Raw genomic sequence first — 57,671 nt, 5'->3', positions numbered from 1 at the left:
GATCGATTTATCGCGCCCGCCGAAACCGGATTCCTTATAACCCCCAAACGGGGTGCTCGCATCGCCCTCACCAAAGCAATTGACCGTCACGGTGCCCGCCCGGATTTCTCGCGACAGCCTGATCGCATTGCGCAGACTTCCCGTATAGACGGACGCCGCCAGACCGTAATTGGTGTCGTTGGCCAGCGCGATAGCTTCGGCAAGGGAGTTGAATGTCGTAACCGAAAGGACCGGCCCGAAAATCTCTTCCCGAAACAGGCGGCTTGCAGGCGTAACGCCGTCGACCACGGTCGGCTCGATATAGATGCCCTTATGCGTGCCGCCGCCATCAATGACCTTGAGTTTTTCGGTCTTCGCATCCTCAAGGAAGGATTTGACCTTCTCGAAATGACTCTTACTTACGAGCGCCCCGATACGGTTTTCCGGATCGAGTGGATCACCGGTCTTCCATTCGCGCATATAAGCGCCAATCCGCTGGAGCAGTTCGTCCTTGACCTTGGCGTGCACAATAAGTCGGGACGTGGCCGAGCAGTTCTCACCCATATTCCAGAACGCGCCATTGACCACCTGTTCGGCCACGAGGTCGAGATCCTCCGCGTCGTCGAGGACAACAGCCGGGTTCTTGCCGCCGCATTCAAGGACAACGCGCTTGAGGTTGGAGTCGGCTGCATAGCGCAGGAAACGACGCCCTGTCGGCGTCGAACCGGTAAACGCCACCATATCGACATCCATATGCAGGCCGATCGGCTCGCCTACCCCCTTGCCACCGCCCGTGACGACATTGAAAACGCCAGCCGGAATCCCGGCCTCATGCGCCAGTTCAGCGACGCGTAGCGTAGTCAGCGTGGTTTCCTCGGCAGGCTTGACGATCACCGAGCAGCCTGAGGCAAGCGCCGGGCCTATTTTCCAGGCGAGCATCAGCAGCGGAAAATTCCACGGCAACACACAGCCCACGACGCCGACCGGCTCGCGCACGACCATCGTCAGGGCGTCGGTACCAACCGGCGCAGTATGGTCGTAAAGCTTGTCGATGAGTTCGGCGTGCCAGCGGATGGTGTGGATCGTGTCCGGTATATCGACGGTTTGGCATTCGCGGATCGGCTTGCCGCTGTCGAGGCTTTCCATGACGGCAAGCTCATGCCGGTTGCGTTCCAGAAGTTTTGCGAATTTAAGTAGAATGGCCTTGCGCTCGCCGGGCGAAAGCTGCCGCCAGCGGCCATCTTCAAAAGCTTCGCGGGCCTTGGCCACCGCGAAATCAACATCGCTGGAATCGCAGGCGGCAACTTCGGCAAGCGTTTCGCCGGTTGCGGGATTAATCGTTTTGAAGGTGCGCCCCAACTTTGCCGGACGAAACGCTCCATCGATAAATGCGTTCACAGGAAACTGGATGTCAGCGGCTATGGCTTTGTATTCGGCAGCCGTTAAAGGTTCATGCATGGTTTGCTCCCGATGTGATCTGGGCGACGGTGCGCTTCAAAGTGGTGACAACAGTCTGGAGGGTCCGCTTTTCCTGCGTATTGAGGGGACGCAGCGGCGCGCGCAGCGTACCGGTCTTCAGGCTGATCAACTCACATCCATGCTTGATGGACTGGACGAATTTTCCGCATTCAAGGAAATCCATCAGCGGCAGCATCGCCGTCATTATGGCGCGGCCTTTGTCGAAATTCTTCTCGATCACGCAGGCTTCATAGAGCGCCACATGCTCGCGCGGCAGGAAGTTAGACCCCGCGCAGACCCAGCTTCTTGCCCCCCAGGCAAAGAACTCCAGAGCTTGATCATCCCAACCGCAGGACAGGGCAATATGCGGGAATTTGCGCGCCAGCAAATGCAGATTGCCCATATCGCCGGTGCTTTCCTTGATGGCGACGATATTGCGGGACTTGCCCACCCGCGAGAAATATTCCTCACCCATCGTCACACCCATACGCGCCGGATAGTTATAAAGCATGATCGGAAGATTGGCGGCGCGGTCGATGGTCAGTGTATGAACGGCATTCTCACGCTCAGTTGGCAAGGCATAGGGCGGCGACGAGACAAGAATCGCATCCGCACCGATCTTCTTTGCCGCTTTCGCATATTCGACCGAGTCTTCGGTGCGGATAGCGCCAGTTCCCACGATGAGCGGAAGCCGCGTGCCGATCACTTCTTTCGCGTAAGCCGCAAGATCGAAACGTTCCTGTACGCTCTGGGCGTAATACTCCCCAGTGGACCCGCCCACGACGATGCCATGTACCCGCGCTTCGATCAGCGATTCAAGAACCGCCGCGAAGGCGTCACGGTCTATCTGGCCGTCAGGGCCGAACGGCGTAATCGCCGGGGTGTAAATGCCTTCGAATTTCAAGATATCTTCTCCGTTGACACAGTGAGCATTTCGACGCGCGCGTCTGCTTTTATTCCTTCTGGCGCGATGAACATCTCCATGTTTTCGCGCGAGAGTTCCCAGTGCTCGAATACGAGATCGACGACGGTATTCTCGTCATAGGAAGCAAGTGCCGTGATGAAACTGTCATGATGGCCTACGGCGAGTTGCAGCCGCTGACGCATGTCGCTATTGCGGGGACGGAAAAAGGTGTGTCCAATGCGGGCATGATCGATCAAAAGCCGGCCAAGGCTTGGCTGTAAATAAGCATTACCGGCCATTTCGCCGAAGATTTCATGAAAGCGGTTGTTCTCAAGAACCATGGAAAGCGCGTCGCCGGTGATGCTCGCCGTGCGAAATCGCTCTTGCGTCTCCTTGAGGTCAACCAGATGTTTTGGTTTGTAATTCTGAACGGCAAGGCGGCCAATGGCAGCGTAGATCATTGGCGCAACCAGAAAGAACTGTCTGAGCGTCTGATGGTTCATAGGGCTGACGCGCGCGCCGCGATTGGCGCGGATTTCGACATAGCCTTCACCTTCCAAACGCCTGAAAATCTCGCGAACCGGCGTACGGGAAAGGCCGTAGCCCTCGCCCAGACTGACTTCATCAAGATCCTGATCCGGGTCGAGTTCCATGGTCAGAATCAGGCGCTTCAGATCTTCATAAAGGCTATTCTTTCCGTTCTTCATCGAGATCCTCCCTGCGTGAAATTTCATGACAACAGCCACCCCAACGCATCATCGACAATATGAACTGTGCAACGGTCCGAGCCATGAGTCAATACAATTGTATAATCTGGGTATAAAGTAACAATATAAAGATTGTACATTTAATCTGACGTGAAATTTCGGTTTTGTGCAGAACATAGCGCCGGCATCCGCGCTGCATGTGCAGGCACAAACAGTGGCCGCGTACGAAGAGTGCGGTCTCGAACGGTACAATTTCGTGATTCGGCATTTTGCTGGACATAATGTATTTATGTTGATGTCAACTTTATCATTAAGCCAGCCACAGTGGAGGAGGCCATGCTCAAGGACAGGAATTCCTCGGCCATCGTTGCCGTTTCCGACATTGCGCGTGCGCGTCGCTTTTATTCGGAGGTGCTCGGTCTTGAACTGGTCGAAGAGGATATGGACGGGGTGCTGGTGTTTGGCACCAACGCCACACGTCTCATCGTCTACCGCTCGGACACAGCCGGAACGAACCGCGCGAACGCCGTGGTCTGGGACGCCGGGGGAGAGATTGATGTGATCGTTGCCGATCTCGCCGCGAAAGGCGTCATCTTCGAGCATTATCCTGAAATCGGCGAGTTCCGAGACAGCATCCATCATGCCGACGGCATGAAGCTCGTCTGGTTCAAGGATCCGGACGGCAACATTCTGCACGTCAACCAGATGCCGAACTGAGACGGAGATACTACTGCGCTAGCTGGTCTTTTCGGCGTAGACGATATCGATCGCAGCATCCGTGAAGCCGGGGAAGTGGACGTGAGTTTTGCAGCCGCCCCGATTTGCCATCCTCGGGCGACTATCTCATAATGCAGCGGCAACGCGTTACGCTTGGGTGTTACAAGGTGATGCGCCCGAAGCGCTGGAGAAAAGAGCCATGAATCGTTGCTTTCTATTGTTTATACAGCTCTTGCTGCTGTCGCTGCCAACTTTGGCTGATGAGATCACTTTACCGGAGCTGTTTACGGTAGCGCGGGTTGCCAATCATGACACCTTGAATATTCGCAGTGCGCCAAAGAACACGGCGGCGATTTTGGGACAACTTGCACCAGATGCAACAGGCATCGAGGTGGTCGCCTTAAGCACGGACGGCGAATGGGCGCAGGTGAATACAGGCGAAACCGCCGGATGGGTGGCACGGCGGTTTCTTCGGTTCGACACGACAGGCTGGAAAGCCAATCAACTTCCCCCACACCTCGCCTGCTACGGCACCGAGCCGTTCTGGTCCTTGCGCCAGCACTCTGCGGGCCACCTCGTTTTATCAGAACCCGGCATAAATGATCGGAAGCTCTCGCTGCATACCGTGGTGGGCCGGGGCTTCGAACAGGATCGCCTGCGGGGCCTCACCGCAGCAGATACTTCTGGACCGATCGCCGCCGTGATTCAGCCTGCCCTTTGCTCGGACGGCATGTCGGATCGCACTTTTGCTCTGAACGCCACAATCATTGTTGAGGACCACGGGACCGGGGCACGCCTTCTTACCGGGTGCTGCTCGATTGCCCCGCAATAAACCTCGGCAAAGCCGGTGCCATTTTTATCTGCTGCGGGCTCCGGTAAACACGGATCAACCGTACCGTTATGCCCAGATTATCATATCATCACGCTGACAACGACTGGGGCCGGTGCTTCCAGGCATAATAACCGCTGATAAGAAAGCAATGCAGCCGGACCTATCTTCAAGGTATCGGCTTTTGCATCAGATAATCTGCAACCGCTTGATAGGCAGGCAAAGATGTTGGGTCATTATACGCGTTGCTGGCCTGTGGATGCGAGGCGAAACGCGCTATCACCATTTCGGCTTTAGGATCAATATAAAGCGCCTGTCCGTGCACCCCTCGTGCCATGAAAGCCCCATCGGCATTATGTGAAACCCACCACATGCCGCGATAGCTCCAACCGGGCAGGAGCTTGTAGCCCGCTTTGGCAAATGCCTTCTTGTCGCCGCCCTCTTTGATACTGGCAATGGCTGCGGCAGGCACAAGACGCTCGCCGTTGATCACACCATCATTGAGCAAGAGCTGTCCCAGACGCGCCATATCGCGCAGCCCGGCGTTGAACCCGCCGCCAGCAAAAGGCGTACCGATTGAATCGACCGTATAATATGCATCCTGCTCCGTGGCCAATTTGCTCCAGATGCGTTCTGACAATAGTGTTGCTACAGATTTCCCGGTAACACGCGCGATAATCCAACCGAGCGCGTCAGAATTAATTGTCCGATAGCCAAAAGCCTCTCCGTGCTCCCCCTCCTTACGGACTGTTTTCAAATAGTCAAAATAAGAGCGCGGCCCGCTATAATTATCAGGCTTCGGCAAAGGGTTGCCCGCAGCAGAATATATCCAGACATCTGCTTTCGGATCACTGTAATCTTCGCTGTAGTGCAAACCGGTCGTCATATCCAGGACCTGCCGGATAGTTGCATCTCCAAATGCGCTTTTCGCAAGCTCTGGCACAAGGCTGCTGACTTGCGCTGTTTCATCGAGCGTACCATCCGCAACCAGCATTTCACCCAGCAAACCCGTAATCGATTTGGTTACGGACATTGCCCCATGCTGGCCTGAAACATCCAGACAGCCGGAATAACGCTCATAGACAACAACACCCCGATGCAAAACAACGACCCCGTCGGTGTAGTTCGCATCAAATGACTGCGCCCAAGTCATTGTTTCATCACTGCCCAACGGGCTGAAAACCACAGCATCGATCGCCGGATCTGGTTGCTGCACCAATGGAGCAGGAGAGCCGATGCCGCGGCTCACATTCATTGTCGGCATTAACTGACGAAAGTGGCAAACGGTCCAGCGCAACTTTGGAAAACTGAAATAATCGGGATCAGAAAAACGAATAATTTTATCCTCAGCCGGAGGAGCTCCTTCCATCCAGCCAAGTATGCGTGGATCAGATGTTCTAGCTGACATTGCACCGGCCTCCTGCGACCAAGCAGCCAGGGAAAAACTACCGAGTATCCCAACAGCCAATAGTAGAATTTGTGATGCGCATGTGACCGTAGATGGGCCAATAAAACTGCACCGAGAACTAATAGTTAACGACGACATTGGCAAACCCTCCCATCCAAATTGGTGCATCAGCATTGATCATTGAATCAATGCCTGCGCCTGGAAATGACGCGCTGACCCCAACTGTAAGATAAGTGTTGGCATTAATGGTGCGGTTGTATTCCAAAAACACATCATCCGACAGATGATAGCTACTCACTCCAGCAATGGGGTTCGGCACGCCATCGTTGGTTTCAACGCGTGTACCTTGTCCAAACTGGATCGGACTATACAGTTGGTTGGCACGTATATGAGAATAACGCAAAGTAAAAGCATCCCGTTCGGTCGGTGTCACCCGCAAGCTGACCAGAAAAGCGTTCACATTGGAATTGATGAAAACCATGGATGATTTTGATCCGGTCGACTATGAACTGGGATTACCCTCATAGAACAATGGATCGAACCGCTCTAGTTTCTCGGTATCGGGATTATCGCCAGAAAAAGTTTGATAAGCGAATGCCACAGCAGGCGACCATGGCAGATCAATGAAATTATAACCAACATAAACGCGACCCGCCCAAGCGGACAGATTAATCCGGTCGTTCCACTCATATGCAAACTCGCCCCCGGCAATCAGGTTATCAAATGTGTTGGGCAGCGGCTTACCAAGCGCATAAGCATTGATAAAGGTTAGTCCATCACGCCCGTCTGGTATAATTTCCGGCACCCCAATTCCATTGGGAGCAGCTTTTGGATATGGGGAATTTGAATGCACGACATGTCCGTAACTGATGCCAGCAAAACTGCCCTGCTCCCAATTATAGCGTAGTTCCGAGCCGACGAGCTGTGTATTACTGTTACTGCTCGGCAATTCATTCGGCTGCAGATAAAATGCAGTTACATCGACATCATCGTAGCTGAATTTTCCTATAACGGCTGACTTCCACGCTTTGCGCGGGCCGAATTTAAGCGCGCCGCGCTCAAATCCGCTATTGCCACCATTGGCGATCAACATGCCGGTGCCGATTTTATATTCGCGCGGACCGAATGATACATCAAACGAACTCTGGCTGCTAATTTTCTGACGCCATCCAAGATGCGCTTCTTCCAATGTAATTTCGCCGGTGTTGCCGGTATCATAGGCATCAATACCAAGGGTTCCAGATGCAACAAAAGAAGCTTTGCCGTAAAGGCGACGATCTTCATCAAAGTCTTTGCTGAAACTAATCCCGGGTTTGATATATCCCTCAAGCCATTGCTTTTGAGCATTAAAATCGGCTGATGGTGCGAATCTATCGGCAAAATTCCAAAATAAGTTGCGCTCAACGACTGCGTTTAATCCTGCTTGCAAATGCGCGCGAACCTTCAAGCCCTCCGCATCATATAGTATCATGCGATCATCGGCTTTTGCGGGAGCAAGCACGCTATTGATAAGGAGAAGTGCACTTCCACAGAAAAGCGCGGATACCTTGAAGAGAGCGGCGGTGTTTATCCCAACTGCGCTTTCTACAATCAAAACAGCAAAAGGGGTGCGGCCTTTCCACTCCAGAACAATACTGCCATCTGACTGTCTAAACCAATTCATAAGCAAGCCAACGTCATGTGATGCAGAATATTTTCAAAATTAATACAAAGGCACGCTAACATAGCTAATTTTGTTTTGAACTCAAAATTACCAACGACCCTAATTGTTGCCGGATAAGAATTCAGGGGGCTGTCAGCCATGTTCACGGTCGGAAAATCGCTCATACAGCAACCCTCACTTCTGCGATATCGGCGTCGATCTCGTCTGCTGTCACATCCTGCAGGGCGGCAGACGGATATGTGAACGCCCGCATGATTCAGACTGATCTGGTCAACCCTTATGGCCGCTTCGGTACCGACCTCAAGACAGCCGCATCGATTTCAGTAGAGCCGCCGCGCAGCCGAGAGAGAGCACAAGGCTTGTTGTAATAATCTATTGCAACAAGCCTAACTTTAGTTGGGAATTCTGCAACAATATCAGCCCTATTCTCTGAAAAACCGTTTGAAAGCATGAAACGGATGGTCGCGCTATCTGTCATCCCGCTAGGCTGCCATGACGCAATATTCAGGAGAGACACGTCATGGAACTGGAAAGCAAGACTATCATCGTCACAGGCGCGAGCAGTGGGATCGGCGCAGCAGCGGCGCGGCTGTTCGCATCCGAAGGGGCCAATGTGGTTCTCGGCGCGCGTCGATCCGGAGAGCTTGAGGCCCTTGCGGAAGCGATCACTCAAGCCAATGGTAGAGCCGTGTTTTTGGCTGGCGACGCAAAGGATGAGAGCTACGCCGAGGCTCTTGTCGATCTCGCTACAAAGGAATTCGGCGGACTGGACGGCGCATTCAATAATGTCGGCATTGTGGGCGAGATGCAGCCTGTGCCGGATATGAGCATCGGCAATTGGACCGATGTGATTTCGGTCAATCTGACGGGTGCCTTCCTGGCCGCCAGGGCACAGATACCGGCCATGAAGGCGCGCAGGCAAGGCTCGATCGTTTTCACCTCATCATTTGTGGGTTTCAGCAATGGCGGCATGCCGGGCATGGGAGCCTATGCGGCATCCAAGGCGGGATTGAACGGCTTGGCCCAGTCGCTGGCATCAGACCATGCCGTCGAAGGCATACGTGTCAACGCGCTATTGCCGGGCGGCACAATCACGCCAAGCGGGGGTGAAGGGAACCCGGCAGCTTTGGAGTTCATAGCCGGCTTGCATCCCATGAAGCGGATGGCGACTCCCAAGGAGATTGCGCAGGCAGCCTTGTTCCTTCTTTCTGATCGATCCAGCTTCATGACAGGAAGTCCAATGATCGTAGACGGCGGAATGTCCATCCGATTGACATAACGACCAAAAGAAGTCCTCCGAATGGCAATAACCGCTATTCGGGGGCGGCGTGCACGGAATATCGTTGCCTCAACGAACCATCGTGAAAATTCTGACTTTTGCGACAGCTTAGCGCCTATGTCACTTTTGGGGCGGAGCCAGCCAGGCTTCCCCTCCGCGCTCTAATTCAATGTGACGGCCCCGGCAGTGGGCAAGATCGACGCCCGTTAGGATGCTGCTTCATTCACAGCCGGTTGGCCGCCACGGCTTTATGGTCAGATCATCGAGCGGTTTTCAGCCCGTGCAAGGCGCCACTCTGAAAAGAATGCGCGCATCAGATAAAACAATACGCCAGCAACAATAGCAGGCCATACCAAAACATATGCAGTCAGTAATAGTGGGGTCATAAAAATCTCCTTTTTATACACTGACAGGGGAATCGAAGTTTCCGGTCTTTTTCGCGATGGTCGAAAAATCGAACTCTTCGGTGTTACGCCAGGACATCCCGACGCAAATCAACGTGCTGATGGCATAGGCAAGAAGCGAAGCCGTTAGCACAGGGTAGGCGTGCAATGCGCCAATGCTGATGGGTGCCACGATGATGATGGCCAGAATGCCCACAACACGCGCCACTTTGAAGCCAAAGAACCCGAACGCCATCAGGCCGGCGACAACGCCCACGCCAATAACGGCCAGAATATCTGACACAATCGCAATGCCTCCACTCAGCTCGATAAAGCCGAATCGCACCGGGAAGAACACGGCCAGCGCGACAACGACCGATGTGGTAAAGGCTTTGTTCGTGACTCTGGACCAGTAGAAACTGGCGATCACCGGGAACACCAAGGCACCCCAGATGGCGCCGACCAGAACCAGAAGATCAAGGATGTTGAACTTGTTGCTGGCGAAAAACAGCGCTGCACCGGTGGCGGTGATCATGGTCAGACGCCCGATGAACAACATTGTCTTCGGGTTAACCCGAGCTGCACCCGAAAGATTGCGGCCATAGACGTCTGCCATCATGATCGAGGACAGAGCCGCTAGATCGGAGTCCGCCGTGGACGCCAGCGAGCCGATAACCATGATGAAGAAAACGCAGAGCAGTCCCTTGCCCAGATAGGTTGCAGCGAGCTGCGGAATAAGGTTGTTCGTGTCGCCGCCCATCGGCACCACGCCGATATAGAGCGCAATCACACCGAGAATGCCGACGCCGATCACGGTTGCACCATAGCCCACAGTCGCGGTTATGAAGGTGCGCTTGATCATATCCGGACGGACAGCGAACAGCCGTTGCGCAATGGTCTGGTTGCCGATGGCATAGGCCAGAACAGCGGCAATATAGGGCGCGCCCTGATTCAGAAACGCGTCGGACGAAAAGAATGATTTCTGCTCAGGCGTCAGGTTTATAGCCCCGGTGACAAATATTTCCGTGCCGCCCGCAGAGAAAAACACAGCCGGTACGATGATAACTACCGCACCCAGCATAGCACAAACCTGAATGAAGTCTGTCAGGATCGACGCCCGCAGCCCGGACCACAGGGTGTAGAGTAATACGCCTGTTGCGATAATCAGGATGCCAGTGCTGAAAGACAACGGCGATAGCATGGCGATCAAGGCTCCGCCAGCAATGAAGTTTGACGTCAAGCTCAGCAAGCTTCCGAGGATGTTGGAACCTGCCAAAATGAGCTGGCTCGATTGGCCATGGCGGGCACGCAAAATTTCGGCAAGGCTGTGGGCATGAGGCGCCAGCTTTCTGATACGCATGCCAAAGGGATAGATGAACAGGATCATCAACGCCCCCCAGAGACCGTAATGGATCGGGCCAGAAACACCATAAGTGTAACCCGATGTAGCCGAAGCGTAGAGGGAAGATGCCCAGATCCAGGTTGCCGTCATCGAGGCAGCTGACATGCCCAAGCCTACATTGTTTCCGGCAGTCATGTAGTTATCGGCATTTTCTTTCTTTTTGCCGATGGAAAGCGTAATGTAAAATGTCCCACCAAAGAAAATAAGCAGAAGCAATAGTGTAAGAGACGTTCCTAATTGTTGATATTGCATTGTGACCTTTACGTCGCGATTTTTTACGCCCCACAGAGGGGCAGTGTTTTGTTTTTATAGCTGGGACGAAAGTCGCCGAACTGTGAACGGCATGAAAAGCCGGAAGACGCGCAGAAGCGCTAAGAAGAGCGCGCGCGTAGGGGAAGCTGCATTGCAGCATGGCCCTTATAGCTCATAATATTAGAAAGTCCAACCTATGATCGGCATGAGTTGTATTTATCTCTATTTTGATGGCTATCCATATTGATGTCTTTTCCATAAAGTAAATTATATAGAGGTTTATTGAGTGATTTTATAAATTTATTTAATTATTCTATATATATAAAATATTACCTTTTATATAATGGTAATATCTATATACTATCTTTTTTCTAATGTATTTTTTTTAGGACTTATTGTATTCTTTAAGGTTCACATGAGCCGATCTTATCGCTGGGCGCAATTAGTTCCGCTGGCCTGGTCCATGGTTAGGCCCCAATGGCAGGACAGTTTGATCGGTTGCTTGTGGCTTCACCTGATTATGCTTTCAGGCATGGGTTTCCTGCGACACTGAAGGAAATATCCCAGCCTGTGCTTCGGTTCAGGAACCCGAAGCTGCCCGCCATACCTTGCGCCTGCGCGGCATGCCGAAAGATCGCACTCCCCGAACGTCGACTGGCTAATTTTACGGCACCAGGACGAACATAAGTCGTTATCATTCGCAGAAAGTAGGTTATCCCTCACGCAATGGCATGCTACACTCGTATTGTTGCAGTGCGTAATAATGCGTGAGATGAAAGGGGAAACTAATGGAATCTGATCAAACCATGTCTCAACGTTGGGAGAATTTCCGACCATCCAAAACGCTTTGGTTTTGGTCTGTGGCTGGTGCTGCAGTGCTGACCACCATTGTGGGCTTTACCATCGGCGGCTGGACAACCGGCGGAACGGCAACGACGATGGCAACAGACGCGGCACGTAATGCTCGTGCCGAACTTGTTGCCAATATATGTGTCGAAAGGTTTATCACGGGACCGAATGCGAGCCAGAAACTTACCGAACTAAAGGAAACATCGTCCTACAAGCGTGACACTTTCATCGAGGATGGCGGCTGGGTCAAACTTGCCGGTATGGAACGAGAGGCATCCGGAGCAGCAGATTTATGCGCTGATCAACTGGCAGCCATGGATACATTACCTGCTCAGCCAATCGACGTTACGCCTGAGACAACAGATAGCTGAACCGAAAATACTTTCGCCCGGCGGGATTTATATTCGCCGGGTGCAATCAGCGCCCACCGCAGGAGGAAGCAGTATTCCATTCTATTTTATGGACTGGTCCAGTCGGTTCAAAGCTGCGACTATCTTCGATATCGGGTACTCAGTGCACGGTAGTTGAACATTCTGGGGACCTTCACTTCACATATAGGGCGCGTGAGCGCTCAAGGTGTCGCAGCATTGCCGCCTCTGCGCCATCGGCGTCTTTCGCGGCCAGACAGTCGACAATCTCCTCATGCTCGACCAGCGTATATTTTTCCTTGCCGGTCCAGATGAGCATCTCCGTGTGATACTCCTTCAGCCAGGCAAGCATCGCCTCGCTGACGGCAACAAAGATAGGGTTTCCGGAAATCTGCGCGATCCGCGAATGAAACTGCGTGTCGGCGAGAATGAAGGCATCCGCATCGCCAAGCGACTGGCGCTGGCGTTCGATGATGCTTCTCAGCTCGCTTATATCGCCATCGCCTGCCTTGAGCGCCGCCTCGCGGGCAATCCCGCGCTCAAAGAAAATGCGCGCGCTTTTCAGATGCTCCAGCGTATCGATGGATTGCGCCAGCATGATCTTGGCGGTGGGGTCCACTTGCCTGAAAATCGACTGGGCGGTCAGTTCCAGCACTTTTGCCCGCTCGCCATGGGAAATGCTGACCAGCCCCATCTTGGCAAGCGATTGCATCGCCTCGCGAATGGCGGGGCGACCAACGCCAAAGCGTTCCATCAAGACACGTTCGGACGGCATTTCATCGCCCGGCTTCAGCTCGCTGGACGTGATCATGTTTTCAAGCCGGTCAAAAACCTCGTCGGATAATTTGCGGCGAACGATAGGCTCGATTGGCTGGGTCATTGCATCTCACTTGTCATGAGCTTTTCTCCCTTATGCATCTTCCACGACCGGGAGAAAAGACGTTTACACGCGACAGCTGGAAGGCCGCACAATTTTCCACTTGCAGATATTGGAATACTCATTATACCAGATGATGAGTATATACCAGCATCATATTGCTGGCAGAACGCAAGTTGCAAACCCCGGCACCCGTTATGAACATATGTTTGACCTATCGCATTGAAACGACTGGCAGCATCGACAAGATGGCCGCAAAGATCGCGAGCGATCAGTCGACCGGCACTTTTGTTGCGGTTCCGGGTGAAACGGAAGAGCTCAAGGCACGAGTGGCGGCACGGGTGCTCGACATTCGGCACCTTGATGTCACGCAGGTTCCCGCATGGCCGGAACTTGAGCCGGGCCATGGCCCGATCCGGCGAGCGGATGTGGACATCATCTTTCCGCTGGACGCCGTCGGCACCGACCTTGCAGCGCTGATGACAATTGCCATTGGCGGCGTCTATTCGATCAAGGGCATGACGGGCATCCGCGTCATCGACATGAAACTGCCGGAAGCCTTTCGCGATGCACATCCCGGACCCCAGTTCGGCATTGCGGGAACCCGCCGCCTGACCGGCGTGGAAAAGCGACCGGTCATCGGCACCATCGTCAAGCCTGCGCTGGGCCTGCGCCCGCATGAAACGGCGGCTCTTGTTGGCGAATTGATCCAGTCCGGCGTTGACTTCATCAAAGACGATGAAAAGCTTATGAGCCCGGCCTATTCGCCGCTCAAAGAACGCATTGAAGCGATCATGCCGCGCATTCTCAATCATGAGCAGAAGACCGGCAAAAAGGTCATGTATGCCTTTGGCATCTCCCATGCCGATCCCGATGTCATGATGCGCAACCATGACATGGTATTGAAAGCTGGCGGCAATTGCGCCGTGGTCAACATCAACTCGGTTGGCTTTGGTGGCATGAGCTTCCTGCGCAAGCGCTCGGGCCTCGTGCTTCACGCGCACCGCAATGGCTGGGACGTCCTGACCCGCAATCCGGGCGCTGGCATGGATTTCCGCGTTTATCAGCAGTTCTGGCGCCTGCTGGGCGTCGACCAGTTTCAGATCAATGGCATTCGCGTCAAATATTGGGAGCCGGACGAGAGCTTCGTGAACTCTTTCAAAGCCGTCAGCACCCCGCTTTTCGACCCATCCGACTGCCCGCTTCCCGTTGCCGGCTCCGGCCAGTGGGGCGGACAGGCGCCGGAAACCTATGAACGCACAGGCCGCACTACGGACCTGCTCTATCTTTGCGGCGGCGGTATTGTCAGCCATCCGGGTGGACCAGCGGCAGGCGTGCGCGCCGTACAACAGGCATGGGAAGCCGCAGTTGGGGGCATCCCGCTTGATACCTACGCAAAGGATCATCCCGAACTTGCCGCATCTCTCGCAAAATTCGAGAAAGGTGGCGAGTAATGTCACAGGTTTCCAACGAATTGCTGCTGTCCTATTACGGTGACGACCTTACCGGCTCGACTGATGTCATGGAGGCGCTTGCTTCCAACGGCGTCGACACTGTTCTGTTTATGAATGTGCCAGATGAGGCGCTGATCGCACGCTTTTCACACTGCAAAGCCATCGGCCTTGCCGGCACCAGCCGCAGCGAAACGCCGGAATGGATGCAGGAGCACCTCACGCCCGCATTCAACTGGCTGAAAAGCCTCAATGCGGCGATTGCCCATTACAAGGTCTGCTCGACATTCGATTCCGCACCGCATGTCGGCAATATCGGCAAGGCCGTGGAAATCGGCAAAGCAATCTTCGATCAGGCCTATGTGCCACTGGTTGTCGGTGCGCCGCAGCTCAAGCGTTACACGTCTTTCGGCAATCTGTTTGCCGCCTATCAGGGTGAAACCTATCGCATCGACCGCCATCCGGTCATGAGCCGCCATCCGGTCACGCCCATGCATGAGGCAGACCTGCGCGTGCATCTGGCTGAGCAGACTGCGCTTAAAACCGTGCTTGCAGACCTCGCAACCCTTGGCTCGCATGATGCCGATGATCGCGTTAGCGCCATTGCCAGAAATGCTGACGGCATGTTGCTGCTCGACGTCGATAGCCATGAGAGCCAGTTGCAGGCCGGCCGACAGCTCTGGCGTTTGCGTGCCCGTGAAGGCTGGTTTGTCGCTGGCTCGTCGGGCGTTGAATATGCGCTTCTGGCCGCATGGACAAAGGCCGGACTGATCGGTGCGAAAAAAGAGTTTCCGCTTCCGGGCAAGGCTGACCGCATTGCGGTCGTTTCGGGAAGCGTCTCGCCAACGACAGAACGCCAGATTCGTCATGCGACGGCATCAGGCTTTACCGGCATCGATCTCGATCCGCTCACACTGCTTGGCGAGAACGCAGAGCAGGCAATCGGTAAGGCCATCGAAGAAGCACAGCGGGTTTTGCAGGGCGGCAAGAGCGTCATTCTCAACACCGCATTGGGACCAGCGGCCGATCGCGGTGATGAAATCGACCGCATTGCAGGAAGTCGTCACCGGCTGGGACAGATTCTCGGCTCGATCCTGCGCAGTCTTGTCGAACGCGAAACGCTGTCGCGCGCCGTGATTGCAGGCGGTGACACCTCCAGCCACGCATTGCGGGAACTGCACGTCGAAGCATTGACCACGCTTCTACCACTGCCGCAGACGCCCGGCTCTCCCCTTTGCACTGCGCATGGCGGATTTGCGCCAACCAATGGTCTGCAAATCGCACTCAAGGGCGGACAGGTCGGAGCCGACAATTATTTCAGCCAGATTCGTGATGGCCTCACCATTTAATCTGGAATACTCATTGACTGGTTATACCAGTTAAGCTACCAAAAGCACGGGAAGGAAATACAATCATGACAGCTATCGCTTTGTTCGGCGCTGGCGGCAAGATGGGGTACCGTCTGGCCAAGAACCTCCAGGGCTCGCGTTTCGACGTACGCCATATCGAAGTCAGCGAAGCAGGCAAAGCACGCCTGAAGAACGATCTCGGTATCGACACGGTGGAGGCTGACGCCGGTCTTGACGGCGCCGAAGTCGTCATTCTGGCCGTACCGGATACTCTGATCGGCAAAGTAGCTGCCGGGATCATCGACAAGCTGAAGCCGGGCACCATGGTGATCGCGCTCGACGCCGCCGCACCCTTTGCCGGTCATCTGCCGGAGCGCGCGGACCTTACTTATTTCGTCACGCACCCGTGCCACCCGCCGATCTTCAACGATGAAACGGAATTGCAGGCCCGCCGCGACCATTTCGGTGGTCTGTTCGCCAAGCAGCACATCGTTTCCGCGCTCATGCAGGGCCCGGAAGAAGCCTATGGACTGGGTGAGGAAATCGCCAAGGTCATCTGGGCACCAGTCATGCGCTCGCATCGCGTGACCGTGGAACAGATGGCCATGCTGGAGCCGGGCCTCTCGGAAACGGTCTGCGCCTCGCTTCTGGTCGTCATGCGTCAGGCCATGGACGAATGCGTTGTCCGCGGTGTGCCGAAGGAAGCCGCGCGCGACTTCCTGCTTGGTCATATGAATGTACTCGGTGCCGTCATTTTCGATGAGGTCGAAGGCGTATTCTCCGATGCCTGCAACAAGGCCATCGAGTTCGGCATACCCGCGCTGATGCGCGATGACTGGAAAAATGTCTTCGAACCGCAGGAGATCGCCGAAAGCATTCGTCGCATCACCTGAGACCAATCGGGAGAGCATCCGCTCTCCCCTCACCGCTCTGCCGGGAACAGGGCTCGATCACACTGGGAGGAAACAATGAAGATCACACGCAGAAAACTTACGCGCGGCGTTGCGCTTGCCATCGTTGCCGGCGCGCTGTCGGCAGGCACCGTCATGCCAGCCTGGGCGGCTGACCTCATCGCCATCATCACGCCATCGCACGACAATCCTTTCTACAAGGCAGAAGCGGTCGGTGCGGAAGCCAAGGCCAAGGAACTTGGCTACGAAACGCTGATTCTTCAGCACGATGACGATCCGACCAAACAATCGCAGCTTGTCGACACGGCGATTGGTCGCGGCGCCAAAGCCATTATTCTCGACAATGCCGGATCTGAAGCATCGATCGCCGCCGTGCAGAAAGCCAAGGACGCCAAGATTCCATCGTTCCTCATCGACCGCGAAATCAACGCCTCCGGCGTTGCTGTTTCACAGATCGTTTCGAACAACTATCAGGGGGCGCAGCTCGGTGCGGAAGAATTCGTCAAGCTGATGGGCGAAGAAGGCAATTATGTCGAGTTGCTCGGTCGCGAATCCGACCTGAATGCCGGCACCCGCTCCAAGGGCTATCACGACGTTATCGATGAATATCCTGACATGAAAATGGTTGCCCAGCAGTCGGCAAACTGGAGCCAGACGGAAGCCTTCACGAAGATGCAGAGCATCTTGCAGGCAAATCCGGATATCAAGGGCGTTATCTCCGGCAACGACACCATGGCCATGGGTGCATGGGCAGCACTTGAAGCTGCGGGCCGCAAAGATGTGATTGTTGTCGGCTTCGACGGCTCCAACGACGTGCGTGACTCCATCAAGGCTGGCGGCATCAAGGCGACTGTTCTTCAGCCGGCCTATGCGCAGGCACAGATGGCGGTCGTTCAGGCTGATGATTACATCAAGAACGGCAAGGCGCCTGCCGACGAAAAGCAGCTGATGGATTGTGTACTCATCAACCCTGACAATGCAGACAAGCTCGAAACCTTCGCTCTGAAGGACTGAGACCAAACTGTTAAGCCGGGGACGCCTGCGTTCCCGGCAGTATTCCCAATACCAAGGATATTCTCATGTCAGTGCTGAAGTCAGGCTCCATTTTCCTGCTGGCCTGCGGTATCGCGCTTTCGGGCTGCAAGATCGTCAAGACGCCAACAGCCGAGGACGTCGCGGAGACACGCGGCAATGGCTTCGACCCGGATCGCTCGGTGGCGGAAATCTGGGAATCCAAGGTCGTTCCGTATTTTTCCGGCAAGACGGCCACACTCGACGAAGTCCTGACCGCCGCCCATGCGAATGCCGACGCGGCAGGCGCCCAATATGGCCACCGGGAAGAACAAGGCAATGCGCCATGGACTTTCATCGCAGTCGTTGACGGAACGGTTGTGGGCGCTGAGACCAAATCGCGCGCTGCCTATATCGATGTCGACGCGAACGGCGACGGCAAGGCCGATGCCCGCATCCAGATCGGTCCGACAATCCGCGGAACGGCAATCCGCGACAGTCTGGATTTCGTAAGCTTCAACGAATTCCGCAACCAGATCGAATGGGCGCAATTCGGCAAATCCTTCAACACGCGTGTCAATGACGAGGTTCTGTCAAAACTGCCTCGCGACAGCCTGACAGGCAAAAAAGTGAAAGCCAGAGGTGCCTTCCAGATGCCGTCGAAGGGCAAGCTTCCGCTTGTCGCGCCCATCGCGCTTTCATTGGAGAACTAGCCATGGAAGCGGATCGCAACGATTGCATTTTGAAGCTGGAAGACGTCTCCAAGGTCTATTCGGGCATCGTCGCCGTCAAGCGCGCCAATCTCGAACTGCGCCGCGGTGCGGTCAATGTGCTTGTCGGTGAAAACGGCGCGGGCAAATCGACACTGATGAAAATCATCGCCGGTGTCGAGCGCCCGACCATGGGCAGGATCATTCTCGACGGTGAGGACGTGTCGTTCGACAGCCCCGCCGACGCGCAGAAGCGCGGCATCGCCATGATCTTTCAGGAACTGAACCTTTTCTCCAACATGTCGGTGGCGGAAAATATCTTCGCCACCCGTGAAATCACACGCGGTCTGCGCGGCATCGACCATAAGACTCAGATTGAAAAGGCAAACGTTTTTCTGAAGCGCCTCGATGCCGGTATCGATGCGACGACGCTTGTCGAGGACCTGCCCATCGGCCAGCAGCAGCTTGTCGAAATTGCCAAGGCAATCTCGCTTGATGCCCGCATCGTCATCATGGACGAGCCGACTTCGGCGCTATCGGCAGCCGAAGTCGATATCCTGTTCAAGGTCATCGCCGAACTGAAAAGCCAAGGTGTGGCCATTGTCTACATCTCGCACCGGCTGGAAGAGCTGATGCGCATAGGCGATTACATCACCGTACTGCGTGATGGCAGGATCACCGGGCAGGAAGAGATCAAGAACATCGATACGCAGTGGATCGTGCGCTCGATGATCGGATCAGACGCCAAGGATTTCGCCAAGGCGGTGACACACAAGATCGGAGCCGAGAGGTTTCGCGCGGAAAATATCAGCCTGTCACGTTCGATCGGCGGGCTTGCAGTGGACGATGTGTCGCTTTCCGTGCGTGCGGGTGAAGTCTTGGGCATTTACGGCCTCATGGGCGCCGGACGATCCGAGTTCTTCGAATGCGTCATGGGCCAGCACGGCCACTCCACCGGCCATATCTATATTGATGGCGAGCAAGTGAAGGAGCGCGATACGACCCGTCGTATCCGGCGCGGCCTTGCACTCATTCCAGAAGATCGCCAACGCGAAGGCCTGGTTCAGATATTATCCATCGCCAGCAACCTGACGCTGGCAAGTCTCGACCGTCTGGCCCGCTTCTTCCACATCACGCCCAAGCGTGAAAAACAGGCGATCCAGCAGGCAATCAAGGATCTCTCCATCAAGGCACCCAATCCTGATTTCGAAGTCACATCGATGTCGGGCGGCAATCAGCAAAAAGTTGTTATCGGCAAGGCGCTGATGACCAATCCCAAGGTTCTTCTGATGGACGAGCCATCGCGCGGCATCGATGTCGGCGCCAAGGCCGACGTTTTCCGCACCATGCGGCGACTGGCCGGGGAAGGTCTTTCCATATTGTTTTCAACTTCCGATCTGGAAGAAGTCATGGCGCTGTCTGATCGCATCGCGGTGCTCAGCAATGGAAAGCTGGTTGCCATATTCGACCGCGATAAAGCGACGGAAGCTGACATTATTGCAGCTTCAGCCAAGGGCCACGGCCACAACCATGACAACGACCATAACAGACAGGCAAAGGAACTCGCGTCATGACAGCCAACACCTCTACGGTGGCCACTGACCCAACCTTTAACGGCGGCTCGGCATTGCTGACCTTGATGAAACTGAGAACCTTCATCGCGCTTTTTGCGGTGTTCATCTTTTTCTCGTTCGCAGCGCCAAATTTCCTTTCTGCCGCCAATCTCATTTTGATGTCGAAGCACGTCGCACTTAACGCATTCCTTGCGATGGGTATGACTTTCGTCATCATCACCGGCGGCATCGACCTGTCGGTCGGTTCCATTGTCGGGCTTTGCGGCATGGTGGCAGGGGGACTGCTGATCTACGGCATAGATCTCGGCATGGGCTATACGATCTATTTCAATGTCGTCGAGATCGCGCTCATCACGCTGGCGGCGGGTGTCGCAGTCGGCTTTATAAACGGGTTACTGATTACAAAACTCAATGTCGCGCCATTCATTGCAACGCTCGGCACTTTGTATGTCGCGCGCGGTCTGGCTCTCCTGTCCTCCGGGGGCCAGACCTTTCCCAACCTTGTGGGTCGCGAAGATCTTGGAACGACCGGATTTGGCTTCCTTGGTGCGGGCCGTATTCTGGGTCTTCCGGTCTCGATCTGGATTCTGATCGCCGTAGCGCTCATTGCTGCTTATGTTGCCCGTTATACACCGCTTGGTCGCCAGATTTTCGCCGTTGGCGGTAATGAACGTGCAGCGCGCATGTCGGGCATCCGCGTTGATCGCGTAAAGATGTTCGTTTACATGTTTTCGGGCTTCTGTGCAGCGATTGCCGGCCTTATCATTTCTTCCGAACTGATGTCTTCGCATCCGGCAACGGGCAACTCCTTCGAACTGAACGCCATTGCGGCAGCGGTTCTCGGCGGTACGTCCATGTCGGGCGGACGAGGCACCATCGGCGGCACGATCATCGGTGCATTCGTCATCGGCATTCTTTCAGACGGACTGGTCATGATGGGCGTTTCATCCTTCTGGCAGATGGTCATCAAAGGCCTCGTCATCATCATCGCCGTGGTGGTGGATCAGGCGCAGCGCCGTCTCCAGCAGCGCGTAACCCTCATGCAAATGGCAAAGGCAGGTTAAGGAATGGCGGAATTGAATGGCGCGCTCATCGGCTGCGGTTTCTTCGCAATCAACCAGATGCATGCATGGAATGACGTTTCGGGTGCCAAAATCGTGGCAATCTGCGACCGCGATCCTGAGCGGTTGAAGATTGTCGGCGACCAATTCGGGATTGAACGCCGCTATACCGATGCGCAGGCGCTGTTCGCCGATGGCGGTATCGATTTCGTCGATATCGCCACCACGGTTTCGAGCCATCGTGCCCTGGTTGAACTTGCCGCTGCAAACAAGGTGCCCGCCATCTGCCAGAAGCCGTTCGCCAAAACGCTGGATGATGCCAAAGCCATGGTGCAAGTCTGCCATGACGCAGGAATTCCGCTCATGGTGCATGAAAACTTCCGTTGGCAGACGCCTATTCAGGCGGTTCGTAAAGCGCTTGATAGCGGTGCCATCGGAACACCGTTCTGGGGTCGCTTTTCATTCCGCTCGGGCTTCGACGTTTTCTCAGGCCAGCCTTATCTTGCTGAGGGCGAGCGTTTTATCATCGAAGATCTCGGCATTCATACACTTGATATTGCACGCTTCATTCTGGGCGATGTTAACAGCCTTGTCGCACGCACAAAACGCGTTAATCCCAACATCAAGGGCGAGGATGTGGCAACCATTCTCATGGACCATGAAAATGGTGCGACCTCGATTGTCGACGTGAGCTATGCCACCAAGCTCGAAACCGATCCTTTCCCGGAAACGCTGATCGAACTGGATGGCTCCGAAGGCTCGATCCGACTGTATCATGGCTATCGTTTTGAGGTCATAACGCCGACCGGAACAACAGTTTCCGACGTTTCGCCAAAACTGCTCTCATGGGCCTCGCGTCCGTGGCACAATATTCAGGAAAGCGTCTTCGCCATTCAGCAGCATTGGGTCGACCAGCTTGCTTCCGGCAATGAGATCTCGACTTCAGGTGCGGATAATCTGAAAACCTTTGCGCTCGTGGAGGCCGCTTATGACAGTGCCGCCAACGGCAGTCGTATCGACATCAAGGCAATGCTGGGATGAGCGCCGATCCATTTCTGCTTTACGGGACCCGCGAAGCTGAAACAGCCCCCTTGCATCTTCAGGCCGGGCTCCTCGCGGTCGATATGAGCGCCGGCAATCTTCGCACCATCACCTACGACGGTGTCGAGGTTTTGCGTGCTGTTTCCTATCTTGTACGCGACCGCGACTGGGGAACCAGCACCCCCTCGATTCACGATCTGACCGTAGAGAAGCATGACAAGGGATTTTCGGTTGCCTATCAGGCCAGCTGCGATGGACCCGACCAGACCGGTCTGACTATCGATGTGCACATCATGGCAGATGACAGCGGCACTCTCACTTTCGAGGCCGCAGCACACACGACGACTGGTTTTGAAACGAACCGGTGCGGTTTCTGTGTTCTGCACCCGATTGTCGGGCTGGCCGGCACTCCTGTCACAGTCGAGCATGTGGACGGCACGCGGAATGAAACCCGCCTGCCCGATCTGATCGAGCCATGGCAACCGTTCAAGGACATGCGTGCGATCACGCACGAAGTTATGCCCGGTGTCTCGGCAGCCTGCCGCATGGAGGGCGATACGTTCGAAATGGAAGACCAGCGCAACTGGTCCGACGCATCCTATAAAACCTATGTCCGCCCGCTGGCCCTGCCCTGGCCTTATCGGATTGACGCCGGCGACAAGGTTCACCAGCGCGTCGTTCTGACAATTGCCGACCGGCGGCACTCAAAGCCTGCTGTAATCAGCCGGTACGATGAAACAATCCGGATAACGGTCGGTGAAGCCCATGGCGTCATGCCGGATATGGGCCTGGTCATTACCCCGGAAGAAGCCGAGGCAAGTCTTGCGGCAAGCGCCTTGCTACACGACATTGCGCCACAAAATCTTCTGTTTCACCATGATCCGCTTGCGGGGCACGACGGGTCGGCGTTCAAGACCTTTGCCGCCATTGCAGCCCGGCACAAAGGGCACACTTCACTGGAGATTGCGCTGCCTTGCAGAGCCGCAGTTCTCGAAGAAACCAACACTATCGCCGCGCAGATAAAAGCGGCCGGCTTTGCGCCGGATGCAATCATGGTGTCACCCGCCATCGACCGGCAATCGACGCCTCCAGGCAGCATATGGCCGCCCTGTCCTCCACTTGAGGATGTCTATGCTGCCGCGCGGACTGCTTTCCCGAATGTACAGCTGGGTGGCGGGATGCTCAGCTATTTCACCGAACTCAACCGCAAGCGCGTACCGGGGCACCTCATCGATTTCGTCACGCATTGCACCAATCCGATCGTGCATGCCGCTGACGATCTGAGCGTCATGCAAACCCTGGAGGCGTTGCCCTTCATCACCCGCTCGGTACGCGCCATTTATGGCGACAAGCCTTATCGCATCGGCCCGTCAACCATTCCCATGCGTCAGAACCCCTACGGCAGCCGGACGATGGAAAACCCCGATGGTAGTCGCATCGCCATGGCCCACCGCGATCCGCGCCATAATGGAAAATTTGCGGAAGCCTTCGCCGTTGGCTATGCCGCACAGGTTCTTGATGGAAACCTCGATTGCCTCACTCTATCCGCCCTCACCGGCCCGTTCGGGTTGATTGCGGGCGAAGACGAACCAGCGCCTGCGGGAGGCAAGCGTCCTCTGTATAATGCCATAAGGATGCTGTCTAAACTTGCGGGATCGGCTTGGCAGGATTGCGGATCATCAAGGCCGGATAAGGTATTGGCCTTTCTGGCACCGGAAAACTGCCTTTGGCTTGTCAATTTAACGCCCGGCGTCCAGCAGGTTCAGGGGCCGGATAACAACGGCATCACCCTTTCACCCTATGCAGTGGCCAGTCTCCGACTGAGCCAATCAATGGCGAGCTATGTCACTTCCTGATCGATCAGAAAGCGACCTATACACCGTGCCAAGACAATGATCACCTTCTTTTGGAACTGAACAGCAACCTCAACAAGGATGAGTTCGCAACCTGGTCACGAAATGACCAAAAACTGAGCAGAACTAACTTACAAACGCCCAGTTTTACAGATCGGAGCAGTGCTCTCAAAAATAAAAGAACAACTCTTTTAAAAAAGAGAATTCAGCCATTTGGCTTCAGACACGTCCACGTCCATACCGCCATACTTCGAACACCACTTGTAGAAGATCGCGACGCTGAAACGGGATCGCTTCATTCTCTATCTCCTTCTCGAGGACATTGCGGGGAGCTATCCGGATGTTTCCTGGAGACAATATGCATTGCATGTGTATTTCAGCACTGAAAGCACCTTCAAATTGCCCGCAATCAGGAGAAATTGCTTCATTTCCGGCCGCTACGAAGATTTATTCCGCATCTGCTGACAAGCATAACTTGCCTATGACAATTCGAATTTGATTTCTCCTTTCCTCGTTCCATCGCATCTTTTGATCGGTGTGTTGGAGAAATCTTTGATGAAAGCATTAATCACCGGAGCGACGCGAGGCCCTGGTAAAGCGATAGCAATAAAGTTTGCTCGCGCTGGCTTTGAAACTTACGCAATGGGTCGTGACCGTGTGGCTCTTGAGGATATCCGCAGTGAAGCTGGGGTTCAGCCGATGGCGCTTGATCTGACTGATCGGGATGCCGTGAGGCTTGTTGTTGAAGGTATGCAGCCGGACGTCATTGTGCACTCAGCATTGCGCTGGCCTGATATCACCGATTTCTCTAAACTGGCTGAAGCCGAAATCGACATGGCCCTCGAAGTCAATCTGTCCGCATCCTGGCACTTAACGCGAGTTGCTCTCCCCTCGATGTTGGCCAAGGAATCCGGCGCTATCATCGTGATCACCCCCGAAATCACCGGAAACGACTTGCTGAAGCAGGCAATTTCGGCTGCCGGAAAGTCTTTCGCCGACGGTTTCCATTCAGAATATGCCTCGAAAGGCATTTCCGCATCCCATTTCTTTTCAGGCCGCGCTCAACATGAACTGGTGGCAGAGCAGGCTCTCAACATGGTGCACGCCAAGTTTGGCGGCACTTTCCTTAACGCACACTGATGATCAAGGGCAAAACAATGACACGTAATGGGGGACGGCTGCTCGTAGAGAGCCTTATGGCGCTAGGTGCAACCAAAGGCTTCGGTGTTCCGGGAGAGAGCTATCTCGCAGTTCTCGATGCGCTTCACGATACCACGGGTAAGCTTGATTATGTCAATTGTCGCAACGAAGGTGGTGCTGCATTCATGGCAGCCGCTTATGGCAAGCTCACGGGAGAGCCGGGCTTGTGTTTTGTTACGCGTGGTCCCGGCGCAACCAATGCTTCCATCGGTGTGCATACGGCCATGCAGGACAGCGCGCCGATGCTGCTGTTCGTTGGTCAGGTTGGAACCGATATGAAGGGTCGTGAGGCTTTTCAGGAGCTCGATTACAAAGCCGTTTACGGCACGATGGCAAAATGGGCTGTTGAGATCGATCAGGTTGATCGCATTCCGGAGATTATTGCGCGTGCGTGGAGCACAGCGGTTTCCGGACGTCCAGGACCGGTCGTCATCGCACTGCCTGAAGACATGCTGACATCTGTAACAGACAAAGAGCCGATCGCCAGTTTTACAAAGACAGAAGAGGCGACTCCTTCTGCGCAGACCATCGAAAAAGCAACAGCACTGCTGGCTGGCTCAAAGCGCCCTTTGGTTTTGCTCGGCGGGACCAACTGGAGCGTGGAAGGTGCAGCAGCACTCCAGGCTTTTGCAGAAGCTTCCGACATTCCTGTCGTTGCAGCATTCCGTTATCAGGATCAGTTTGACAATTTCTCGCCTGTCTTTTGTGGTGAGGCAGGCGTTGGCATGCCAGCACATGTTCGTCGCTTGGTTACGGAAGCCGATACGATCCTCGCTATCAATGTTCGCTTCGGCGAAATGACAACGGATGGCTATACGCTGCTTTCCGTTCCGGTGCCGGCTCAGCAGTTGATCCATGTTCACGCATCTGATCTTGAAATCGGCAAGATTTATCAGCCGACCATCGGCATTCAGGCGGGTTCGAACGCCTTCTCCAAGGCGCTAAAGCCTGTGCAAGGTGACTGGTCCGAGTGGCGGAAAACCGGGCGTGATGCCTATGAGGCATTTTTTGATGCGCCCGAGCAGCCATCGCCTGTCGATATGGTCAAGGTCATGCATTGGCTGGCCGACAAGGTTCCTGATGATGTTATTCTGACGAACGGCGCAGGGAACTTCACTGTTTGGCCAAACAAGTTCTTCAAGTTTGGCAAGAAGGCCCGTCTTCTCGCCCCGCAGTCGGGTGCGATGGGTTATGGTGTGCCCGCCGCAGTTGCCGCGAAAGTCGCGCAGCCTGATGCAACGGTGATCTGCTTTGCAGGCGACGGTGATTTCCAGATGAACTGTCAGGAACTGGCAACCGCCCTTCAGGCTGGAGCGCAGCCGATTGTTCTGCTTCTAAACAATGGAATTTACGGGACCATTCGCGCTCATCAGGAACGGCATTATCCAACACGTATTTCAGGGACGAATATGATCAATCCAGATTTTGTCGCCTTGGCAAAATCTTATGGTTTTCATTCCGAACGCGTTTCGAAAACGGAAGACTTTGCTGCTGCGTTCGCTCGTGCATTGGTCTCGAAATCGGGTGCCGTGCTTGACCTTGATATTTCTCCAGAAGCACTTACTCCGCGCCAGACCTTGACCCAGATGCGTGATGCAGCTCTCGCAGAAAAGGATAAGAAATGACTATTGGCAATGACATCCGGCTTGGTGCGGACATTGGCGGAACCTTTACGGACATCGCACTTGATGTAAGCGGTAAGCTGTACTCCACGAAGGTATTGACAAACTATACAGCCCCTGAACAGGCTATCCTTGATGGTATTGAAATCGTCACGGTTGATGCTGGGATCAACCTCGGTGACATTAATCTGATCATTCATGGCACCACACTTGCTACTAACGCTCTGATCGAGCGCCGTGGAGCACGTACAGCGCTCGTTACGACGGAAGGTTTCCGCGATGTTATCGAGATGCGAACTGAAAACCGCTTCGAACAATATGATCTCAATATTGTTCTTCCCACGCCGCTCATCCCGCGTGAAGACCGTTTTCCCGTCAAGGGGCGTATCAGCGCTGAAGGTAAGGAATTGCAGGCGCTGGATGAAGCAGCCCTCGAAGCGATTGCAGATAAAATCGCCTCCCAAGATTTTGGTGCTGTCGCTATCGGGTTCATTCACTCCTATATGAACCCGGTTCACGAACGGCGTGCTCGGGAAATCCTGGCAAAGAAGCTGAGTATTCCGATCTCCATCTCATCGGAAGTCTCGCCTCAGATGCGAGAGTTTGAACGCTTCAATACTGTTTGTGCCAATGCGTACGTCCAACCTCAAATGTCGGATTATCTGTCGCGCCTGCAGGTTCGTCTGAAAGAATTGGGCGCACTTTGCCCAGTTTTCATGATCCATTCTGGTGGCGGTCTTATGTCAGTTGAGGCAGCATCTGAGTTTCCGGTTCGACTGGTTGAATCTGGCCCGGCAGGTGGCGCTATTTTTGCCGCTGATGTTGCTCGTCGCTTTGGCCTTGATCGTGTCGTTTCATACGATATGGGTGGCACCACCGCCAAGATCTGCCTGATCGAAGAATTCGAGCCACAAACTGCACGCACCTTCGAAGTTGCTCGTACCTACCGCTTCTGCAAAGGGTCCGGTATGCCGATCTCCATTCCAGTCATTGAGATGATCGAAATTGGTGCTGGCGGTGGTTCTATCGCGTGGGTTGATGCCATGGGACGTATTCAGGCAGGGCCAGAATCCGCCGCTTCGGAACCTGGTCCCGCATGTTATCAGCGCGGTGGCGAGCGCCCGGCGATCACCGACGCAGATCTTGTGCTTGGGAAGCTGGATCCGGATAATTTTGCAGGCGGTAAAATCAAGCTTTCGGTCGATAGCGCAAAATCTGCAATAGACAAGAATGTTGGCGATAAGCTGCGTCTGTCATCACAGGCTGCAGCCTTCGGTATCGTTGAAGTTGTCGATGAAAACATGGCCAATGCTGCGCGTGTTCATGCTGTTGAAAACGGGAAAAATATTTCTGACAACACCATGATTGCGTTCGGCGGTGCTGCTCCATTACACGCTGCGCGTCTTTGCGAAAAGCTTGGCGTTGATCGTTGCCTCATACCTCAGGGAGCGGGAGTTGGATCCGCGATTGGGTTTCTGAAGGCTCCCTTTGGTTACGAGTCCGTTGCAACGCAGGTCATCAGTCTCTCGACGTTCGATACTGTTGCTCTCAACGCCATGCTAGATGAGCTGAAGGAAACAGCTGAACGTTTTGTACGTGCCGGAACAGACGGCGAAATCAAGCGTGAAGTTACAGCTTTCATGCGCTATGCAGGTCAAGGCTGGGAAATTCCAGTTGCATTGCCTGATCGTCCTTTCACTGCTGCTGACGCCGATCTTATACGGGATGCGTTCATTGAGCGCTATTCGCAGTTCTTCGGCCGTCCTGTTGACGGACCAGAAATTCAGTTGGTCACATTCTCTGTTAAAGCTCAGGACATCCGTCCTCTTGGCGAAACTCATTCACTTGTTGAAGTGGGTGAAGTCTCTGACACATTCCCTAACCGTGCAGTATTTGATCCAGCGCGTGGCGAAGAAATCGAGACCGCAACTGTTCCACGCGATGCAATTAGCTCAGGTCAGAAAATTTCGGGACCTGCCGTGATAGTCGAGCGCGAAACATCGACCATTGTAACCTCTCCGTTTGACGCCATCATTCAGGCTGACGGAACGATCCTGCTGGTACGTAAAGGGGCCTAATCATGAACCAGATTGATGAAATCCGTATGCAGGTGATGTGGAACCGACTTATTTCGGTAGTGGAAGAGCAAGCCCTGACCTTGTTAAGAACTGCGTTCTCGACTTCGGTCCGTGAAGCGGGTGATCTGTCTGCGGGTGTTTTTGATCAGAAGGGACGGATGCTTGCGCAAGCTGTCACAGGTACACCAGGTCATGTAAACACCATGGCTGAAGCAGTCCTGCATTTTATCGCCGAGATTCCGCGCGATGAGATGTTTCCGGGCGACACCTATGTGACTAACGATCCATGGAAGGGCACTGGTCATCTTCATGATATCACAATGGTTTCGCCTTCATTCAAGGGGAACGAACTGATCGGCTTCTTCGCTTGTACAGCGCATGTCGTTGACGTCGGCGGCCGCGGCTTTGGTGCGGATGGCAAGTCTGTTTACGAAGAAGGCATTCAGATCCCAATCATGAAGTTCGCCGAACGCGGCAACGTCAACAAGGATCTGATCCGCATTCTGCGTTCCAATATTCGAGAGCCCAATCAGGTAATCGGCGACTTCTTCTCGCTCGCGGCATGTAATGATGTCGGTCACAAGCGCCTGATCGAGATGCTCAATGAGATCAAGATGAACAATCTGGATCAGCTTGGTGAGTTCATTTTCTCCCGTACGCACAGCGCGATGCTTGAACGCATCGCATCTCTGCCGAAAGGTGAATGGTCAAACGAAATGTTGACGGACGGCTATGATGAGCCGATCAATCTGGCAGCATTGGTGCAGATCACCAAAGATGGCGTGAACATCGATTTCAGCGGCAGCAACGATATGAGCCGCTGGGGTATTAATGTGCCTTTGATCTACACCAAGGCTTACGCTTCCTACGCGATTAAATGTGTTGTCGCTCCGGATATACCAAATAACTCGGCATCTCTTGCGTTTTTCAACGTCTCATCACCTGTCAATATTCTGAATGCGGAACGTCCAGCCCCAGTATCCCTTCGTCACGTCATCGGCCATATGGTCCCCGATCTGGTGTTGGGTGCGCTCGCAAAAGCTCTCCCCGGGCAGATTTTGGCAGAAGGCGCAGCAGCATTGTGGAACATCCATATCTCTGTGCGCCCGATTGCTGGGGCCGATGGACGCCGCGCTGAGGTGTTGATGTTTAATTCAGGTGGAATGGGCGCACGCCCTGGACTTGATGGATTGTCTTCGACGGCGTTTCCTTCAGGCGTGCATACAATGCCCATTGAAGCGACGGAGCAAACAGGACCTATCGTGATATGGCGTAAGGAATTGCGTCCAGGCTCAGGGGGTGCAGGCAAATACCGTGGCGGGCTCGGACAGATCATCGAGATCGCACCCGCCGCCGACCACGAGTTCGATTTTTCTGCAATGTTTGACCGCATCTCAACTCCAGCCCGAGGTCGTGATGGCGGCGGAGATGGTGCTCCGGGTTCTGTTGCACTTGATGACGGTACAAAGCTCCGGCCAAAAGGCTGGCAACAAGTTCCAGCAGGGCGCAGGCTGGTTCTTCAACTTCCAGGTGGAGGCGGCTTTGGTGATCCGGTTAAGCGGAGTCCTGAGGCTAAAGCTCAAGATGTCCTCAAAGGCTACATTTCGGAGAGCAATTAATGACACATATTGCAACCCGCCTCGCTGCTGTGAAGCCATCAGCTTCCATGGCTGTATCGCAGGCTGCCAAGGATTTGGCCGCCACAGGCGTCGACGTCATCGATCTAGGACTGGGTGAGCCCGATTTTGCAGCGCCTGAACATGTAACCGAAGCTGCATTTGAAGCCGCTCGCTCACAACGAATGCTTTATACCGCTTCTCTCGGCACACCTGATTTGCGCAAAGCGATTATTGGCAAGTTCAAGCGGGAAAATGGACTTGATTATGCGATTGATGAGATCGCTGTCGCCAATGGTGCCAAACAGATTATCTTCAATGCTCTCATGGCCACCATAGAAGAAGGTGATGAGGCAATACTCCCAGCGCCGTACTTTGTATCCTACCCGGAAATGGTGAAGCTGTTCGGCGGCGTTCCTGTTGCGCCGGAATGTTCGGCAGAAAATAGCTTTCGTTTGGTGCCGGAAGTTCTCGAAAAGGCGATTACTGAGAAGACCCGCTGGCTCTTTCTGAATATGCCAGGCAACCCATCCGGTGCAGTTTACAGCGAAGATGAACTGAAAGCACTCGGTGCTGTGCTGGCAAAGCATCCGCAGGTTCTCATCCTTTCAGACGAAATTTATGAACACATCATCTTTGATGATCGTAAGTTCGTATCTTTCGGCAGGGCGTGTCCTGAACTCCGCGAGCGGTCCCTGATCGTAAACGGCGTGTCAAAAGCATATGCAATGACTGGATGGCGCGTTGGCTATGCGGCGGGACCAAAAGACTTGATAAAGGCTATGGGAACCATTCAAAGCCAGTCATGCACCTCGGTTTCTGCGCCTGCTCAGTTTGCCACGCAAGCAGCCCTCGACGGGCCCCAGGAAACTGTCAGCACTTTCCGAGCCGCGTTCGAACGCCGCCGTAATCTGGTCGTTGACGGCATCCGTTCCATTGACGCTCTTACACTTGATCCGCCTAAGGGTGCATTTTACGCCTATATCGGTTGCGCAAAGTTAGTCGGTGCGAAAACGAACAACGGCGTCGTTCTTGGTGATGATGTTGCTATTGCCAAGTATCTGCTCGAAGCAGCGCATGTCGCTGCCGTCCCGGGGACAGCTTATGGTCTTTCACCATTTTTCCGTATCTCTACGGCAACATCGGAGGAAGTACTTTCAGAAGCCATACGACGCATTGCCGACGCTGTTGGCAAGCTCAAGTTCTAAGCGGAGATACTATGTCCAGACCTTTCCAGAAAATCCTCATCACCGGTGCAGCGGGTCGACTGGGAACCGAGTTGCGTCGTGGTCTTGCAGGCCTCGCAGACACGCTCGTTCTCGCAGACAGAATCGAGACAAAAAATCTGAAAGCCAATGAACAGGCACTGGTTTTTGAGCTTTCTGATGCTGAAGCAGTCATGAACGCTACCAAGGGTGTAGATGCCATTGTCCATTTCGGTGGCGCACCGCTCGAAGTTGAATGGGAAACCATTCTGGGGTCCAACATTCAGGGCAGCTACAACATTTATGAAGGCGCGCGCAAGAACAACGTCAAGCGGATTGTGTACGCATCTTCCGTTCATGCGATCGGCTATCACACACTTGAAGACCATATCGATACCACGGCTCCGGTTCGCCCGGACAGCCTTTACGGCGTATCGAAGTGTTTTGTCGAAGCGTTGAGCCGTCTGTATTGGGACAAATTCGGCATCGAAACTGCGTGCCTGCGCATTTTCTCGTCCTTTCCAGAACCTACTGATCGCCGCATGCTCTGGTCATGGCTCTCTTTCGAAGACTGCATAAGGCTGGTTGCTGCGAGTCTCATGGCTCCCAAAGTGGGGCACACCATTGCATTTGGCATTTCTGATAATGCTATAAAGCCAGTCGATAACTCTAAGGCAGGCCATCTCGGATATGTTTCTCAGGACAATACCGAAGCGTACCGCGCCGCTGTGGAAGCAAAACATCCTGTTGCAGACCCCAATGCGCCTTCTGTGAATTTCCTCGGCGGTTGGTTCGTGGATATTGGCCACCCGAATGATGAGGCTAAGAAATGAAAGACCGTTATGACGTTGTAATCGTTGGTGGTGCTGTAATTGGATCTGCGGTCGCCTACTACCTCGCGGCGAATCCGGATTTTAACGGGTCAGTTCTGGTTGTCGAACGTGATCCCACATACTTGAAAGCTGCGACCTCGCTGTCGTCTTCATCCATTCGGACACAGTTCTCCAATCCGATTAACGTCAAAATCAGCCAATATGGTTCGGAAGTTATTCGTAATTTTGCGGATATGATGCAAGTTGGTGATGATCGGCCCGACCTGGGTTTCCACTCGGGTGGTTATCTATTCTTGGCTAGAGGGGAAGAACAAGTTCAGACCCTCAGAGAAAATCATGATGTTCAGATCGCATGTGGTGCAGACGTTGTACTTTGGGACCGTGACCAATTGGCTGATGCGTTCCCCCATCTTAACGTCGCCGACATTGATCTTGCTTCTTACGGTCGTTCGGGTGAGGGATGGTTTAACAATACCGGACTGATGTACGGTTTCAAAAATAAGGCGCGTGAACTGGGTGCGGAATATATCACCGATGAAGTTGTCGGTATTCGCCGTGAAGGTGATCGCGTGACCTCGGTTACACTCCAGACAGGTGCAGTGATCAAGGCTGGCACAATAGTGAACGCATCAGGCCCTCGAGCTGCGCTGACTGCACGTATGGCTGGTCTGAATATTCCTGTCGAACCACGCAAACGCACTCTGTTCGTATTCGATTGTGCTCAGACGCCGGAAGGGACTGCTCAAGTAAACCAGGGCCGTTTGCCTTTGATGCTTGATCCAACGGGGGTGTTTTGCCGCCCAGAAGGTAGATTTTTCCTGTCCGGTTGCCCTCCACTGGAAGATCCAGCGGCGGATTGGGATGATTTTGAACCGCGCTATGATGAGTTTGAAGAGATTATCTGGCCAGCTCTGGCTGAACGGTCTCCTTCCTTTGAAGCAATCAAGGTTATCAACCAGTGGGCAGGTCATTACGATTTCAACACGCTTGACCATAATCTCGTCGTTGGCCGCCATCCTGAAGTGATCAACTTCGTCTTCGCCAATGGCTTCTCGGGGCATGGCCTTCAGCAGGGTCCTGCGGCAGGTAGGGGAGTTTCTGAACTCATTACCTATGGAGAGTACCGCACTCTCGATCTTTCTGAGGTCGGGTTTGAGCGTATTTTCGAAAACCGACCTTTCCTCGAGAAGGCTGTAATTTAGGAATGACGAGGGCCAGCACCTACGTTATTCTGCCCCTCGATTATGAGAGCGTATTCCAAACACTGCTCGCAGTTGTTGAATCAGATGCGCGATAAAACAAACAGTTAGGGCGCGAATTTGTTAATGTCAGATTGCAACGCGCTCTAATGTGGCGTTTGTTCGGAGAATAGATTGGCAGGACAGCACACTCGCCTTCCACCTTTAAATGCCTTACGCACATTCTGGGCAGTGATGCGACAAGGTACTTTTCGCGGTGCAGCGGACGAACTCCTTGTAACGCCACAAGCTGTCAGCCAGCAGATCAAACTTCTTGAGGATATCCTTCATGTCCCGCTTTTTGAACGAAAGGCGCGTGTTGTCGAGCCTACAGAGCAGGCTATCGTTCTCTCTCATTTTATTGAAGCAGGGTTCGACGAATTCACCGAAGGTGTAAGGCGCATTACTAACTCGACCTATCGTAACCGGATCAACATCAATGTCAGTCCTTACTTCGCGACCCGCTTTCTAATGGAGCGCCTTGAACGATTTCGTGAGTTGATGCCGGGTGCTGACATACGCCTGACCACGATGGTTTCAATTCGTGACTTCGCTGCCGAAGAGGTCGACGTGTCTATTCAGTGGGGCTTCGGCGCGTGGAAAGACTATGATAGCCGTTTGCTCGTTCATGACCCTAAGATTATTTGCTGCGCGCCAGATCTAGCCAAGGAAATTAAGACATCTGAGGACCTGACGAAGTTCACATTGCTGCACCCGGTGATGGCGCGCAATCTGTGGCATAAAGTTCTCCATCACCTTGGCCTTAAGGCTCCCGAAATTGCTGGGGAGATTGAGTTTCAGGATGCGGCCACCATGCGTCGTGGGACGACATCCGGTCTCGGCGTTGGCCTTGTGTCCCGCCATGACGCACTTGCTGACATTAAGGAAGGAAAGCTCGTAGCGCCACTGGGGACGGAGATTCTTCAGGATATGGATCCTGCAGACGTACCGGGGTTCTATCTGGTGGTGCCACGCGCGCATAAGCGTGTGAAAATAATATCCACTTTCTGCGATTGGATTTCGTCTGAAACATTTGTCGATCAAGACTAATCAGGTCTTATTGAACAAAAGAAAGCCCTGCCTGTTTATATCAGGCAGGGCTCTTCCTTCTGGAACCCTAAGGCGAAGCCACCGAGCGACATTTGATGCCGAAGAATGGATAAACAAAATTAGTCAGAACGGCCAATGTTACCGCTCTGACTACCAAGGCTACTTCACCATACGTGCTTCGCCGACGTCAGCAGCAGATTCTGAAAGTCCGAACTGCTTGAGGATTTCAACGAGTTTGCCTGAAGAGCGGATGCCAGCCAGTCCGGCATTTACAGCCGTCATAAGCTCTGTATTTTCTTTCGAAAGCATCAAGCCGCTCTGCGCAGCTTCAACCGAAGACTTTACACGGTCATCTTTTTCAGCAACCTTGATCTGGATGCCCTGCAAAGCGCCGTCCTTCTGCGCGGCAGTGCCGACGGCAACGCCATCGATACCAACGTCAATACGGCCAGTGTCCAGATCCTGATAGAGAGCTACGTAATTATTATAAAGGCGCAGCTTGCTGCCGAGCACTGCCTTCAGGTCATTAACCCAGAGGTAACCCTGTACCGTACCGACGTTGCGGTCTACAAGGTCAGCGATCTTCGATACGCCGTCCTTGGAGTAGATGCCCATTTCGTCAAGGTAGAGAGGATCGGAAATGCCAACAACTTTTGCACGCTCTTCCGTGCGGTAATAATTTCCGATTGCTATGTCTGCGCGCCCGGAAACCACGTAAGGGATAGCAGTTGCATATTCGACAGGTGCAACTTTGATTTTGAGGCACTCCCCAGCGGCGATTGCCTTCACGATTTCGCCGTCCACACCCGTTATATCGCTGTCGCTAACTGGTGTCGAGAATGGCGGGAAAGTTGGAGCGGCAATCGTGAGAAAGCCTTGTTCAACCGTCTTGAACTGATGTTTTGGCGTGCAATCCTGCGCGTTTACACCTGTGGTCGCAAAAACGAAGCTGGCAAGTCCGAGAAAAAGGCCAACTTTTTTTCTTTGTGAAAACGATCTCATCTATTTCCCCTTTTGATCCGGATTTAATAATTGTTGTGAGATTCTATCCAGTTAACAATTAACGTCGCTGGAACGCATACGGATAGATACAGAAGTCCAGCCAAAGTAAGGGCTGGAAGGTATTGGAACGTGTTTGTTCCAATTTCGTATGCCACGCTGGTAAGCTCTGGAAGAGCAATCGCGAAGCACAGGGATGTCGTCTGGAAAATAAGAATTGCGAAACCGAGAAGGGCAGGTATCGCAATCCGCAAGCCTTGTGGAAGAATGACAAAGCGCATCGCATCAAGGCGGTTCAAACCAGTTGCCATGGCCGCTTCTGTTTGACCTGAAGGCACGGACTGAAGTCCGGCTCGGATGATCTCGCTGGTATAGGCCGCCGTAGACCAGCTCAGAGCGGCGATACTAGCTGCAAACGACGACAGAGTGAGCCCTGTCGATGGCAGACCAAAATATGCGAACTGCAAAAGTACCAGCGATGGCGCGCCACGCCCAACCTCCACGATTGTCAAAGCGCTGTATCTGGAAAACTTACTTTGAGACGAAACACCAAGTGCTAGTAATAAGCCGAGCGGGAGGCCAATAAGCAGGCTGAATGCCGTTACACCCATGCTAAGGCGCAATCCCTCCCACATTTGCGGCAACCAGCTACCGATTTGTTCGTAGATAACTGATATCATCGGGACACCTTTGCTCTCATTTTCTTGTCAATCCGACGCGAAGCCCACGCAATTGGTAAACTGAGCAAAATGTAGATCGCAGCTACAAAGGTGAAGACCTCCATACCTCTGTAGGTCGCCATAGATTGCTGGTTGGCATAGAAGGTTAGCTCTCCGACGCCGATCGTTGACGCGATCGCGCTATCCTTCAGAAGGCCGATCGCATAAGTTGCCATTCCGGGAAGTGCAACTCGCAGCAACTGTGGAACGATGACGTCAATCCAGATTCGAAAGCGTGCTATGCCAAGGGCAGCAGCTCCCTCAACCTGGCCAGGATGTATGGAGAGCAATGCGCCACGGTAGATTTCCGCCATGTAAGCGGAAGCGATCAATCCAAGGCCTATGACCGCTGCTACAAACGGGGATATCCGTACGTAGTCATTGCCGATCCCAAAGAAAATTACGAAGAGCCATACGATAGGAGGAATACTGCGCACAAAAGTGATCAGCCCCCCGGAAATGACTCGCAACAAAAAAAACGGGCTGCGCCGGGCCAGCATTAGAGGCATCCCCAGGATTGTTCCCATGACGAGGGCCAGGGCAGTGAGTGCAATGGTCGAAGGGAGGCCGCGTAAGATTGCAAGGATGATCTCTGCCATCAGCGGTCTCTTACTGCACGCAGGAAGCGTTGAGCGCGTTCAGATTGCGGATTGCGCATGATCTCGTAACTTGGGCCGTATTCGATGATATTGCCATCTGCCATAATCATCACATGATCCGATACGCTTTCGGCAAAATGCATTTCATGCGTGACCACAATCATCGTCATGCCTTCTTCAGCAAGCTCACGCATGACTGCGAGCACTTCCAGACCGAGCTCGGGATCAAGAGCAGATGTAGGCTCATCGAAAAGCATGACTTTAGGATTGAGCGCCAGTGCTCGCGCTATCGCTATACGCTGCTGCTGACCACCAGAACAACGGTGAGGATACTCTTTCGCTTTTGAGGCGAGGCCCACTCTTTCAAGCAGCACCAGAGACTGCGCGTCGGCCTCGGACTGCGACCGCCCAAGAACACGTTTCTGCGCTAGACTGACGTTTTCCAGAACAGTCATATGAGGGAATAAGTTGAAGGACTGGAAAACCATTCCGGCCAGACGACGCAGTCCCATAATCTGCTTTGAGCCCAGGTGGCGTCCGGCGTCCACTTCAACGCCTGCAACAGATATTTTCCCTTCATCCGCCACTTCCAGGAAGTTGAGGCATCTCAGGAGCGTGCTCTTTCCCGATCCACTGGGACCGATAATCGCCAGCACTTCGCCGGTATCGACTTTGAGGTTTATCCCATCGAGTACCGTTATTTGCCCAAAGGACTTTTTCAGGCCCTGCACCTGAACAAGTGTGTTGTTCTGGAGTGTTTCTTTCAACGCCTTCAACGCCTTTCCAATGCTCGGCACATCTGCGGCAAGATCCGATGCTGAGAAGAAATATTCGCGATCATCATCGCTCGTTCATCCTCCGGTGCAAAAAATGCTAACAGTGCCCCATCCTTATGATCCGGCACTCCATCTGGTGCGGAGGCGCATAAGATTGAATGTTTTTTATTTGAGAAAGAATGCCGGTAAGCGCACAAACGTCAAACCAAGAAAAAACGGGAAATGACAAATTATTCTTGGCCTACTATGCGTCGGTCCACAAACATGTTGAATGATATGAGTCACTTGTGATTCCATACTGTCGATTTGGAACAGCTAGGTATGGAAGTAATGTGGACGAAGGCGAGGCGAGACGTCGCAAGGCCAGCCCAACAGCAGCAATCATCGACAGCCAGAGCGCCAACAGCACCGAAAAAGAGGGTTTGTATAGACCCGAGCGGGGATGAAGATCAAAGGTAAGAAGCGCCATATCCTCGTTGATACGGTAGGGCTGTTGTTGCACGCAATGGTTCATCCGGCCGAAATCCGGGATCGTGATATTGGTATTCTGGTGCTCAAGACGCTGTTTGGACGCGACCTGTTTTTAGAGATTCCTAGACAAATGCCCTGAACTCGAAATTAGAGTCCAGGGCATTTGTCTTATCAAGCATAAAATCCAGCTTAGCTTCGCGAGACTACAAATTCTGACATGCTGGAGATCAGGAACACACCAACCGTCGCACCTGCATCCTGGAGACCTATGGTCTTCTCCTGAAAAGCCGCAGCCTTGCCGTGCTGAGCAACCATGCTCTTGGTTGCTTCAAGCGCATCTTTGGCAGCCTTTGCTGCTGCTGAAAGCGCATCCTGCAACGATGCACCGGTTGCAGTCTGGGCTTCCAGTGTTACGGCAATCGGATCAAGCACATCGAGAAGGGTCTTGTCGCCGACTTTTGCCTTGCCACGTTCTGCAATGCCATCGCGATATGCACGCCAGAAAGCTGCAACCTCTGTAGTTCCCAACTCGTTGACGCCATCGCAGGCCTTGCTTGCACGCAAAAATCCGGTTGCGGTCAGCGTTCCCATGGTCGATGGCGCAACATGTGCCATGGTGGCACCAGCTTTGCGCAACAGCTTGGCGATGCCTGCGGCTTCACCTTCGGCATGTACGGCTTCAGATGCTGCTGCGAATGCCTTGCTCATGGTAATGCCGAGGTCGCTGTCCCCAACCTTGCCGTCCAACGCGATGAGGAATTCGCGATGTTCTGCAAAAAGCTGCTTCCAACTGTCAAAAAGATCGATCAGATCAGATGCTGTGATAACATTCATAAACTGACCTCAACCGGCAAAATGCTTGAAGAATGGCGTATTTGCAGGTGCTGCAATCAAGGACTCCAGCTCTTCATCGAGATGCAGAACGGAAACCGAAGCCCCCGCCATTTCCATCGAAGTGGCGAACTCACCAACCCAGACATGCTTGACCTTAACGCCACGCTCGTCAAAGAGCTGTGAAACCCGGCGGAACATGATGTAGAGCTCTTCGAGCGGAGTACCGCCAAGTCCGTTGACCAGAACCGCAACTTCATCGCCCTTGGCGTAAGCCTGTTCAGCAAAAATGCGTTCCATCAACTCGTCAATCACTGCATCCGCGCTTGCAAGCTTTTTGCGGCTAATGCCCGGTTCGCCATGGATGCCCATGCCGATTTCCATTTCGTCTTCGCCTATAGAGAAGGTTGCGTGGCCGATTTCCGGCACAACACAGCTGGAAAGAGCGACGCCCATGGTACGGGTGCGCAGACGGGCCTTGTCGGCAAGGCGTGTCACTTCATCAAGCGACAGGCCGTTGGCGGCCGCTGCACCGGCCGCCTTATAGACAAAGAAGATACCAGCAACGCCGCGACGCTTGTGTTCTTCGCCGACAACCGAGGAAGCCACATCATCATTGCCGACAACCTGCTTAACGACGATGCCATCAAGATCGGCAAGTTCTGCAGCCATATCGAAGTTGATAATGTCGCCGCTGTAATTGCCGTAGATGTAGAGAACGCCGGCGCCCTGATTGATAGCCTTGGTCACTTGATACATCTGCTCCGAGCTTGGCGATTGGAAGACGCCGCCGACAGCTGCGCCGTCGATCATCCCCTCGCCAATATAGCCAAGGAAAAGCGGTAGATGACCAGAACCGCCGCCGGTCGCAATACCGACTTTCCCCGGCCTCCTGCCGGTCTTAACCATGCAACGCTTGTCGTTATCGACATAGGTCAACTCGGGATGTGCCCGATAGATGCCTTCCAGCATCTCGTCCACGAAATTGGCGGGATCGTTCAGGAATTTTTTCATGATTTCCTCATTAGGGTATCGGGTTATTTCTTGTGTTGGCGGATGACGAAAAAAGCGGCGGCCAGCAGAATGAAGCAGCCAACAACAAGTCGCTGCCATGTGCTCGGAATGCCGACAAGAACAAGCACGGAGTTGATGACGGTGATGAGCAGAACACCCAGAATGGTGCCAAATACACTACCCGTACCGCCGGTAATGCGTGCACCGCCAAGCACGACTGCCGCGATGACGCTGATTTCGGTTCCCACAAAATCAAACGGGCTGGACTGCCGGTTCGCGCAGACATGGATGATGCCTGCAAGTCCGGCGAGGCCGCCTGCATAGCCAAACATGAAGATGTGAATGGTACGCAAATTGTAGCCAAGCCGGCTGGCAATCTGGCTATTGCCACCCATAGCGAAGATGGCTCGTCCCATGAGGGTGCGGTTCAATATCCACCATGTGAGAACGGCTGCGGCAGGTAGCACCAGAAAATAAAAGGGCATGGTGATGGTGGCGCCGGTTCCAGATTCAAACTGGAACAATGGCAGGCGACCGAAAGCGCCCATCGTCGGCGGTAGAGACATGATCCACACAGTACCGACAAAGGCGAGGAGAAAGCCGCGGAACAAATATTGAGTGCCAATGGTAACGATCAGCGACGGTACATTGAGATGATGCACCAGCAGACCGTTGAGTATGCCAAGGAACACACCTCCCGCAATCGCCATCAGAATGATGAAGATGATTGGAAGTTCAGGCATATAGGCCTGAACCAGAAGCGTCAGAGAATAGACAGTGCAGGCAGCAACCGCAGTGAAGGAAACATCAATACCGCCAGCAGCCAAAATAATGAAAACCCCGAGCGCGAACAATCCCATCACGACACTGGCGCGGCCAATATCGATCAAAGTCGAGGCCTGTAGGAAAGCAGGGTTGATAATAGCAACTATGGTACAGATCGCGACGAGCAGAATGAACGTGATCGATTCCGGGCGTCTGCGAATGAACTCGCCAAAGTTGAACCCGCGCGCACGACCCAGATCCTGCTGATATTGCGACGCATTCATTGAGCATATTCCTTCTGCGAAGACATCATGGCCTGATAGAGTTGCTCCTCAGTGGCATGCGATGCATCAAATTCGGCAACAATTTTTCCTGAGTTCATAACGAGGATGCGATCGGCATTCTGCAAAAGCTCAGGAAGATCGTCGCTGACGATAATCAGACCCATTCCCGCTTCTGCAAGCACCTGAATTGCACGATAGATCGTGTCTTTTGATCCGACATCGACGCCGACAGTCGGCCCGTGCAGGACCAGCAATTTGGGACCAATACTGAGCCATCGTCCGATCAGGACACGCTGCTGGTTCCCGCCCGAAAGGGCTCCGACGGGCAAGTCAAGATTCGTTGTGTTAAGCCGCATTTCCATCATCAGCGAAGCGGCAATCTCGCGACCCCGCTTCTGATCAACAATGCCAAGGCTATTGCATAGTTTTCTGAAGATGAGTGCGATCTCGTTCTCGAAAATGGATTTGTCGAGGAACAGACCTTCTGCAAGCCGGTCTTCCGGCACATAGCCAATGCCGTTTTCAATTGCTTCGGCCGGGCTTCGGACTTCGGTCTTCTGGCCTTCGAGACGGATCGAGCCTGAATCCGCAGGCACAACGCCAGTGATGGCCATGGCAAGTTCGTTACGCCCAGAATCCGCCAACCCGGTAATGCCAAGAATCTCGCCCTTGCGCAGTTCCAATTGGATATTCTTGAAGCCGGGAGCACTCAAATCATCGAGCTTTAACAGCTCGGTTTTGCCGGGCCGTGCCACGCGATAGCGTTCAGTATCAATCTCTCTGCCGATCATAAGTTCTGACAGCTGTTTTTTGGTGTAGTTTTTTATCGGTCCCTGTGCAACGCACTGACCATCCCGAAAAACGATTGCCTCACCGCCGATCCGGTAACACTCATCAAGTTTGTGGGTAACGAAAAGCACAGCAACCCGATCAGCCCGCAAGCGGTCAACCACTTCAATAAGATTATCGACCTCACGGCGCGTCAGCGACGTCGTCGGCTCGTCCATGATCACAAGCTTGGCGCGTGTAGCAATAGCGCGTGAAATGGCAACAAGCTGGCGCATGGCAAGCGGTAGCTCGGATACGATTGTGTTGAGAAAAGTTTTGTCGGTCGGGAGACCAACCATGCTTAAGGCACGATCAGCAGTCTCACGAAGCTGCGAAAGCTTGACGCGGCGAAACAGTCGACCATTACCTTCAACAAGCTGCTCATTCAGCGCTACATTTTCGGCGACGGTCAAATTGGGAATAAGCGACAAATCCTGGTAGACAGTCTCAATGCCAGCTGAGAGCGACTGAATCGGGTTCAGCGATGTGTAGGTTTCACTATCGAGAATGATTTCGCCCTCGCTTGGTGCGTGGGCACCAGACATGATCTTGATCACGGTGCTCTTGCCGCAGCCATTCTCACCCAAGAGATGGTAGGCCTTGCCGAGCTCAATTGTGAGATCAATGCCACGTAGCGCGTGGACACCGCCGAAACGTTTATGGATGTTACGCAACTCGAGAAAACGTTCCGCAATCGGGCCGTTGCTCTCACCGCTGTTCGTCGTGGTTGACACGTTAAATTCCTTCATCGCTGCACTGTCACGCAACATGACGCAGAAACCAGTTATCGGACCGGTTGCTTTGCATGGATCTGCAATGACAAAATCAGCCGTTCAGGAGCCTGGATGAAGCTCACTAAGAACCCATCCGGGCTGTTGTTGGTGACATTGGCGGGGCTGAACGATGCCCCGCGCTAGGTCAGCCGTTCTGTGTGGACCTATTAAAACAGATGTTCCTTGTATTGGTCCTTGTCAGCGATAACCATGCCGTTGCCGATCACGAGAAGGCCATCACCAGCACCCTTGCGAACGCTGACATTGTTATAACCTTCAACACCGAGATCGGTACCGTTCTTGATTTCCTTCTTTTCCAGTAGGAGCTTGGCAATCGCATTCATTGCCATGCCAGCCTTCTGCGGATCCCAAAAGCCGATTGCGGTGATTGCGCCAGATTCAAGCAGGTCTGCCGATGGATTTGGCAAGCCAGTGCCGACGAGGCAAACCTTGCCACTCAGACCAGCTTCATCAATAGCACGGCCAACACCGAGAACGTCGTTACCGGCAGAAGTCTGGAAACCTTTCAGATCAGGATGCTTGCGCAGGATTTCCTTGGCTTTTTCATAGGTACCGTTGGCATCGTCGAAGGATTCATTGTTTGGATCGACGAGCTGCATGTCAGGATATTGCTTGGCATTTTCTTCACCAGCTCCAACCCACTGCATATGCGTACGACTTCCCAGCGAGCCAACGAAGGTCGTCCATTTGCCGCTCTTGCCCATGCATTCTGCAAGACGCTCGTTCAATGCTGTGCCGTAATCGGCATTATCGAAAGCTTCGATATCAGCCATTGTGTTGATCTGATTGTCCGCCTCATGGGTCACAACAATAATGCCGCGCTCAATCGCACGCTTGAAGGTTCCTTCAAGAACGGCTGGATCCATTGGAACCACTGCCAGCGCATTGACGCCCTTGGCCACGAGATCCTGAACGATCTGAAGCTGCTGCGCTGCATCTGCCGTTGCTGGACCGCTCTGGGTCGCAACCAGGTCCGGATTGGCCTGCTGATAAGCCTCAACACCAGTATTCATACGGTCAAACCAAGGAATGCCGCTAATCTTTACTACAGTTGCGATAACGGGCTTTTCTTGTGCGACCAGAGCACCAGTGCTTGCTGCAACGATTGCAGCGCCGATAATGGTTCCGGCAAGAAGTTTCTTCGTTACTGATTTCATGATTTCCTCCACACTTAAAATCCCCCAGTGTCTACGTTCAGGTGCCTGAGGGGTGAGCACCGATGGTTCCCTGGCGGCGATTGCCAAGGTTGAAAAAGCCTGCGAGGTCATATTTGCCGACTGTAAGGAAAGCGAGCAGCAGCAGGCCCCAGGCAAAGTCGCGAACGAAATTTGAAAGACCGCCGAAATTAAGCAGGCTCGACATGAGCTGCAGCGCAATAGCGCTCAACACCACGCAGATGACGCGACCATAACCACCTTCCGGCTTCACCCCGGCCATGACGGCGATGAGGATGGCAACAAGAAGATAGGAGCTGCCATAGTCATACTTCACATTGACGTTGCGCGCTGCGATGATGATGCCCGCGATACCCGCCAGCAGACCACTGGTCGCGTAGGTGGCGATGAGAACTCCATTGCGCGGAAAGCCTGCAAAAACGGCCGCTTTTGGGTTTGTGCCCATCAGCATCAGCCAATAACCATAGGGGGTGAAACGCACCACGGCGGCAATCAACAAGGCCACCGCTATGAAGATCAGAAAGCTGATCGGAACGGCGAGGAACATGTCATTCCCGATGCGCGACAGCAGATCAGGGCTACCGACCATAACGGCCCGGCCACCGGAAACAACAACAGCAAGCCCCGTGAATGCCATCTGCGTGCCAAGCGTGCAGAGAATCGGGGTAATGTTGAACCGGGATATGAGTATTCCATTAACAATTCCACCGACAAGGCCAATCGCCAGAGCGAGTCCCGTGAAAGCGAGACTAAAGCCAAGCTGGTTCTCCGCTGAGGAGATGAACGTCGAAACGATAACGGCGGAAAGCACGCCGGCAAGATTAGCGAGCGCAATACCTGAAAGATCAATGCCGCCATTGCCGGCACACATGGCCAGCATAACGCCAATTGCCAGAAGTCCTATCTCTGGCACCTGACCCGCCATCGACTGAAGGTTGAATAGGGAAAGGAAGGAACCTCCCGAAATATACGCGCCAAGTGCGAACAACCCGAGATTGATGACAACAAGCATAGAAAATTGGTTGCTTGTTTTCTGCATGGTCTCCTCCTACCATGTTTAGTAAACAAAACTAAATTTCACTAAATAAATGAACGGATAGGAGCAGGCTGTCAAGCCTGTAATCACAGGATTTCGTTTGCCTATGCCGCCGAATTCCCCTAATCGTAATCACACAAATCGATTATGTTTACTAAATGACAGAGCTTCTCCCTCTGAGATCGAATAACTGCCCGGAAAATATGAAGAAGAAAAAGCCCTTTACGCTCAGAGATGTTGCCGAGAATGCAGGGGTTTCTCCTGCCACTGTTTCGCTCGTTCTGAATGGTAAAGGTGAAATTTCCGGGGAAACGCGTGCACGCGTTCTTGAGTCGGTGTCCCGCCTTAAATACGTGCCGCGCGCTGCCAAATCAGGGGCGAGTGGAGGGGAGATAATTCGCTTTCTGAAGATTGCCAAGCATGGGGAAACAGTTAATCGCGATCACAGCGTATTCATTTCAGATTACATCGACGGCATGTCGGCAGAAGCCACGCGGCGTAACTACACGCTTGAGGTCGTCAGTTTTGAAGGCCAGCCGATCAGTATGGTCGCGGAGTCCTTGGCCGGCGCGCCAATCAGAGGGGTTATTGCACTTGGCACAGAACTGTCAGCCGCAGATATTCATATGATTCAGGGCTTGGGCTTATCCACTGTTTTCATCGACACGTTTTATGAGGTCATCGAGGCGAACTTTGTCGACATGAACAATGAAGATGCTGTCTTTCAGGTTTTGGCGCGGTTCAAGAAACTGGGCTTTAAGCGCATAGGGTTTGTCGCCAGTCATACAGAAACCACGAATTTCCGCCTTCGTCGCGATGCCTTCTTCAAAAATATGCAGCGTCTGGAACTGAGTGTGCAGGAATGCGATATTTTCTCGGTTGAATCGACCTATGAAGGCGCTCACCGGGATATTTGCGCGATGCTGCATTCGGGGCTTGATATGGCTGAATGCTATTTCTGCACCAATGATATTATTGCCTATGGTTTCATTCGCGCCTTGAAGGAAAAAGGCATCCGAATCCCAGAAGATGTGTCGATCATTGGATTTGATAACCTGCCCCAAAGCGCCACTATGGAGCCGGGGCTGACAACAGTTGACGTTTCCAAGCGCAAAATCGGAAATCTTGCAATTACGATACTTGATGACCTCATCAGTACGACCGAAACTCAACCGCCTGTTAAAATTCTGGTTGGAGCCAATCTCGTCATAAGGGGAAGCGATTGCGAGATACCGTAAAGTTAACCCATTGGCGATCGAGCTGTGCAACCTTTCAGCATGACCCAAATCATTCGTGAGCGCCTTTATCGCCGCATTGGTTTCCAGTTGAAGTGATTACCCAAGCCGTGTTGTCATTAAACATGGAATAAGGGGCGTCGCTTTAACCGGGGATAGGACCAACCATCGGGCTCAACCCGGAAAATGCGGAGTGGAGCACCGGCTTTTGTCATATCCCCACGCAGGTAGAAGACTGCACCTTGTTTCTTGCCGAAATTGGTGAAATCGACATTAATGGTGATCATGCCGCGTAGCCTCGTCGATGAAACCAACGGCGACCCGCAAGAAAGCGTGCAGGATGTCCGTGAGTAATATTTCATTATACTCACTTTTTCACGATCAATGCGCTAAAATCTGCCTCAGGAACAGCTTCGTACGATCATTTTGCGGATTTTGGAAGAACTCCGCCGGTGGAGCCTCCTCAAGGATTTCACCGCGATCCATAAAGATAACACGGTCAGCTACAGTCCGAGCAAAGCCCATCTCGTGGGTGACGCAAATCATTGTCATGCCTTCTTCCGCAAGCGATACCATGACATCCAGTACCTCGGAGATCATCTCAGGATCAAGTGCTGACGTCGGCTCGTCGAATAACATCACCGCCGGGTTCATACAGAGCGAACGCGCGATTGCGACACGCTGTTGTTGCCCACCGGACAACTGTCCGGGATACTTGTGTGCCTGATCCGGTATGCGGACCTTTTCCAGAAAACGCATTGCGTTCCTGTTCGCTTCAGCTTCACTGAGCTTGCGCACAAGCATAGGCGCCAAGGTACAGTTTTCCAGTACAGTCATATGCGGGAAAAGGTTGAAGTGCTGGAAAACCATACCAACCTCCCGGCGAATTTCGTCAATGTTATTCACATTGTCGTCAAGTTCCGTACCGAACACAGCAATCTTGCCTCTCTGGTGCTCTTCGAGGCGATTGATGCAACGGATCATCGTTGATTTTCCTGAACCGGACGGCCCGCAGACGACGATCTTTTCTCCTTTGGCGATGGCGAGATCGATATCCTTCAGGACATGAAATTCACCATACCATTTGTTGACCTTCGTCAGATTGACGGCAGCAATTTCGTTATTCATGACCAATTCTCATACGCTTCTCCAGATAGGCGCCATATCGCGACAGGCTGAAGATGAAGACGAAGTAGATGAAGCCGACGAAGACGTAGACCTCGATGTAGTAAGGCGCCCATTCAGCGGTTCCGAACGCAGCCTGCGCGGACGCAAGTACATCGAAGAAGCCCACAATCGTGATAACGGATGTATCTTTGAACGTCATCACGAACTGATTGATCATCGGCGGAAGCGAATTGCGAAACGCTTGCGGCAAGATGATGCGCGAGGTGCGCTGCCAATAGTTCAGGCCAAGCGCCTTCGCCGCTTCTTCCTGGCCAGCCGGAAGGATCTGCATACCAGCCCGGATGTTCTCGGCCTGATAGCAGGCAAAGAAAAGAGCAAACGCGACAATCACTCGGGTGAGTTTGTCGCCTTGCAGCCATTCGGGAAGCGCAAACGGAATGATGAGCGCCGCAGAAAACAGAATGGCAAGCAAGGGAAGCGAACGAACCAGATCGATCAGTAGCGCCGCGAGCTTGCGAACAACTGGCAGTCGTGACTGTCGCGCGAGCGCCAGCATGACCGAGGCCGGCATTCCGATCAGGCACACGGATGCGAAAATGTAGACAGTCAGCGAAAGACCACCCCATCGGTCCGTCGGGACAACACTAAGACCCAAGATGCCGCCATGCATCAAGGTAAAGAAGATTGCAGCACCGGCTATCCAGACCATCGACAGACGCAGGGCCGTCCAGAACACGGGAAAACAGGACAGGAACACAACCACGACAACAACAATGCATGCAGCAGCGGATCGCCAGTGTTCATCAAAAGGGTAGAGCCCGAAAAGAATGATCTGGGCACGCGCGTAAATCACCGACCAACACGCACCGCTGACGGACTGACATGCCTGCGCCGTTGGCGAGGTCCAGACGCTGTTGATAAACGCCCAGCTACCAACCACATAAACCAGCCATGCGATCAGGGCCGCTCCGACGATAGTCACAATCGAGCTGCTGATGCTGCTAAAGAAGTGAACGCGAAACCAGAAGGCGGCTGATTTACGCGGCGGCGCGTCTGAATATTGAGAAGATGAGAGAGCGCTTATCGTCATGGCGACCACCTAATTGCCTTTCAATGCCAACCGGGCGTTCAGCCAGTTCATGCCGAAACCGATGGACAGGTTGATCGCAAGAAATCCAACCATGAGGAGGAGCAAAAGCTCAAGTGTCTGGCCGCTCTGATTGATCGACGTAGAGATCACGAAGAAGAATTCCGAGAATCCGATCGCGATGCCAAGTGTCGTGGATTTCATTAGCAGGATATATTGGTTGGACAGGGTCGGCAGCATGGCGCGGATGGCGAGCGGAAGCTGGATACGGGAAAAAATATGGAAAGGACGCAAACCAAGAGAACACGCTGCTTCCGTCTGCCCTTTGCGGACACTCATAAAGCCCGAGCGAACGACTTCACCAATATAAGCACCGCCATAAAGCCAGATGGCGACGACGAGCGCGCAAAGCTCTGGCTGGAGGACCGCACCGCCACGAATGTTGAGTCCTGCCAGACGAGGAATGTCGACTGCATTCTCCTCATTAAGAATGCCAAGCAGGATAATGGCAGCAATCAGAGCCAGCCCCGAGCAAACCACCTGCTTGCGCGTGATATTGGCGTTACCGAGTACTCGTTTCTTGAGGGAAACGGCCACCAATGTGGCTATCGACACAATAATAATTCCCCAGAAAGCCCAGTCAGCAAGATGGAGCGTGGGCCAATAAAGACCGCGATTGCTCAGGAAAATGAGATCACCGATTTCCAGCGCCTGCCGTGGGTGAGGAAGACGGCCGATAATCTGATACCAGAGGATGATCTGGAGGATTAACGGTATATTACGGAAGAAATTGACATAGATCGCCCCAAGGGTGCGCGCCAGATAATTGGGCGATAAGCGCGCTAATCCTACAAACCCACCAATAATCGTCGCGCCGACTATACCGATGATGCCTGAATAAATTGTGTTCAGCAGGCCAATGAAGATTACACGAGCGTAAGTGTCGCTGATCGAGTAATCAAGAACGCTGAAAGAAATATCCCAGCCTGTGCTCCGGTCCAGAAACCCAAAGCCACTCACCATGCCTTGCGCCTGCACGGCATACCTGATGCGCATAATGCAGTAAATTAACGCAATCGCCACACCAGACACCAACAGCGCCTGGGAGACCACGTCCCTGGTCTTTTGATTGTTTAGCATCGCCTAGAGTCCAATTGCTGGCACCAACGTCTGCCAATGCGGAAGGAATGGAACGGGCTCGCGTGAGCCCGCTCCCGATTTGACGATCAGTCGAGGCCGGCCGGGTAGAGAACACCGCCGTTGTTCCAGAGGTTATTCAGGCCGCGCGGCAGCTTGTAGGGCGAGCCCTCTCCGAGGCTGCGTTCATAGATTTCCTCCGAATTGCCGACGAGCTTGATGATGTTGTAGCCAGCATCATCAGAAAGGCCGAGGCGCGAGCCAAAGCCGGGCGTCACGCCGAGCAGCTTCGCGACGGTTTCATCCGGCGGATTTGCCTTCATTTCATCGACGTTCTCGGAGGTGATGCCATATTCTTCGGCAATCCAGGTCGTGAAGAACGTCCAGTTCACAATGTCGAGCCACGGATCATCACCCTGCCGAACGACAGCAGCCTCTGCTTCAAGAGCGAGATTATCAGGAAGGATCATATGCTCGTCTGGGTTTGGCGCTGACAGACGCGCGGTTGCAAGGTTCGGTCCCCACTGAACGAAACTGTCGCAACGACCGCCAAAGTAGGCCGAGCGAGCTTCAGTTGTCTTTTCAAACGTAATGAGCTTCAGGTCCACACCGATACGTTTGAAGTAGTTTGCTGCCTGGCGTTCGGTGCTCGTGCCGGCTTCAACGCAGGCCGTACCACCGTCCAGCCCCTTGACGTCTTCAACACCAAGCGACTTGGGAACCATCACCTGGGTGAGGCCGAGGAAGTATGGGACGGAGAATTGCAGACCGAGTTCGGTGTCGCGGCTCATGGTCCAGCCAGTGGCCTTGATCACCACGTCGAGCTCACCCGACTGAAGCGAGGGGAAGCGCTGCGCCCAGGAAACCGGAAGGAAGTTCACCTTGTTAGCGTCACCGAAGATCGCTGCTGCGATCGCGCGGCAATAATCGATGTCAAAACCCTTCCAGTTGCCCTTGTCGTCAACTTCAGCAAAACCTTCAAAACTGCCGTTGTGGCCAGTGCAAACGAGTTGGCCTCTGTCCTGCACGGTCTTCAACGTATCGCCGTTGGCGGCTACAGCATTCTGCGGCAGCAGTGCGGCGGCAAGAATGCTAATTGCGGATGCGGCCGAAGCCAGAACCATCTTTGTTCGCATGTTCTGTTCCCCTATGAGATTAATGGATGCCCCTCTTATGTGAGCGTACAGTAAGTTAACTTCTCCTTCTAAGAGATGTCAACAGTCATCATATCTATTTTGCACTGTTCATTGCTTTTGGTGTATTTAGTATGATATCTCTGCATGGTAATATTATCTCTTGTTGTGAACCATGAAAGGAAATTGCTATGAGCGGCATCGAACGCTTCGAGTTTGACACTCGAATTCATCACGCTGTGAAACATAACGGGCTCGTCTATCTAACCGGACAAGTTGGGACGCCAGGCAAATCCGCAGGCGAGCAAACTACTGAGATTCTAGCGAGAATCGACTACCTGCTTGCACTTGCTGGGACCGACAAAACCAAGATTCTCAACGTCATTCTGTGGCTCGACGATCTGCGAGACTTTGACGAAGTCAACAAGGTGTGGGACGCATGGGTAGTGAAGGAGCATGCACCGGCACGCTCCACTGGTCAGGCGAGGATGACCAAACCCGGTATGCTGGTAGAAGTAATCGTTACCGCAACAGTCTAATGCTTCCAGGCGAAATATAAGACGAGCGCGCCACAAGGCGCGCTCGCTCAACATAACGGGGGCAACACCGGCTGTGGTCAGATGACCGCTTCTTCAAGAAAGGGCTCATTCCGTGCCACCCTGCTGTAACCTAGCGGAGAAAGGTCAAGTGTCCTGAATTCACTGTAAGTAAGCAGTTCATTGAGTCCACGGCCGATAGCGGGAGATTGTTGTAGTCCATGCCCGCTGAAGCCATTCGCGAAAAAGAAATTTCGGACTTCATCATGCGGCCCGATTATGGCGTTGTGGTCGAGAGTATTGTAGTCATAGTGTCCCGCCCAGCAATTCTCCATTTTAATTGCTTCAAATTGCGGGATACGATGCGCCATATTCGGCCAGATCAGCTCCTCAAACTCGTTATAGGCGACCTCAAAGTCATTAGGATCGACCTCTATATCTGGATCGGGGACTCCTCCGGAAAGAAACATCGCCCCTTCCGGGCGGCAGAACACGCCCGACGGATCGATGACATTCGGCATCTTTTGGGTGATAGGCGTCCTACAGGAAAAAATGAAGATGCTACGGCGTCGAGGTTCAACCGGGATGGACAGGCCTGCCATGCGTGCAATCCCGGGACCGAAGTTCCCAGCGGCGTTCACCAGCGCGCCGCAGGAAATCGTCTCGCCAGATTTCAGCGTCACAAAAGAGATGCGATCACCGTCTCTGTGGACATCCATCACCTCATTATCGACATACTCTACCCCAAGCGAGCGAGCGCGGCGCCGGAACCCCTGAAGCAGCCCGTAGCTATCGAACCAGCCTTCTCCTGTCCTCCCCCAGCTGCCGCCAGCAAGATCTTCAACGTTGATGAAGGGAAAACGCTCCTGAATTTCAGGCGGCGTAAGCAGGACAGTGTCAGCACCATTTTCCTGCTGGATTGCGACATTTTCCCGTAGAATGTCGAGGCTGGCCTCGGTCGCGCAAAAGAGATACCCGTTCTCGTGGAATCCGATCTCAGGGGCGTCACCATCCACCTGCACGTTTTCATGAAAACGCCGGATGAACTCGACGCCGAATTGCGATATCTTCACATTGATCGGATTGGAATACTGCTGCCTAATAGCGCTCGTCGAAAGCGTAGTCGCGCAATATTTATAGGTCGAATCCTTCTCGATGACGAGTACGGTGCCGTTGAAATCCGGATTCATAGCCAGGAAATAGGCGGTCGAGCTTCCGCTTACAGCACCGCCGACAATGACGACATCGTAACTCTTGCGCATCGGAACCGGGGAGAGCTTGCCAATAGTCGAGACTTGCATCACTCGCTCACTTATCTTCGAAATGGCCAGCAGCGACGAATGAGCCGCCCTGATAGCTGATGGCAATATCATCGTGGGGGGGCTTGGGCACCGTCGCTTCCAGTTCGGCCCGGAAAACCTCCGCATTGTCCCTTGGCTTGTAACCGAGATAGGAAACTTTGGAATTGTCCCAGAAGCTTTGATCGTTATCTGAACAACCGAAGATAATGGTGTGATCGACCTTCGGTACAATCAGGCAGCGCTCAATCAAATGGCTGAGATCGTCATAGCTGAGCCAGGTCGAGAGCATCCGCCAGTCTACGGGCTTGGGGAAACTCGAGCCGATGCGGATGGAAACGCTCTCCAAATTGAACTTGTCGAAATAGTACTGGGCGAGGCTCTCACCGAATACCTTTGAGACACCGTAGAGGCTATCCGGTCGCGTCAGGCAATCTGGTTCCAGCACATCCGTACGCTTGTGATAACCAATGACGTGAACCGAACTGCCCCAGATGACACGCTTCACCTTGTTCTGACGCGCCGCCTCAAAAACATTATAGAGGCCGACAATGTTACCCTGAACGATGTTGGAGAAAGTGTTCTCTTTGGACACGCCGCCCATGTGAATAATAGCGTCCACATCTCTGGTTGCATGCAGAACCTTGTCGAAGTCGGCCAGGTCCAGTGCAGCCATCTCCTCCTTGTCGGATTCGATCGCGATTTTTTCCCGAGCGCTCAGCCGAAGCTTGTTGCAGCGGTCCCGCAAATAGGGCCGCAATTCCTTACCCAAATTGCCGGCAGCGCCGGTCAACAGGATTCTGTTGCACAAGATCGCCATTTGCGAACCTTTCATTGTCTAGCTAGAAGCGCAGCCAACGTGCCTTCCAATTTTGATGTGCTTGAGGCCAATGAATCGGCCGCCCAGTGGATTTCACTTGAGCGGCTGGAACTGTGCCGCGAGACTATCGGCAGCGTTCACCAATAATCCCAGATCACTGCCAACTGCGACCATAGTTGCGCCCCAGTTGATGTAACGTCGCGCATCATCGCTTTTCGGGGCGAGAATACCAGTGGCTGCCCGCCCCTTCAGGGAAACGACTGACCTGATCGCTTCCTGAACATGCTCTGCGGAAGGATTTCCAAGCGCACCCATATCCGCAGAAAGGTCCCCTGGCCCAACGAAAACGGCGTCAACACCGTCAATCGCCGCGATGTCAGCCGCTGCCGCCACCGCCTTCCCGGTCTCAATCTGCAAAGCAAGAAAAATTTCTTCAGATGCCCGCGCGTGGTAGCCCCTAACCCGGCCATACTGATTGGCCCGCTGAGACATCGAAAAACCACGAATACCATGCGGCGGATAACGGGTTGCCGAAACAATGGCCTTCGCTTCCTCGACGCTCTGCACGTTGGGAAAGAGGATGGAGCGAATGCCGATATCAAGATATTGCTTGATCAAAATGGGGTCGTTGCCGGGGATGCGGACGACCATCTCACAATCAAAGGCGCTGGCCGCCTGATGTTGCGCCAATACGCTGAGGAGATCGTTCGGACTATGCTCAGCATCGACGAGCAGCCAATCGAAACCTGATCCAGCGATTACCTCCGTTGAAACAGGGCTCCCCAGAGAACACCAGAGACCGGTTTGCAGTCGCCCCTCGGAAAGCGCCTGCTTTAGTGGATTATTAAGATTTCCCATGCATCGCCTCGACGTGTTTTAATTTTGCTACCGTGAGAACATATGACATAGAAAACACACCGTCAATATGATAGTACCTCTATCGAGACCAACTTTGGCTGCAATCAATTTCAAGGAGCGAAAACATGAATATCGGCTTTATTGGACTTGGAGTTATGGGTGCCCCAATGGCAAAACATCTCGTTGAGACTGGCCATAATGTGATCACATCTCTTAATCGTTCTACGCTCCCTCCTGATCTTACGAACGCGGGCGTGCGGGTCGAAAACACCCCCGCAGAAGTTGCAAGATTGAGCGAATTGATCATCACAATGCTCCCCAATACGCCCGACGTTGACCATGTGCTTTTCGGCGAGAACGGCGTGGCAGAAGGACTTTCTGCAGGAAAGATTGTTGTCGATATGAGCTCAATCAGTCCAACAGCAACAGAAAGCTTCGCAGCGCGCGTGGAGGCCCTTGGCTGCGGATATCTCGATGCCCCCGTTTCGGGTGGTGAGGTCGGCGCCAAGGCGGCCAGCCTTACGATCATGATCGGTGGTAAAGAATCTGTTTTTGAGAAAGTGAAGCCAATCTTCGAACTCATGGGCAAAAATATTACGCTCGTTGGTGAGAAGAGTGGTTCAGGGCAAATCTGCAAGATCGCCAACCAAATGATCGTCGCCATGAATATCGAGGCCGTCGCCGAGGCGCTGGTATTCGCAAGTAAAGCCGGCTGCGACCCATCCAAGATCCGCTCGGCGCTCTTGGGGGGCTTTGCATCATCACGTATTCTGGAAGTTCACGGTGAGCGCATGATCAACCGGACTTTCAATCCGGGCTTCCGCATCCGTCTGCACCAAAAGGATCTGGCCTTGGCTCTAGAAGCAGCACAAGCAATTGGCGTTGCGATGCCCAATACCGCGACGTGTCAGCAGTTGTTCAACAGTGTCGCCGCGCAGGGCAAGCAGGATGAAGACCATTCGGGCCTTGTGCAGGCACTGGAAGCGCTCGCCTCGCATCCGGTCGCGTAAACCGTAAACGAAGTCATTGAGGGCATACCAATGATCACGGGCAAATCGGCAATCTACTTTATGCTTTCCAACCCGATCAAGCATGTGAAGTCGCCGGGCATGTTCAACAAGCTGTTCGCCGAAGAGGGCATCGATGCGATCATGACGCCTGTATCCTTCGATCCTGCGGATTTCGATGCGGCATGGCGCTACTTCAAAGCCATGACCAATCTGAAGGGGATGATCATCAGCGTTCCGTTCAAGGCGCAGGCAGCGGCGGCAGCCGATATCCTGAACCCACGGGCAGAACGCGTCGGAACTGCCAATGCCATCATCCGCGATGCGGATGGCCGACTGCGCGCCGACAACTTCGATGGTGCCGGTTTTCTGGAGGGGATGCGGAGAAGCGGCCACGATCTGGAGAGCAAAACGGTTCTACTCGTCGGCGCAGGCGGTGCCGGAGGATCAATAGGCTTCTGCATCGCGGAGGCAGGGGCGGCGAGTCTCACAATCTGCGACATCGACTCCGACCGTGCGCAAAACCTTGGCAAGCGCATCGCCGCCACATTTCCCGCTTGTCAGGTCCGAACCGGCGCACCAGACCCAACTGGCCACCATGTAGTCGTCAACGCTACGCCGATTGGCTTGAAGCCGGGGGACCCCCTCCCGCTCCAGGTCGAAAGGCTGACGCCTGACATGACGGTCGTTGACATTATCATGGACCCTCGCGAGACGGCGCTGCTCAAGCACGCAAAATCCATCGGCTGTCGGATACAGTACGGTCAGCCCATGATGGATTGCCAGATGGAGCTGCTGGCAGATTTCCTCCAGGTCCGACCGAAAGGAGATCAGCTATGACCTCGAAAACAGCCATCATTATTGGCGGAACAAGCGGTATCGGAAAAGCCATTGCCCTGCGCTTTGCGGCGGAAGGAAATGTTGTCATCGTATCGGGCCGCAATGCTGAGCGGGGCCAGGCGGTTGCCGACGAAATCAACTCCAAGGACGGCCGCGGCATCTTCGTGACGTGCGACATCAGCGATCCTGATTCTGTCATGAATCTGCTCGAAGCGTCCCGCCTGCATGCAGGCGAACCGACCATTCTAGTAAATTCAGGGGGCATTCTTCAAAGTGGAACACGGGTGCTGGATCAGGATCTCCACGAAAATCGACGCCTGTGGGAAACAAACTATAACGGTACCCTGATTGCCTGTCAGGTTTTTGGAAAAGCAATGAAGGCGGCAGAACGCGGTGTAATCCTGAATATCGGCTCATTGGCGAGCTTCGCTCCGCTTTCGCTGCCAGCCTATACGGCAGGAAAGACAGCAATACTGGCACTGACTCAGATGCTGGCGGCAGAACTTGGGCCTTTTGGCGTCCGGGTCAACGGGGTCGCGCCTGGTTACACGCTCTCAGACGGCCTCAGGCAAAAGATAGCTGATGGACTAAGAGACCCTGATGAAATCAAGGCGACAACAGCTCTACGCGCCTTTGTCGAACCAGAGCATGTCGCTGATGCGGCCTGGTTTCTCTGCTCGGAGAAAGCTGCATCGATCACGGGCGTCATGCTCCCGGTCGATGCAGGATGGCTGGTTCAGGCCCCCTACGCCTCTTATATGCGCGGCAACCCGATCAGGGACTCAACATCTTCAAGATTGTGATCCAGAACAAACAAAGGCGCCAAGATGATCGTGGCGCCTTTGTTTGATCGGTGTTCTTGCAATCAGGCGTAAATGTAACCGCCAGATACAATGACCTGTTCACCGGTCATGTATGTGTTTTTCGGACCGGCCGCCATAATAACGAATTCAGCTATTTCTGCCGGCTCCGCTGCACGACCGAGCGGATTGGCTGCGGCAAGCTCGCCGAGGAAGCCAAGCGACTTTGCCTTCTCCGTTGCCATCCCCGCAGGCGCTACCGAATTGATCAATATCTGGTCCTTGGCGAAGGCGTGGGCGAAGGAGCGCGTAAGACTGACCACGGCGGCCTTCGTCGCCGCATAGTGGGCGTTCTGCGGATGAGCTTTGAACGCGTCAACCGAGGTGATATTGACGATACGGCCCGAAATCTCACCGTCAACCTTATGATCCTGCATATGCTTCACTGCCGCCACCATCATATGGTAGGTGCCTTTGATGTTGATGGCATTTTCGGCATCCCACATCTCATCCGTGATTTCCAAAAGAGGCGCGCGCGGATAAATCGCGGCGCAGTTCACGAGTGAGTGAACGCGACCGAGGTTGTGTTTCGGCGTGGAATATTGACCCCACTAGCGGGCGAA

The 57,671-nt window shown here is 53.7% G+C and carries 52 protein-coding genes and 2 pseudogenes (1 of these 54 running past the window's edge); 27 read left to right on the top strand and 27 right to left on the bottom strand.

Features of this window, described 5'->3' with window-relative positions:
- The 3 genes in view from KUG47_RS08090 to KUG47_RS08080 are tightly spaced (each overlapping or abutting the next) and all read right to left on the bottom strand, a layout consistent with a single transcriptional unit that may run on beyond the window.
- Nucleotides 1–1,437 carry the 5' portion of an aldehyde dehydrogenase gene (locus KUG47_RS08090; protein WP_217677464.1) on the bottom strand. Its footprint begins 81 nt before the window's first position, so the window shows 1,437 of its 1,518 coding nt (coding positions 1–1,437); its start codon is at nucleotides 1,435–1,437; the stop codon falls past the left edge of the window.
- Complete coding sequence (locus KUG47_RS08085) at nucleotides 1,430–2,341, bottom strand: dihydrodipicolinate synthase family protein (RefSeq protein ID WP_217677463.1); 912 nt, start codon at nucleotides 2,339–2,341, stop codon at nucleotides 1,430–1,432. Before KUG47_RS08085 ends, KUG47_RS08090 begins: the two co-directional genes overlap by 8 nt.
- Nucleotides 2,338–3,048, bottom strand: coding sequence for a GntR family transcriptional regulator (locus KUG47_RS08080; protein ID WP_217677462.1), 711 nt, complete (start codon nucleotides 3,046–3,048; stop codon nucleotides 2,338–2,340). Before KUG47_RS08080 ends, KUG47_RS08085 begins: the two co-directional genes overlap by 4 nt.
- A gap of 336 nt (nucleotides 3,049–3,384) precedes the next feature.
- Between KUG47_RS08080 and KUG47_RS08075 the strand changes: the two genes are divergently transcribed.
- Nucleotides 3,385–3,765, top strand: coding sequence for a VOC family protein (locus KUG47_RS08075; RefSeq protein ID WP_217677461.1), 381 nt, complete (start codon nucleotides 3,385–3,387; stop codon nucleotides 3,763–3,765).
- A 199-nt stretch (nucleotides 3,766–3,964) separates the two neighbouring features.
- The gene (locus KUG47_RS08070; RefSeq protein WP_217677460.1) at nucleotides 3,965–4,597 is read left to right on the top strand and encodes an SH3 domain-containing protein; all 633 of its coding nucleotides are present in this window, start codon (nucleotides 3,965–3,967) and stop codon (nucleotides 4,595–4,597) included.
- Between the two features lie 166 nt (nucleotides 4,598–4,763).
- On the opposite strand, the gene KUG47_RS08065 is transcribed toward KUG47_RS08070, so the two are convergent.
- The 3 genes from KUG47_RS08065 to KUG47_RS08060 all read right to left on the bottom strand — a co-directional run bounded on the left by KUG47_RS08065 (nucleotide 4,764) and on the right by KUG47_RS08060 (nucleotide 7,665).
- On the bottom strand, nucleotides 4,764–6,002 hold the full coding sequence (locus KUG47_RS08065; RefSeq protein WP_217677459.1) for a serine hydrolase domain-containing protein: 1,239 nt from the start codon (nucleotides 6,000–6,002) through the stop codon (nucleotides 4,764–4,766).
- A 118-nt stretch (nucleotides 6,003–6,120) separates the two neighbouring features.
- Nucleotides 6,121–6,483 carry a hypothetical protein gene (locus KUG47_RS16735; protein ID WP_254799421.1) on the bottom strand — a complete coding sequence of 121 codons (363 nt, stop codon included), beginning with the start codon at nucleotides 6,481–6,483 and terminating at the stop codon, nucleotides 6,121–6,123.
- Nucleotides 6,484–6,504: 21 nt separating this feature from the next.
- Entirely contained in the window at nucleotides 6,505–7,665 is a 1,161-nt protein-coding gene (locus KUG47_RS08060; protein ID WP_254799419.1) for an alginate export family protein, read from the bottom strand.
- 520 nt (nucleotides 7,666–8,185) lie between these two features.
- On the opposite strand from KUG47_RS08060, the gene KUG47_RS08055 reads away from it, so the two are divergent.
- Complete coding sequence (locus KUG47_RS08055; RefSeq protein ID WP_217677458.1) at nucleotides 8,186–8,944, top strand: SDR family oxidoreductase; 759 nt, start codon at nucleotides 8,186–8,188, stop codon at nucleotides 8,942–8,944.
- Between the two features lie 254 nt (nucleotides 8,945–9,198).
- Here KUG47_RS08055 and KUG47_RS08050 read toward each other — a convergent pair whose 3' ends face one another.
- Nucleotides 9,199–9,330: a putative transporter small subunit gene (locus KUG47_RS08050; protein WP_217677457.1), complete on the bottom strand. Its 132-nt coding sequence runs from the start codon at nucleotides 9,328–9,330 to the stop codon at nucleotides 9,199–9,201.
- A gap of 13 nt (nucleotides 9,331–9,343) precedes the next feature.
- Complete coding sequence (locus tag KUG47_RS08045) at nucleotides 9,344–10,864, bottom strand: sodium:solute symporter family transporter (RefSeq protein WP_256448756.1); 1,521 nt, start codon at nucleotides 10,862–10,864, stop codon at nucleotides 9,344–9,346.
- 905 nt (nucleotides 10,865–11,769) lie between these two features.
- On the opposite strand from KUG47_RS08045, the gene KUG47_RS08040 reads away from it, so the two are divergent.
- Nucleotides 11,770–12,201: a hypothetical protein gene (locus KUG47_RS08040; protein WP_217677455.1), complete on the top strand. Its 432-nt coding sequence runs from the start codon at nucleotides 11,770–11,772 to the stop codon at nucleotides 12,199–12,201.
- Nucleotides 12,202–12,373: 172 nt separating this feature from the next.
- Here the strand turns inward: KUG47_RS08040 and KUG47_RS08035 are convergent, their stop codons facing one another.
- On the bottom strand, nucleotides 12,374–13,078 hold the full coding sequence (locus KUG47_RS08035; protein ID WP_217677454.1) for a transcriptional regulator NanR: 705 nt from the start codon (nucleotides 13,076–13,078) through the stop codon (nucleotides 12,374–12,376).
- Nucleotides 13,079–13,272: 194 nt separating this feature from the next.
- On the opposite strand from KUG47_RS08035, the gene oiaX reads away from it, so the two are divergent.
- The 17 genes from oiaX (at nucleotide 13,273) to KUG47_RS07950 (ending at nucleotide 34,878) form a co-directional block, all read left to right on the top strand.
- On the top strand, nucleotides 13,273–14,529 hold the full coding sequence (oiaX, locus tag KUG47_RS08030; RefSeq protein WP_217677453.1) for a 3-oxo-isoapionate-4-phosphate decarboxylase OiaX: 1,257 nt from the start codon (nucleotides 13,273–13,275) through the stop codon (nucleotides 14,527–14,529).
- The gene (locus KUG47_RS08025) at nucleotides 14,529–15,875 is read left to right on the top strand and encodes a four-carbon acid sugar kinase family protein (protein WP_217677452.1); all 1,347 of its coding nucleotides are present in this window, start codon (nucleotides 14,529–14,531) and stop codon (nucleotides 15,873–15,875) included. The genes oiaX and KUG47_RS08025 overlap by 1 nt, the downstream gene beginning before the upstream one ends.
- A gap of 65 nt (nucleotides 15,876–15,940) precedes the next feature.
- A complete protein-coding gene (locus KUG47_RS08020; protein WP_217677451.1) occupies nucleotides 15,941–16,768 on the top strand; it encodes a phosphogluconate dehydrogenase C-terminal domain-containing protein in 828 nt (275 codons plus the stop codon).
- A 75-nt stretch (nucleotides 16,769–16,843) separates the two neighbouring features.
- Nucleotides 16,844–17,800 (top strand): D-ribose ABC transporter substrate-binding protein, encoded by a 957-nt coding sequence (locus KUG47_RS08015; protein WP_217677450.1) that lies wholly within the window; start codon nucleotides 16,844–16,846, stop codon nucleotides 17,798–17,800.
- A gap of 65 nt (nucleotides 17,801–17,865) precedes the next feature.
- Nucleotides 17,866–18,510, top strand: coding sequence for a DUF2291 family protein (locus KUG47_RS08010; protein WP_217677449.1), 645 nt, complete (start codon nucleotides 17,866–17,868; stop codon nucleotides 18,508–18,510).
- Nucleotides 18,511–18,512: 2 nt separating this feature from the next.
- Nucleotides 18,513–20,081: a sugar ABC transporter ATP-binding protein gene (locus KUG47_RS08005; RefSeq protein WP_217677448.1), complete on the top strand. Its 1,569-nt coding sequence runs from the start codon at nucleotides 18,513–18,515 to the stop codon at nucleotides 20,079–20,081.
- Nucleotides 20,078–21,145 (top strand): ABC transporter permease, encoded by a 1,068-nt coding sequence (locus KUG47_RS08000; RefSeq protein ID WP_217677447.1) that lies wholly within the window; start codon nucleotides 20,078–20,080, stop codon nucleotides 21,143–21,145. Before KUG47_RS08005 ends, KUG47_RS08000 begins: the two co-directional genes overlap by 4 nt.
- Nucleotides 21,146–21,148: 3 nt before the next feature.
- On the top strand, nucleotides 21,149–22,183 hold the full coding sequence (locus KUG47_RS07995; protein ID WP_217677446.1) for a Gfo/Idh/MocA family protein: 1,035 nt from the start codon (nucleotides 21,149–21,151) through the stop codon (nucleotides 22,181–22,183).
- Entirely contained in the window at nucleotides 22,180–24,039 is a 1,860-nt protein-coding gene (gene apnL / locus KUG47_RS07990) for a D-apionate lactonase (protein ID WP_217677445.1), read from the top strand. The genes KUG47_RS07995 and apnL overlap by 4 nt, the downstream gene beginning before the upstream one ends.
- Before the next feature lie 552 nt (nucleotides 24,040–24,591).
- A complete protein-coding gene (locus tag KUG47_RS07985; protein ID WP_217677444.1) occupies nucleotides 24,592–25,176 on the top strand; it encodes an SDR family oxidoreductase in 585 nt (194 codons plus the stop codon).
- Nucleotides 25,177–25,193: 17 nt separating this feature from the next.
- Entirely contained in the window at nucleotides 25,194–26,861 is a 1,668-nt protein-coding gene (locus KUG47_RS07980) for a thiamine pyrophosphate-dependent enzyme (protein ID WP_217677443.1), read from the top strand.
- Nucleotides 26,858–28,936: a hydantoinase/oxoprolinase family protein gene (locus tag KUG47_RS07975; protein WP_217677442.1), complete on the top strand. Its 2,079-nt coding sequence runs from the start codon at nucleotides 26,858–26,860 to the stop codon at nucleotides 28,934–28,936. Before KUG47_RS07980 ends, KUG47_RS07975 begins: the two co-directional genes overlap by 4 nt.
- 2 nt (nucleotides 28,937–28,938) lie before the next feature.
- Nucleotides 28,939–30,555, top strand: a complete 1,617-nt coding sequence (locus KUG47_RS07970) for a hydantoinase B/oxoprolinase family protein (RefSeq protein ID WP_217677441.1) — start codon at nucleotides 28,939–28,941, stop codon at nucleotides 30,553–30,555.
- Nucleotides 30,555–31,760, top strand: a complete 1,206-nt coding sequence (locus tag KUG47_RS07965) for a pyridoxal phosphate-dependent aminotransferase (RefSeq protein ID WP_217677440.1) — start codon at nucleotides 30,555–30,557, stop codon at nucleotides 31,758–31,760. Before KUG47_RS07970 ends, KUG47_RS07965 begins: the two co-directional genes overlap by 1 nt.
- A gap of 11 nt (nucleotides 31,761–31,771) precedes the next feature.
- Nucleotides 31,772–32,590, top strand: a complete 819-nt coding sequence (locus tag KUG47_RS07960) for an NAD-dependent epimerase/dehydratase family protein (protein WP_217677439.1) — start codon at nucleotides 31,772–31,774, stop codon at nucleotides 32,588–32,590.
- Nucleotides 32,587–33,792, top strand: coding sequence for an NAD(P)/FAD-dependent oxidoreductase (locus KUG47_RS07955; RefSeq protein WP_217677438.1), 1,206 nt, complete (start codon nucleotides 32,587–32,589; stop codon nucleotides 33,790–33,792). Before KUG47_RS07960 ends, KUG47_RS07955 begins: the two co-directional genes overlap by 4 nt.
- A gap of 171 nt (nucleotides 33,793–33,963) precedes the next feature.
- Complete coding sequence (locus KUG47_RS07950) at nucleotides 33,964–34,878, top strand: LysR substrate-binding domain-containing protein (protein WP_217677437.1); 915 nt, start codon at nucleotides 33,964–33,966, stop codon at nucleotides 34,876–34,878.
- A gap of 159 nt (nucleotides 34,879–35,037) precedes the next feature.
- Here KUG47_RS07950 and KUG47_RS07945 read toward each other — a convergent pair whose 3' ends face one another.
- Genes KUG47_RS07945 through KUG47_RS07930 form a run of 4 tightly spaced genes read right to left on the bottom strand, consistent with a single transcriptional unit; the run spans nucleotide 35,038 to nucleotide 37,962 of the window.
- Nucleotides 35,038–35,880 (bottom strand): substrate-binding periplasmic protein, encoded by an 843-nt coding sequence (locus tag KUG47_RS07945; protein WP_217677436.1) that lies wholly within the window; start codon nucleotides 35,878–35,880, stop codon nucleotides 35,038–35,040.
- A gap of 23 nt (nucleotides 35,881–35,903) precedes the next feature.
- Complete coding sequence (locus KUG47_RS07940) at nucleotides 35,904–36,557, bottom strand: amino acid ABC transporter permease (protein WP_254799416.1); 654 nt, start codon at nucleotides 36,555–36,557, stop codon at nucleotides 35,904–35,906.
- Nucleotides 36,554–37,195: an amino acid ABC transporter permease gene (locus tag KUG47_RS07935; protein WP_254799415.1), complete on the bottom strand. Its 642-nt coding sequence runs from the start codon at nucleotides 37,193–37,195 to the stop codon at nucleotides 36,554–36,556. The genes KUG47_RS07940 and KUG47_RS07935 overlap by 4 nt, the downstream gene beginning before the upstream one ends.
- A complete protein-coding gene (locus KUG47_RS07930; RefSeq protein WP_217677435.1) occupies nucleotides 37,195–37,962 on the bottom strand; it encodes an amino acid ABC transporter ATP-binding protein in 768 nt (255 codons plus the stop codon). The genes KUG47_RS07935 and KUG47_RS07930 overlap by 1 nt, the downstream gene beginning before the upstream one ends.
- 353 nt (nucleotides 37,963–38,315) lie before the next feature.
- On the opposite strand from KUG47_RS07930, the pseudogene KUG47_RS07925 reads away from it, so the two are divergent.
- Nucleotides 38,316–38,557: pseudogene (locus KUG47_RS07925) on the top strand (transposase); the annotation flags it as partial.
- A gap of 74 nt (nucleotides 38,558–38,631) precedes the next feature.
- Here the strand turns inward: KUG47_RS07925 and KUG47_RS07920 are convergent.
- The 6 genes from KUG47_RS07920 to KUG47_RS07895 form a co-directional block, all read right to left on the bottom strand.
- Entirely contained in the window at nucleotides 38,632–39,276 is a 645-nt protein-coding gene (locus KUG47_RS07920) for a dihydroxyacetone kinase family protein (RefSeq protein WP_217677434.1), read from the bottom strand.
- A 9-nt stretch (nucleotides 39,277–39,285) separates the two neighbouring features.
- Entirely contained in the window at nucleotides 39,286–40,287 is a 1,002-nt protein-coding gene (locus KUG47_RS07915; protein ID WP_217677433.1) for a dihydroxyacetone kinase subunit DhaK, read from the bottom strand.
- A 23-nt stretch (nucleotides 40,288–40,310) separates the two neighbouring features.
- Nucleotides 40,311–41,336, bottom strand: a complete 1,026-nt coding sequence (locus tag KUG47_RS07910; protein WP_217677432.1) for an ABC transporter permease — start codon at nucleotides 41,334–41,336, stop codon at nucleotides 40,311–40,313.
- The gene (locus KUG47_RS07905) at nucleotides 41,333–42,898 is read right to left on the bottom strand and encodes a sugar ABC transporter ATP-binding protein (protein ID WP_340162794.1); all 1,566 of its coding nucleotides are present in this window, start codon (nucleotides 42,896–42,898) and stop codon (nucleotides 41,333–41,335) included. The genes KUG47_RS07910 and KUG47_RS07905 overlap by 4 nt, the downstream gene beginning before the upstream one ends.
- Before the next feature lie 206 nt (nucleotides 42,899–43,104).
- Nucleotides 43,105–44,115: a substrate-binding domain-containing protein gene (locus KUG47_RS07900; RefSeq protein WP_217677431.1), complete on the bottom strand. Its 1,011-nt coding sequence runs from the start codon at nucleotides 44,113–44,115 to the stop codon at nucleotides 43,105–43,107.
- Between the two features lie 37 nt (nucleotides 44,116–44,152).
- The gene (locus KUG47_RS07895) at nucleotides 44,153–45,172 is read right to left on the bottom strand and encodes an ABC transporter permease (RefSeq protein WP_217677430.1); all 1,020 of its coding nucleotides are present in this window, start codon (nucleotides 45,170–45,172) and stop codon (nucleotides 44,153–44,155) included.
- 200 nt (nucleotides 45,173–45,372) lie between these two features.
- Between KUG47_RS07895 and KUG47_RS07890 the strand changes: the two genes are divergently transcribed.
- Complete coding sequence (locus tag KUG47_RS07890; protein WP_217677429.1) at nucleotides 45,373–46,407, top strand: LacI family DNA-binding transcriptional regulator; 1,035 nt, start codon at nucleotides 45,373–45,375, stop codon at nucleotides 46,405–46,407.
- Nucleotides 46,408–46,785: 378 nt separating this feature from the next.
- On the opposite strand, the gene KUG47_RS07885 is transcribed toward KUG47_RS07890, so the two are convergent.
- From KUG47_RS07885 to KUG47_RS07870, 4 genes are all read right to left on the bottom strand, one after another.
- Nucleotides 46,786–47,532 (bottom strand): amino acid ABC transporter ATP-binding protein, encoded by a 747-nt coding sequence (locus KUG47_RS07885; RefSeq protein ID WP_217677428.1) that lies wholly within the window; start codon nucleotides 47,530–47,532, stop codon nucleotides 46,786–46,788.
- On the bottom strand, nucleotides 47,525–48,622 hold the full coding sequence (locus KUG47_RS07880; RefSeq protein ID WP_217677427.1) for an amino acid ABC transporter permease: 1,098 nt from the start codon (nucleotides 48,620–48,622) through the stop codon (nucleotides 47,525–47,527). Before KUG47_RS07880 ends, KUG47_RS07885 begins: the two co-directional genes overlap by 8 nt.
- 9 nt (nucleotides 48,623–48,631) lie before the next feature.
- The gene (locus KUG47_RS07875) at nucleotides 48,632–49,759 is read right to left on the bottom strand and encodes an ABC transporter permease subunit (protein ID WP_217677426.1); all 1,128 of its coding nucleotides are present in this window, start codon (nucleotides 49,757–49,759) and stop codon (nucleotides 48,632–48,634) included.
- Nucleotides 49,760–49,845: 86 nt separating this feature from the next.
- Nucleotides 49,846–50,892, bottom strand: coding sequence for an amino acid ABC transporter substrate-binding protein (locus KUG47_RS07870; RefSeq protein WP_217677425.1), 1,047 nt, complete (start codon nucleotides 50,890–50,892; stop codon nucleotides 49,846–49,848).
- 188 nt (nucleotides 50,893–51,080) lie between these two features.
- On the opposite strand from KUG47_RS07870, the gene KUG47_RS07865 reads away from it, so the two are divergent.
- Nucleotides 51,081–51,428, top strand: a complete 348-nt coding sequence (locus tag KUG47_RS07865) for a RidA family protein (protein WP_217677424.1) — start codon at nucleotides 51,081–51,083, stop codon at nucleotides 51,426–51,428.
- A gap of 77 nt (nucleotides 51,429–51,505) precedes the next feature.
- Here the strand turns inward: KUG47_RS07865 and KUG47_RS07860 are convergent, their stop codons facing one another.
- The 3 genes from KUG47_RS07860 to KUG47_RS07850 all read right to left on the bottom strand — a co-directional run bounded on the left by KUG47_RS07860 (nucleotide 51,506) and on the right by KUG47_RS07850 (nucleotide 54,401).
- Nucleotides 51,506–52,726 (bottom strand): NAD(P)/FAD-dependent oxidoreductase, encoded by a 1,221-nt coding sequence (locus tag KUG47_RS07860; protein ID WP_254799414.1) that lies wholly within the window; start codon nucleotides 52,724–52,726, stop codon nucleotides 51,506–51,508.
- 7 nt (nucleotides 52,727–52,733) lie between these two features.
- On the bottom strand, nucleotides 52,734–53,543 hold the full coding sequence (locus tag KUG47_RS07855) for an NAD-dependent epimerase/dehydratase family protein (RefSeq protein WP_217677423.1): 810 nt from the start codon (nucleotides 53,541–53,543) through the stop codon (nucleotides 52,734–52,736).
- 93 nt (nucleotides 53,544–53,636) lie between these two features.
- Entirely contained in the window at nucleotides 53,637–54,401 is a 765-nt protein-coding gene (locus KUG47_RS07850) for an HpcH/HpaI aldolase family protein (protein ID WP_217677422.1), read from the bottom strand.
- A 125-nt stretch (nucleotides 54,402–54,526) separates the two neighbouring features.
- Between KUG47_RS07850 and KUG47_RS07845 the strand changes: the two genes are divergently transcribed.
- From KUG47_RS07845 to KUG47_RS07835, 3 genes are read left to right on the top strand one after another with little or no spacing between them, the layout of a single operon-like run.
- Nucleotides 54,527–55,411, top strand: coding sequence for a 2-hydroxy-3-oxopropionate reductase (locus tag KUG47_RS07845; RefSeq protein WP_217677421.1), 885 nt, complete (start codon nucleotides 54,527–54,529; stop codon nucleotides 55,409–55,411).
- A gap of 30 nt (nucleotides 55,412–55,441) precedes the next feature.
- Nucleotides 55,442–56,248, top strand: coding sequence for a shikimate dehydrogenase family protein (locus KUG47_RS07840; protein WP_217677420.1), 807 nt, complete (start codon nucleotides 55,442–55,444; stop codon nucleotides 56,246–56,248).
- Nucleotides 56,245–57,051 carry an SDR family NAD(P)-dependent oxidoreductase gene (locus tag KUG47_RS07835; protein ID WP_217677419.1) on the top strand — a complete coding sequence of 269 codons (807 nt, stop codon included), beginning with the start codon at nucleotides 56,245–56,247 and terminating at the stop codon, nucleotides 57,049–57,051. Before KUG47_RS07840 ends, KUG47_RS07835 begins: the two co-directional genes overlap by 4 nt.
- A 62-nt stretch (nucleotides 57,052–57,113) precedes the next feature.
- On the opposite strand, the pseudogene KUG47_RS07830 reads toward KUG47_RS07835, so the two are convergent.
- A pseudogene (locus KUG47_RS07830) lies at nucleotides 57,114–57,629 on the bottom strand (SDR family NAD(P)-dependent oxidoreductase); the annotation flags it as partial.
- Nucleotides 57,630–57,671 lie beyond the last annotated feature (42 nt).

The sequence above is a fragment of the Falsochrobactrum tianjinense genome (genome assembly GCF_019100495.1).
Lineage (GTDB): Bacteria > Pseudomonadota > Alphaproteobacteria > Rhizobiales > Rhizobiaceae > Brucella > Brucella tianjinense.
The sequence above is the reverse complement of the archived record's forward strand: the minus strand, read 5'-3'. Positions and strand labels throughout refer to the sequence as shown.

Coding starts and splice junctions, on each gene's coding strand:
- KUG47_RS08020 (WP_217677451.1), top strand. CDS start 15,941: ATGACAGCTATCGCTTTGTTCGGCGCTGGCGGCAAGATGGGGTACCGT.
- KUG47_RS07870 (WP_217677425.1), bottom strand. CDS start 50,892: ATGCGAACAAAGATGGTTCTGGCTTCGGCCGCATCCGCAATTAGCATT.
- KUG47_RS07980 (WP_217677443.1), top strand. CDS start 25,194: ATGACACGTAATGGGGGACGGCTGCTCGTAGAGAGCCTTATGGCGCTA.
- KUG47_RS07915 (WP_217677433.1), bottom strand. CDS start 40,287: ATGAAAAAATTCCTGAACGATCCCGCCAATTTCGTGGACGAGATGCTG.
- KUG47_RS08035 (WP_217677454.1), bottom strand. CDS start 13,078: ATGACCCAGCCAATCGAGCCTATCGTTCGCCGCAAATTATCCGACGAG.
- KUG47_RS07985 (WP_217677444.1), top strand. CDS start 24,592: ATGAAAGCATTAATCACCGGAGCGACGCGAGGCCCTGGTAAAGCGATA.
- KUG47_RS07865 (WP_217677424.1), top strand. CDS start 51,081: ATGAGCGGCATCGAACGCTTCGAGTTTGACACTCGAATTCATCACGCT.
- KUG47_RS07875 (WP_217677426.1), bottom strand. CDS start 49,759: ATGCTAAACAATCAAAAGACCAGGGACGTGGTCTCCCAGGCGCTGTTG.
- KUG47_RS07975 (WP_217677442.1), top strand. CDS start 26,858: ATGACTATTGGCAATGACATCCGGCTTGGTGCGGACATTGGCGGAACC.
- KUG47_RS07910 (WP_217677432.1), bottom strand. CDS start 41,336: ATGAATGCGTCGCAATATCAGCAGGATCTGGGTCGTGCGCGCGGGTTC.
- KUG47_RS08050 (WP_217677457.1), bottom strand. CDS start 9,330: ATGACCCCACTATTACTGACTGCATATGTTTTGGTATGGCCTGCTATT.
- KUG47_RS07855 (WP_217677423.1), bottom strand. CDS start 53,543: ATGGCGATCTTGTGCAACAGAATCCTGTTGACCGGCGCTGCCGGCAAT.
- KUG47_RS07995 (WP_217677446.1), top strand. CDS start 21,149: ATGGCGGAATTGAATGGCGCGCTCATCGGCTGCGGTTTCTTCGCAATC.
- KUG47_RS07880 (WP_217677427.1), bottom strand. CDS start 48,622: ATGACGATAAGCGCTCTCTCATCTTCTCAATATTCAGACGCGCCGCCG.
- KUG47_RS07885 (WP_217677428.1), bottom strand. CDS start 47,532: ATGAATAACGAAATTGCTGCCGTCAATCTGACGAAGGTCAACAAATGG.
- KUG47_RS08005 (WP_217677448.1), top strand. CDS start 18,513: ATGGAAGCGGATCGCAACGATTGCATTTTGAAGCTGGAAGACGTCTCC.
- KUG47_RS07845 (WP_217677421.1), top strand. CDS start 54,527: ATGAATATCGGCTTTATTGGACTTGGAGTTATGGGTGCCCCAATGGCA.
- KUG47_RS07935 (WP_254799415.1), bottom strand. CDS start 37,195: ATGGCAGAGATCATCCTTGCAATCTTACGCGGCCTCCCTTCGACCATT.
- KUG47_RS07955 (WP_217677438.1), top strand. CDS start 32,587: ATGAAAGACCGTTATGACGTTGTAATCGTTGGTGGTGCTGTAATTGGA.
- KUG47_RS07900 (WP_217677431.1), bottom strand. CDS start 44,115: ATGAAATCAGTAACGAAGAAACTTCTTGCCGGAACCATTATCGGCGCT.
- KUG47_RS07860 (WP_254799414.1), bottom strand. CDS start 52,726: ATGCAAGTCTCGACTATTGGCAAGCTCTCCCCGGTTCCGATGCGCAAG.
- KUG47_RS07890 (WP_217677429.1), top strand. CDS start 45,373: ATGAAGAAGAAAAAGCCCTTTACGCTCAGAGATGTTGCCGAGAATGCA.
- KUG47_RS07840 (WP_217677420.1), top strand. CDS start 55,442: ATGATCACGGGCAAATCGGCAATCTACTTTATGCTTTCCAACCCGATC.
- KUG47_RS08080 (WP_217677462.1), bottom strand. CDS start 3,048: ATGAAGAACGGAAAGAATAGCCTTTATGAAGATCTGAAGCGCCTGATT.
- KUG47_RS08010 (WP_217677449.1), top strand. CDS start 17,866: ATGTCAGTGCTGAAGTCAGGCTCCATTTTCCTGCTGGCCTGCGGTATC.
- KUG47_RS08070 (WP_217677460.1), top strand. CDS start 3,965: ATGAATCGTTGCTTTCTATTGTTTATACAGCTCTTGCTGCTGTCGCTG.
- KUG47_RS08065 (WP_217677459.1), bottom strand. CDS start 6,002: ATGTCAGCTAGAACATCTGATCCACGCATACTTGGCTGGATGGAAGGA.
- KUG47_RS08060 (WP_254799419.1), bottom strand. CDS start 7,665: ATGAATTGGTTTAGACAGTCAGATGGCAGTATTGTTCTGGAGTGGAAA.
- apnL (WP_217677445.1), top strand. CDS start 22,180: ATGAGCGCCGATCCATTTCTGCTTTACGGGACCCGCGAAGCTGAAACA.
- KUG47_RS08015 (WP_217677450.1), top strand. CDS start 16,844: ATGAAGATCACACGCAGAAAACTTACGCGCGGCGTTGCGCTTGCCATC.
- KUG47_RS07850 (WP_217677422.1), bottom strand. CDS start 54,401: ATGGGAAATCTTAATAATCCACTAAAGCAGGCGCTTTCCGAGGGGCGA.
- oiaX (WP_217677453.1), top strand. CDS start 13,273: ATGAACATATGTTTGACCTATCGCATTGAAACGACTGGCAGCATCGAC.
- KUG47_RS07960 (WP_217677439.1), top strand. CDS start 31,772: ATGTCCAGACCTTTCCAGAAAATCCTCATCACCGGTGCAGCGGGTCGA.
- KUG47_RS08055 (WP_217677458.1), top strand. CDS start 8,186: ATGGAACTGGAAAGCAAGACTATCATCGTCACAGGCGCGAGCAGTGGG.
- KUG47_RS08040 (WP_217677455.1), top strand. CDS start 11,770: ATGGAATCTGATCAAACCATGTCTCAACGTTGGGAGAATTTCCGACCA.
- KUG47_RS07970 (WP_217677441.1), top strand. CDS start 28,939: ATGAACCAGATTGATGAAATCCGTATGCAGGTGATGTGGAACCGACTT.
- KUG47_RS07920 (WP_217677434.1), bottom strand. CDS start 39,276: ATGAATGTTATCACAGCATCTGATCTGATCGATCTTTTTGACAGTTGG.
- KUG47_RS08000 (WP_217677447.1), top strand. CDS start 20,078: ATGACAGCCAACACCTCTACGGTGGCCACTGACCCAACCTTTAACGGC.
- KUG47_RS07945 (WP_217677436.1), bottom strand. CDS start 35,880: ATGAGATCGTTTTCACAAAGAAAAAAAGTTGGCCTTTTTCTCGGACTT.
- KUG47_RS07835 (WP_217677419.1), top strand. CDS start 56,245: ATGACCTCGAAAACAGCCATCATTATTGGCGGAACAAGCGGTATCGGA.
- KUG47_RS07940 (WP_254799416.1), bottom strand. CDS start 36,557: ATGATATCAGTTATCTACGAACAAATCGGTAGCTGGTTGCCGCAAATG.
- KUG47_RS08075 (WP_217677461.1), top strand. CDS start 3,385: ATGCTCAAGGACAGGAATTCCTCGGCCATCGTTGCCGTTTCCGACATT.
- KUG47_RS16735 (WP_254799421.1), bottom strand. CDS start 6,483: ATGGTTTTCATCAATTCCAATGTGAACGCTTTTCTGGTCAGCTTGCGG.
- KUG47_RS08045 (WP_256448756.1), bottom strand. CDS start 10,864: ATGACTGCCGGAAACAATGTAGGCTTGGGCATGTCAGCTGCCTCGATG.
- KUG47_RS08025 (WP_217677452.1), top strand. CDS start 14,529: ATGTCACAGGTTTCCAACGAATTGCTGCTGTCCTATTACGGTGACGAC.
- KUG47_RS07895 (WP_217677430.1), bottom strand. CDS start 45,172: ATGCAGAAAACAAGCAACCAATTTTCTATGCTTGTTGTCATCAATCTC.
- KUG47_RS07965 (WP_217677440.1), top strand. CDS start 30,555: ATGACACATATTGCAACCCGCCTCGCTGCTGTGAAGCCATCAGCTTCC.